At 43.6% G+C, this 57,671-nt stretch carries 53 protein-coding genes (1 of these 53 running past the window's edge); 20 read left to right on the forward strand and 33 right to left on the reverse strand.

Annotated features, from left to right (window positions below):
- Positions 1 to 168 precede the first annotated feature (168 nt).
- The 3 genes from ACUNWA_RS14450 to ACUNWA_RS14460 all read left to right on the forward strand — a co-directional run bounded on the left by ACUNWA_RS14450 (position 169) and on the right by ACUNWA_RS14460 (position 4,540).
- Positions 169 to 1,680: an NAD(P)H-hydrate dehydratase gene (locus ACUNWA_RS14450; RefSeq protein ID WP_445592636.1), complete on the forward strand. Its 1,512-nt coding sequence runs from the start codon at positions 169 to 171 to the stop codon at positions 1,678 to 1,680.
- Positions 1,681 to 1,801: 121 nt separating this feature from the next.
- The gene (locus tag ACUNWA_RS14455; RefSeq protein WP_445592637.1) at positions 1,802 to 2,905 is read left to right on the forward strand and encodes a DUF4831 family protein; all 1,104 of its coding nucleotides are present in this window, start codon (positions 1,802 to 1,804) and stop codon (positions 2,903 to 2,905) included.
- Positions 2,906 to 3,073: 168 nt separating this feature from the next.
- The gene (locus tag ACUNWA_RS14460; protein ID WP_445592638.1) at positions 3,074 to 4,540 is read left to right on the forward strand and encodes an aminoacyl-histidine dipeptidase; all 1,467 of its coding nucleotides are present in this window, start codon (positions 3,074 to 3,076) and stop codon (positions 4,538 to 4,540) included.
- 57 nt (positions 4,541 to 4,597) lie between these two features.
- On the opposite strand, the gene ACUNWA_RS14465 is transcribed toward ACUNWA_RS14460, so the two are convergent.
- The 7 genes from ACUNWA_RS14465 to ACUNWA_RS14495 form a co-directional block, all read right to left on the reverse strand.
- Positions 4,598 to 5,254, reverse strand: a complete 657-nt coding sequence (locus ACUNWA_RS14465; RefSeq protein ID WP_445592639.1) for a carboxypeptidase-like regulatory domain-containing protein — start codon at positions 5,252 to 5,254, stop codon at positions 4,598 to 4,600.
- 9 nt (positions 5,255 to 5,263) lie between these two features.
- On the reverse strand, positions 5,264 to 6,655 hold the full coding sequence (locus ACUNWA_RS14470; RefSeq protein WP_445592640.1) for a CsgG/HfaB family protein: 1,392 nt from the start codon (positions 6,653 to 6,655) through the stop codon (positions 5,264 to 5,266).
- 24 nt (positions 6,656 to 6,679) lie between these two features.
- Positions 6,680 to 7,102: a curli production assembly/transport component CsgF gene (locus ACUNWA_RS14475; protein ID WP_445592641.1), complete on the reverse strand. Its 423-nt coding sequence runs from the start codon at positions 7,100 to 7,102 to the stop codon at positions 6,680 to 6,682.
- A 17-nt stretch (positions 7,103 to 7,119) separates the two neighbouring features.
- The gene (locus ACUNWA_RS14480) at positions 7,120 to 7,608 is read right to left on the reverse strand and encodes a CsgE family curli-type amyloid fiber assembly protein (RefSeq protein WP_445592642.1); all 489 of its coding nucleotides are present in this window, start codon (positions 7,606 to 7,608) and stop codon (positions 7,120 to 7,122) included.
- A gap of 3 nt (positions 7,609 to 7,611) precedes the next feature.
- Positions 7,612 to 8,433 carry a hypothetical protein gene (locus ACUNWA_RS14485; RefSeq protein ID WP_445592643.1) on the reverse strand — a complete coding sequence of 274 codons (822 nt, stop codon included), beginning with the start codon at positions 8,431 to 8,433 and terminating at the stop codon, positions 7,612 to 7,614.
- A gap of 116 nt (positions 8,434 to 8,549) precedes the next feature.
- Positions 8,550 to 9,389: a hypothetical protein gene (locus tag ACUNWA_RS14490; protein WP_445592644.1), complete on the reverse strand. Its 840-nt coding sequence runs from the start codon at positions 9,387 to 9,389 to the stop codon at positions 8,550 to 8,552.
- A gap of 60 nt (positions 9,390 to 9,449) precedes the next feature.
- Positions 9,450 to 9,857, reverse strand: coding sequence for a hypothetical protein (locus ACUNWA_RS14495; RefSeq protein WP_445592645.1), 408 nt, complete (start codon positions 9,855 to 9,857; stop codon positions 9,450 to 9,452).
- 406 nt (positions 9,858 to 10,263) lie between these two features.
- Between ACUNWA_RS14495 and ACUNWA_RS14500 the strand changes: the two genes are divergently transcribed.
- Positions 10,264 to 11,421, forward strand: coding sequence for a response regulator (locus ACUNWA_RS14500; RefSeq protein ID WP_445592646.1), 1,158 nt, complete (start codon positions 10,264 to 10,266; stop codon positions 11,419 to 11,421).
- Between the two features lie 61 nt (positions 11,422 to 11,482).
- Here ACUNWA_RS14500 and ACUNWA_RS14505 read toward each other — a convergent pair whose 3' ends face one another.
- The 4 genes from ACUNWA_RS14505 to ACUNWA_RS14520 all read right to left on the reverse strand — a co-directional run bounded on the left by ACUNWA_RS14505 (position 11,483) and on the right by ACUNWA_RS14520 (position 15,940).
- Entirely contained in the window at positions 11,483 to 12,559 is a 1,077-nt protein-coding gene (locus tag ACUNWA_RS14505; protein WP_445592647.1) for an alanine racemase, read from the reverse strand.
- A 478-nt stretch (positions 12,560 to 13,037) separates the two neighbouring features.
- The gene (locus ACUNWA_RS14510; protein ID WP_445592648.1) at positions 13,038 to 14,477 is read right to left on the reverse strand and encodes an NAD(P)(+) transhydrogenase (Re/Si-specific) subunit beta; all 1,440 of its coding nucleotides are present in this window, start codon (positions 14,475 to 14,477) and stop codon (positions 13,038 to 13,040) included.
- A 9-nt stretch (positions 14,478 to 14,486) separates the two neighbouring features.
- Complete coding sequence (locus ACUNWA_RS14515) at positions 14,487 to 14,801, reverse strand: NAD(P) transhydrogenase subunit alpha (RefSeq protein ID WP_299579801.1); 315 nt, start codon at positions 14,799 to 14,801, stop codon at positions 14,487 to 14,489.
- Between the two features lie 11 nt (positions 14,802 to 14,812).
- Positions 14,813 to 15,940, reverse strand: coding sequence for a Re/Si-specific NAD(P)(+) transhydrogenase subunit alpha (locus tag ACUNWA_RS14520; protein ID WP_445592649.1), 1,128 nt, complete (start codon positions 15,938 to 15,940; stop codon positions 14,813 to 14,815).
- Between the two features lie 255 nt (positions 15,941 to 16,195).
- On the opposite strand from ACUNWA_RS14520, the gene ACUNWA_RS14525 reads away from it, so the two are divergent.
- A complete protein-coding gene (locus tag ACUNWA_RS14525) occupies positions 16,196 to 16,747 on the forward strand; it encodes a DUF4494 domain-containing protein (protein WP_445592650.1) in 552 nt (183 codons plus the stop codon).
- A 152-nt stretch (positions 16,748 to 16,899) separates the two neighbouring features.
- Here ACUNWA_RS14525 and ACUNWA_RS14530 read toward each other — a convergent pair whose 3' ends face one another.
- The 14 genes from ACUNWA_RS14530 to hisG form a co-directional block, all read right to left on the reverse strand.
- Positions 16,900 to 17,604, reverse strand: coding sequence for a hypothetical protein (locus tag ACUNWA_RS14530; protein WP_445592651.1), 705 nt, complete (start codon positions 17,602 to 17,604; stop codon positions 16,900 to 16,902).
- A gap of 402 nt (positions 17,605 to 18,006) precedes the next feature.
- Positions 18,007 to 19,812 (reverse strand): translational GTPase TypA, encoded by a 1,806-nt coding sequence (gene typA / locus ACUNWA_RS14535; protein ID WP_445592652.1) that lies wholly within the window; start codon positions 19,810 to 19,812, stop codon positions 18,007 to 18,009.
- A 166-nt stretch (positions 19,813 to 19,978) separates the two neighbouring features.
- A complete protein-coding gene (locus ACUNWA_RS14540) occupies positions 19,979 to 20,887 on the reverse strand; it encodes a diacylglycerol/lipid kinase family protein (RefSeq protein WP_445592653.1) in 909 nt (302 codons plus the stop codon).
- 69 nt (positions 20,888 to 20,956) lie between these two features.
- On the reverse strand, positions 20,957 to 21,772 hold the full coding sequence (locus ACUNWA_RS14545; protein WP_445592654.1) for a carboxylesterase family protein: 816 nt from the start codon (positions 21,770 to 21,772) through the stop codon (positions 20,957 to 20,959).
- A gap of 132 nt (positions 21,773 to 21,904) precedes the next feature.
- Entirely contained in the window at positions 21,905 to 22,546 is a 642-nt protein-coding gene (gene hisIE / locus ACUNWA_RS14550) for a bifunctional phosphoribosyl-AMP cyclohydrolase/phosphoribosyl-ATP diphosphatase HisIE (protein WP_445592748.1), read from the reverse strand.
- Positions 22,540 to 23,295, reverse strand: a complete 756-nt coding sequence (gene hisF / locus ACUNWA_RS14555; protein ID WP_445592655.1) for an imidazole glycerol phosphate synthase subunit HisF — start codon at positions 23,293 to 23,295, stop codon at positions 22,540 to 22,542. The genes hisIE and hisF overlap by 7 nt, the downstream gene beginning before the upstream one ends.
- Positions 23,296 to 23,334: 39 nt before the next feature.
- Positions 23,335 to 24,069 (reverse strand): 1-(5-phosphoribosyl)-5-[(5-phosphoribosylamino)methylideneamino]imidazole-4-carboxamide isomerase, encoded by a 735-nt coding sequence (gene hisA, locus ACUNWA_RS14560; protein WP_445592656.1) that lies wholly within the window; start codon positions 24,067 to 24,069, stop codon positions 23,335 to 23,337.
- 78 nt (positions 24,070 to 24,147) lie between these two features.
- Positions 24,148 to 24,747: an imidazole glycerol phosphate synthase subunit HisH gene (hisH, locus tag ACUNWA_RS14565; RefSeq protein WP_445592657.1), complete on the reverse strand. Its 600-nt coding sequence runs from the start codon at positions 24,745 to 24,747 to the stop codon at positions 24,148 to 24,150.
- A gap of 42 nt (positions 24,748 to 24,789) precedes the next feature.
- Positions 24,790 to 25,323: a TlpA family protein disulfide reductase gene (locus ACUNWA_RS14570; RefSeq protein WP_445592658.1), complete on the reverse strand. Its 534-nt coding sequence runs from the start codon at positions 25,321 to 25,323 to the stop codon at positions 24,790 to 24,792.
- Between the two features lie 13 nt (positions 25,324 to 25,336).
- A complete protein-coding gene (gene purU, locus ACUNWA_RS14575) occupies positions 25,337 to 26,221 on the reverse strand; it encodes a formyltetrahydrofolate deformylase (RefSeq protein ID WP_445592659.1) in 885 nt (294 codons plus the stop codon).
- Between the two features lie 90 nt (positions 26,222 to 26,311).
- Positions 26,312 to 27,433, reverse strand: a complete 1,122-nt coding sequence (hisB, locus tag ACUNWA_RS14580; RefSeq protein ID WP_445592660.1) for a bifunctional histidinol-phosphatase/imidazoleglycerol-phosphate dehydratase HisB — start codon at positions 27,431 to 27,433, stop codon at positions 26,312 to 26,314.
- Positions 27,434 to 27,477: 44 nt separating this feature from the next.
- Positions 27,478 to 28,509: a histidinol-phosphate transaminase gene (gene hisC, locus ACUNWA_RS14585; RefSeq protein ID WP_445592661.1), complete on the reverse strand. Its 1,032-nt coding sequence runs from the start codon at positions 28,507 to 28,509 to the stop codon at positions 27,478 to 27,480.
- Positions 28,510 to 28,586: 77 nt separating this feature from the next.
- Entirely contained in the window at positions 28,587 to 29,870 is a 1,284-nt protein-coding gene (gene hisD / locus ACUNWA_RS14590) for a histidinol dehydrogenase (protein WP_445592662.1), read from the reverse strand.
- 53 nt (positions 29,871 to 29,923) lie between these two features.
- Positions 29,924 to 30,781 (reverse strand): ATP phosphoribosyltransferase, encoded by an 858-nt coding sequence (hisG, locus tag ACUNWA_RS14595; protein ID WP_445592663.1) that lies wholly within the window; start codon positions 30,779 to 30,781, stop codon positions 29,924 to 29,926.
- Positions 30,782 to 31,102: 321 nt separating this feature from the next.
- Here hisG and ACUNWA_RS14600 point away from each other — a divergent pair, with 321 nt between their 5' ends.
- Positions 31,103 to 32,194, forward strand: coding sequence for a glycoside hydrolase family 88/105 protein (locus ACUNWA_RS14600; protein ID WP_445592664.1), 1,092 nt, complete (start codon positions 31,103 to 31,105; stop codon positions 32,192 to 32,194).
- An 86-nt stretch (positions 32,195 to 32,280) separates the two neighbouring features.
- Here the strand turns inward: ACUNWA_RS14600 and dnaJ are convergent, their stop codons facing one another.
- The 6 genes from dnaJ to ACUNWA_RS14630 all read right to left on the reverse strand — a co-directional run bounded on the left by dnaJ (position 32,281) and on the right by ACUNWA_RS14630 (position 39,326).
- Positions 32,281 to 33,450 (reverse strand): molecular chaperone DnaJ, encoded by a 1,170-nt coding sequence (dnaJ, locus tag ACUNWA_RS14605; protein WP_445592665.1) that lies wholly within the window; start codon positions 33,448 to 33,450, stop codon positions 32,281 to 32,283.
- An 18-nt stretch (positions 33,451 to 33,468) separates the two neighbouring features.
- The gene (locus ACUNWA_RS14610) at positions 33,469 to 34,080 is read right to left on the reverse strand and encodes a nucleotide exchange factor GrpE (protein WP_445592666.1); all 612 of its coding nucleotides are present in this window, start codon (positions 34,078 to 34,080) and stop codon (positions 33,469 to 33,471) included.
- Positions 34,081 to 34,240: 160 nt separating this feature from the next.
- The gene (locus ACUNWA_RS14615; protein ID WP_445592667.1) at positions 34,241 to 34,765 is read right to left on the reverse strand and encodes a TlpA family protein disulfide reductase; all 525 of its coding nucleotides are present in this window, start codon (positions 34,763 to 34,765) and stop codon (positions 34,241 to 34,243) included.
- 124 nt (positions 34,766 to 34,889) lie between these two features.
- Positions 34,890 to 36,197 (reverse strand): UDP-N-acetylglucosamine 1-carboxyvinyltransferase, encoded by a 1,308-nt coding sequence (gene murA / locus ACUNWA_RS14620; RefSeq protein ID WP_445592668.1) that lies wholly within the window; start codon positions 36,195 to 36,197, stop codon positions 34,890 to 34,892.
- A 15-nt stretch (positions 36,198 to 36,212) separates the two neighbouring features.
- Positions 36,213 to 36,833 (reverse strand): DUF4290 domain-containing protein, encoded by a 621-nt coding sequence (locus ACUNWA_RS14625; protein WP_445592669.1) that lies wholly within the window; start codon positions 36,831 to 36,833, stop codon positions 36,213 to 36,215.
- Positions 36,834 to 37,013: 180 nt separating this feature from the next.
- Positions 37,014 to 39,326 (reverse strand): ATP-dependent helicase, encoded by a 2,313-nt coding sequence (locus tag ACUNWA_RS14630; RefSeq protein ID WP_445592670.1) that lies wholly within the window; start codon positions 39,324 to 39,326, stop codon positions 37,014 to 37,016.
- Between the two features lie 174 nt (positions 39,327 to 39,500).
- Between ACUNWA_RS14630 and ACUNWA_RS14635 the strand changes: the two genes are divergently transcribed.
- From ACUNWA_RS14635 to ACUNWA_RS14650, 4 genes are all read left to right on the forward strand, one after another.
- Complete coding sequence (locus ACUNWA_RS14635) at positions 39,501 to 40,787, forward strand: T9SS type B sorting domain-containing protein (protein WP_445592671.1); 1,287 nt, start codon at positions 39,501 to 39,503, stop codon at positions 40,785 to 40,787.
- A 130-nt stretch (positions 40,788 to 40,917) separates the two neighbouring features.
- Positions 40,918 to 41,802, forward strand: a complete 885-nt coding sequence (locus ACUNWA_RS14640) for a glycosyltransferase (protein ID WP_445592672.1) — start codon at positions 40,918 to 40,920, stop codon at positions 41,800 to 41,802.
- Position 41,803: 1 nt separating this feature from the next.
- Positions 41,804 to 42,919 (forward strand): glycosyltransferase family 4 protein, encoded by a 1,116-nt coding sequence (locus ACUNWA_RS14645; protein WP_445592673.1) that lies wholly within the window; start codon positions 41,804 to 41,806, stop codon positions 42,917 to 42,919.
- Positions 42,920 to 43,016: 97 nt separating this feature from the next.
- Positions 43,017 to 43,955 (forward strand): hypothetical protein, encoded by a 939-nt coding sequence (locus ACUNWA_RS14650; protein WP_445592674.1) that lies wholly within the window; start codon positions 43,017 to 43,019, stop codon positions 43,953 to 43,955.
- Positions 43,956 to 44,069: 114 nt separating this feature from the next.
- Here ACUNWA_RS14650 and ACUNWA_RS14655 read toward each other — a convergent pair whose 3' ends face one another.
- Both ACUNWA_RS14655 and ACUNWA_RS14660 read right to left on the reverse strand, forming a co-directional pair.
- A complete protein-coding gene (locus ACUNWA_RS14655; RefSeq protein ID WP_445592675.1) occupies positions 44,070 to 45,389 on the reverse strand; it encodes a DUF4842 domain-containing protein in 1,320 nt (439 codons plus the stop codon).
- Between the two features lie 317 nt (positions 45,390 to 45,706).
- On the reverse strand, positions 45,707 to 47,863 hold the full coding sequence (locus ACUNWA_RS14660; RefSeq protein WP_445592676.1) for an elongation factor G: 2,157 nt from the start codon (positions 47,861 to 47,863) through the stop codon (positions 45,707 to 45,709).
- Between the two features lie 645 nt (positions 47,864 to 48,508).
- Between ACUNWA_RS14660 and ACUNWA_RS14665 the strand changes: the two genes are divergently transcribed.
- The 10 genes from ACUNWA_RS14665 to rplW form a co-directional block, all read left to right on the forward strand.
- The gene (locus ACUNWA_RS14665; RefSeq protein ID WP_445592677.1) at positions 48,509 to 50,698 is read left to right on the forward strand and encodes a peptidase domain-containing ABC transporter; all 2,190 of its coding nucleotides are present in this window, start codon (positions 48,509 to 48,511) and stop codon (positions 50,696 to 50,698) included.
- A gap of 74 nt (positions 50,699 to 50,772) precedes the next feature.
- Positions 50,773 to 51,189 carry a PH domain-containing protein gene (locus ACUNWA_RS14670; RefSeq protein ID WP_445592678.1) on the forward strand — a complete coding sequence of 139 codons (417 nt, stop codon included), beginning with the start codon at positions 50,773 to 50,775 and terminating at the stop codon, positions 51,187 to 51,189.
- 49 nt (positions 51,190 to 51,238) lie between these two features.
- A complete protein-coding gene (locus tag ACUNWA_RS14675) occupies positions 51,239 to 52,549 on the forward strand; it encodes an HlyD family efflux transporter periplasmic adaptor subunit (protein ID WP_445592679.1) in 1,311 nt (436 codons plus the stop codon).
- A gap of 195 nt (positions 52,550 to 52,744) precedes the next feature.
- Positions 52,745 to 53,119: a 30S ribosomal protein S12 gene (gene rpsL, locus ACUNWA_RS14680; RefSeq protein ID WP_445592680.1), complete on the forward strand. Its 375-nt coding sequence runs from the start codon at positions 52,745 to 52,747 to the stop codon at positions 53,117 to 53,119.
- 121 nt (positions 53,120 to 53,240) lie between these two features.
- Positions 53,241 to 53,717, forward strand: coding sequence for a 30S ribosomal protein S7 (gene rpsG, locus ACUNWA_RS14685; protein ID WP_445592681.1), 477 nt, complete (start codon positions 53,241 to 53,243; stop codon positions 53,715 to 53,717).
- 47 nt (positions 53,718 to 53,764) lie between these two features.
- The gene (gene fusA / locus ACUNWA_RS14690) at positions 53,765 to 55,876 is read left to right on the forward strand and encodes an elongation factor G (protein ID WP_445592682.1); all 2,112 of its coding nucleotides are present in this window, start codon (positions 53,765 to 53,767) and stop codon (positions 55,874 to 55,876) included.
- 20 nt (positions 55,877 to 55,896) lie between these two features.
- Entirely contained in the window at positions 55,897 to 56,202 is a 306-nt protein-coding gene (rpsJ, locus tag ACUNWA_RS14695; protein ID WP_299579695.1) for a 30S ribosomal protein S10, read from the forward strand.
- A 21-nt stretch (positions 56,203 to 56,223) separates the two neighbouring features.
- Positions 56,224 to 56,841 (forward strand): 50S ribosomal protein L3, encoded by a 618-nt coding sequence (rplC, locus tag ACUNWA_RS14700; RefSeq protein WP_445592683.1) that lies wholly within the window; start codon positions 56,224 to 56,226, stop codon positions 56,839 to 56,841.
- Entirely contained in the window at positions 56,841 to 57,470 is a 630-nt protein-coding gene (gene rplD / locus ACUNWA_RS14705; RefSeq protein WP_445592684.1) for a 50S ribosomal protein L4, read from the forward strand. Before rplC ends, rplD begins: the two co-directional genes overlap by 1 nt.
- Positions 57,471 to 57,482: 12 nt before the next feature.
- Positions 57,483 to 57,671, forward strand: the 5' portion of a protein-coding gene (gene rplW / locus ACUNWA_RS14710; RefSeq protein WP_445592685.1) for a 50S ribosomal protein L23. 102 nt of this gene lie beyond the right edge of the window; 189 of the gene's 291 nt are visible here — the first part of the coding sequence; its start codon is at positions 57,483 to 57,485; the stop codon falls past the right edge of the window.

A 57,671-nucleotide genomic window follows, 5' to 3' on the forward strand; every position in this document is an offset into this window, starting at 1 on the left:
GAACAGCATTAAAAACAGTTTGTGTCCTTGTGTTTTAAACTTTCCGGCGGCTGGCTTCCGGGCCGGCCCCGGTAAGGACACTGAAAAACAATCGATCCAATACTTTTAAGGGATTTTGTTGCTAGGCAAATTGCCGATGTTTTTGTATTTTCGGAAAAAGTCGAAAACATGAAAATACCTACCACGAGACAAATAGCAGCGATCGATCAATTTACCATTCAAAATGAGCCTATTGCCGATATTGACCTGATGGAGCGGGCCTCGCTCCAAATTGTCAGCTGGCTTATTCATCATATTTCAAACGAAAAACTACTTTACTTTTTTGCCGGCCCCGGAAACAATGGTGGCGATGCGCTGGCCATTGCCAGGATGATGGCTGACCACGACTACCAATGTTCCGTTTTCGTAATCAATTTAGGGAAGGCGCTGACAGGATCGTCGGCTGAGAATTGGCGTCGGCTGGAAGAACAGGGAAAAGTATCGCTTGTGATTGTGGATTCAGAAACGGCTATTCCTGTTATTCCATCTGATGTTATCGTTATGGATGGCTTGTTTGGTTCGGGCTTAAGTCGGAAGTTGGATGGTTTGCCGCTTTTGTTGGTTGAAAGAATCAATTGTTCGGGGGCGCAGGTTATTGCCATTGACATTCCGAGTGGTCTGTTTGGAGAGGATAATTCCCAAAATGATTTAGCGACCGTTGTGCGGGCATCGTATACGCTTACTTTTCAGTTTCCAAAACTCAGTTTCTTTTTCCCTGAGCATGGCGAAATATTGGGGCAGTGGGAGGTGCTGCCCATTGGTTTACATCCGGATGGCATTGAAACCACAGATACGCCTTTTCATTTAATGACAATGGAAGTGCTGGAAAACAAAATGCCCCGGCGTAAGAAATTTTCTCATAAAGGGACATACGGACATGCCCTGTTGGTCGCTGGCTCCTATGGTAAAATGGGAGCGGCTGTGCTTTCCTCCAAAGCTTGTTTGCGGTCGGGGGTGGGCTTATTAACGGCGCATATTCCTCATTCGGCCTATCAAATTATACAAACGGCTATTCCGGAAGCCATGTGCTCGATTGATGCTTCGGATTTAATGTTTACCGAATTTCCGGACTTGACTCAGTTTTCAGCGGTTGGCATTGGCCCAGGCTTGGGGGTGAAACCGAATTCACGGCGAGCTTTGAAGCAATTGCTGGAAGCTAGTCCTGCAAAATTGGTGTTGGATGCTGATGCCCTGAATATTTTAGCGATGCATCGGGAGTGGCTGGATTTGCTCCCTGCACATTCAATTTTAACGCCGCACCCCAAAGAGTTTGAACGGTTGGTGGGGCAAACAACAGACTCTTATAGCAGACTGCAAAAGCAAATTGAGTTCTCCCAAAAGTATCAGGTTATTGTTGTGTTGAAAGGAGCACATACGTGCATTTCGTGTCCCGATGGACAAGTTTTTATTAATGCTACGGGTAATCCGGGAATGGCAACAGCCGGAAGCGGAGATGCATTAACGGGCATTATTCTGGGTTTGTTAGCTCAGCAGTTTTTGCCGCTTGACGCTGCACAGCTCGGGGTGTTTGTGCATGGGATAGCTGGCGATTTGGCTGTAGAACAGAAGGGAGAGCTCTCTCTGATTGCTGGAGATTTGATTGACGCTTTGGGCGAAGCTTTTTCTGTTTTGGTAGAATAAAAGCCCAAACTTTTGGTTCTTATTTCTGCATGGCGGCGATAAAATGCTAATTTTGTTTCCGTCCTTCACTATTGAAGGGAGTTTACTTATTTTTGATTTCAAATTAAATCTGATCCATACAATGAAAACATATGTGCTAGTGGCCCTGATTTTGGTTTCGACTACAGTCTTTGGCTTTCAGAAAGATGACAAAAAGAGTGATGAAAATCTCGCCGTTCCAGTGGAAGGGGTAATTTACAGTTTGCCGCGAACAGGCGTGCGGATTCATGTAAAAGCCAAGCAGGAGAAATTTTTTCACGGACCGTACTTTCAATATGCCGAAGCCTTGCTGGGCATCAAAAACGCGGCTTCATCCGATTTCGAGCGCTGGATTATCACCGATATTAAGATTGAAACTTTTAGTGAGCCGGATCCCAAGCAAGTGTACAAAGCAATGGGCGGTTCGGGGGCAATGCTTAGCTTGACGGAATCCGGAGTCCTGGCTGGAATTAATTCAGACGCTGTTCCTGCCGCAGAAAGTTATGCGGTATCTACCTTTTTGGGCGATACCCAAACGCCCGATCTTCCTTTTCTGGATTTGTCGCTGAATCCTTTTTATGAATTGGGCGATTCTGCCACCAGTCGGGCTATTGTGACCAAATCAATTGAAGAAAAAGCACAGGAAGCCGCACATACTGTTACAAAGCTGCGTAAGCGCCGGTTTAAGTCGCTGGCCAATGCGTACGAAGAGCAATTGCCAGACGGGTGTGCCTACGAGCTGATGGTTGAGGAGTTGGACAAGCTTGAAGAAGAGTATGTAGGTCTTTTCGTTGGAAAGTCATTTACTAAATCGTTTGAATACAGTTTTGATTTCATCCCGGGAGAAAGCGATGTTTCGGGGGAAGTGGCCTTTCGCTTTTCAGAAAACAAAGGCGTGCTTCCTAAAACGGATTTGAGCGGTAAACCAATCCTAGTGGATATGAATAAACTGGATGATTTATCATCAGCTCAGGATAAACTAAAAAACTCAGCGAATGTGGCTGCCGGTCAAAGCGGTATTTATTACCGGATTCCGGGTAAAGCTGAAATTAAAGTTCTGAATGGACTAAACACGATGGCTGTTGCCAGAACAACCGTTGCACAGTTCGGATCGGTTGCTCCTTTCCCGGAAAGTTTGTTGAATGGTAGTTACAAAATATCATTTCACCCGAAAACAGGAGCCTTAAAGAATGTCCTTGCGAAGTAAGCCGGTTTGACCGCTACTGATATGACGAATTGAGCTTTTATAACGATTGATTAAGTTAGCCCTATACGACTTGTAGTATGGGGCTTTCGTTTGCAATTGATATAAGTCAAAAACAAGTTAAGCCATTAAATTGTACTTTTAAGCAATAGAAAATTAACACGATAAATTATGAGTCAAGGAATTTTTGATTTACAACCAAACAAACTTTGGAAGAATTTTTACCAACTGACACAAATACCACGTCCATCGAACCATGAAGATCAGGTTCAGGAATTTATTTACAATTTTGGGAAGGAATTGGGACTGGAAACGATTAAAGATGAAGCCGGAAATATCATTGTCCGGAAACCCGCAACTCCGGGATTGGAAAACCGTAAAGGAGTAATTCTGCAGGGCCATCTGGACATGGTTCCACAGAAAAACAGTGAAAAGGAACATGACTTTGTCAATGATCCCATTGAGGCTTTTGTGGATGGTGATTGGGTAACTGCCAATGGAACCACGCTGGGAGCTGACAATGGAATTGGGGTTGCCGCGGCCATGGCTGTTTTGGCTTCCGATAATCTGAAACACGGTCCGTTGGAAGTGTTGTTTACCGCCACCGAAGAAACAGGGATGGATGGAGCAGAAGGATTAAAGGCTGGTGTGTTGCAAGGCGAAATCTTATTGAACACCGATTCGGAAGATGAAGGTGAACTTTATGTTGGCTGTGCCGGTGGAGAGGATGTTGGCATCCGTTTTACTTATACAGAAGAGCAAGTGCCTGCAAATATGGTTGCTTTTGGATTGAATATTACCGGTTTAAAGGGCGGGCATTCAGGAATGGATATTGTTTTGCAGCGGGGAAATGCCAACCAGGTATTTTTTCGATTGTTGAACGAAGCTTATCCGGCTATTGGTGCACGTTTAGCAAGCATTGATGGAGGGAGTTTGCGCAACGCTATTCCACGCGAAGCTTTTGGTGTTGTGACGGTTGATCAACAAAAGAGCGATGAGTTTAAACAACTTGTCGAGGATGAATTTGCCGTGATTAAAAAGGAGCTTTTAGCCACGGAGCCTGATATGAAACTAAGCATCGTTACAACAGATATGCCCGCTGAGTTGATCGATGAACCTACGCAGGTTAATTTGACCAAAGGCGTATTGGCATGTCCAAATGGCGTGATTCGGATGAGCGACAGCATGCCTGGCTTGGTGGAAACCTCAACGAACCTTGCAAGTGTGAAGTCTGATGCAGCTGGAAAAACCATTGACATTGCTTGTTTGATGCGTAGCTCCGTGGATTCGGCAAAGGCCAATCTGGGAAAACGGATTGCTGCTGTGTTTAGCATGGCTGGAGCAAAAGTGAAATTTTCAGGGGCATACCCAGGCTGGCAGCCTAACATGGCGTCGCCTATCTTGAAAACGATGCAAGAGGTGTACCATGAGAAATATGGAAAAGTGCCGGAGATCAAAGCGATTCATGCCGGGCTGGAGTGTGGTATTCTGGGAGGAACTTATCCGAATTGGGATATGATTTCTTTTGGTCCAACCATCCGCTTTCCACATTCGCCTGATGAGAAAGTGAATATTGCTACCGTTCAGAAATTCTGGGATTTTATGGTTGAAACGCTGGAGAATATTCCAGCGAAATAAGAAAGAAGCTTAATTAAGAGAGAGCCTGAAATAAAAATCAGGCTCTCTTTTTAGGTGTTAATTTGTGTCTGAATTATCTCCTGTTTTAAAACTCCAGGTAGGACCATTTGCAACAATATTTCCATCATATTTTGCTACGACATACCAATAGTATGTGGTGTTATCTGCGAGGTTGTCAACCACAACTTCCTTGACTGTCAGGCTCTCTCCAGCAATCGATTGTGTGCTCGAATTGGATTTGAAAAGATAGACGTCATAAGAGAGGCTTATGTCCGATTTCGTTTGATCAACTTTCCACTGCATGGTAAATGATCTAAGTTGGTCAACAGCCCCATTCCCAGGCACCGGATCATAAATGTTTACGGAGCCATAGTCTTTATCATCTTTTTGCAAGATCATATTCATTTGAGTTTGCTCTTCATCATAAACAGAAACGATGACTGTACTGCTCAGATATTCTTTTTTTCGTGCGGTAACGCTTACTTCTCCACTCAGGATTTTACTGAATGAGAATTCACCCGAACTATTGGTAATCAAGGATGAACTTGCAGGATTTGTGGCGACAAGAACTCCTGCCAGCGGTTCATAAGTTTCTCCATCAACAATAATTCCGGATAGGCTGCCGTAATAATCGATGCCTACTTTTTCATCTTCGCATCCGGCCAGAAGCAGGAAGAACAGTAGAAAGATACTGATGTGATTTATCTTTTTCATGTGTATTTTTTATTTGATGTAGTATTTAAAGCCAAGCTTGAATCCATAGAATGAATCGTTGTATACCCCATTGATCACCTTGTCGTATTGGTCGTTAAGCATGTAATTGAGGTAGCCCTCGGCTGTTACGGCCATGTTGTTTGTAAGCAGGTATTCGGCTCCCCCTCCAAAACTGGCGAAGGGAATAAATCGTTTACCCGAGAGACCAACATCATGTGTCCATGACCGGTGGACAGCTCCGGCCCCTAAATAAGCATAGGGCGATAATTTCTCATAAGGCAGGAAATAGTAGCTTAAGTTTAGTTGAGAAAGAAGTTCGCGGAGATCGAAATAGTCTTGGGCGTGAATCATTGCACCTGAGTTCTCTAGCTCCAGGTGGAGGTTTGGTGTAATGGATTTGCCAATACTAAAAGTGCCTATAGGGCGAATGTCTCCTGCCGTATAGTCGCCATCATAGTATAAGCCCCCGACTTTAAGTCCAAGACTGAATTTGCCGTGAAATCGTTCTTTTCTGAATTGGCGACCAACATGGTCCTTGGTGAGATTTTCCGCTTTTTCTTTTTCGTATCGGGTAAACGAATTATTTGTTGTGTCAGCCGGATTCTCTAGTCCCCACAGGTTGTCAAAAACTCCTTCAATGATTAAGCTTTCAACGGCTTTCTCGATCGCTTCGGTTACACAAATTTCGGTGGGTTCGTTATAGGTAAAACCTGTCTCCGCTTCCAAAATACGTTTCAGCTTCACATAGCGGAAAAAGCCTGCCGATACTTCCTGCGAGAGGATCGATTTAGTGGTGTACACTGTTTTCAGAATTTTTCCGTTGGCTGTTGAAACGGCACGCAGATAAATACTGATTCGATCCTCGCGATATTGTCCGGAGAGGTCTGCCCCAAAATAGCGCATGCCAGCTCCACCGGTGAATACATTGGATTCGTAAGAAACAATTCCTCCTTCGAGGATGATTCCGGCAAATAGCAGTGGGGGTAATAAGGCCCCGTTGCCATTATCGCCCTCGTATTGGGCTCGGCTCGAACGGATTATTTTTCGTTCATTTAGTAGGTTCGATATGTTTTCCCGCTCAATGGGTATAAACCATCCGGATTGTTCCAGTGCGCGAATTAAGATTGTCGTGGCTCCCTGGGTTACGGCTGTTGACCAGTTGGCCCCCATTTCGGAAGCTTTGTATTGGCCCGTTTGGTCGCGGAACTTGTAGACGGCAGCTACAATTTGCTCTTGAGGTTTGGGGAGCTCAAGAAGATCTTTCTTTACGGGCGTTTCGGGGCCCAAAGAGGCACGTCGCGGCGCTAGTGGTTGATGGATGTATGAACCGCAAGCGGTTACAAGCATCAGCAACAACAATGCACACGAAGCCCTTAACAGTGTTATTCTCTGTTTCATCATAGGCGGATTAATTGATGAATCAGTTTAAAAGTAGGGGACTTCAACTGTTGTCTGACTGCCCGTCGATGCATCGATAATGGTTATGTTTAAGCCATTGCTTTGATCTCCGATTTCAATTTGGTAGTTTCCTAAAGTGTATGTACCTGACTGTAGCGCATCTTCTCCGAATTGTTTGGTCACAATTTGTCGTGATAACTGACTTAGAATTTGCCGATTTAGACTTTCGCTGAAATCAGCGATCGGATCTGAATTGTAACCGCTATAGGGGTCATCTCTGTCTTCAGTAATGTCATTCTGTGCTTGCGCTGAGCTCATTAACCAGCTAAAGTTGTAAGGGTTTCCCCCGAATGCCGGATTCTTTGGAGTGTAAATAAAGTCCTGCGCGTAAGTTTTTCCTGCCACAAAAAAAAATACAATGATTAGTGTTTTAAAAAGTATCCTCATCATTTTGGGTTTAAATTTTTTTAAAATATTCCAGTGCCTTCCTGGTCTTCGCCATTCAATTGCCGCATAATCTCTTCATAGTTTTGCAAGTAATTAAAGGTGACGGCAATTGCTTGTTTCGAAAGCTGTTCAACAACTTCTTGCCGGGGTTGAAGAATGGATTGATAGACCACATGTTCGTTAATAGAGACGACAATAAGTGTTGACGTGAGGCGAAATGGTTTTTCCAGAATTGTTATCGTGTAATTTTTAGCGTTTGCGGGCGGCTCCCAATTGGCATAAAACAAATCGTAAAAGTCGCGTCCGATTTTCGTTTTGGTATTATCGACAAGTAATCCGTCGATCTCGATTTCAATCTCAGCCTCTGCTTTATCTGTCGATTCTTGGGTTATTTTTTCCAGCAGCTCTTGAAGAACTTTGGGAGCAGGCTGGGTTGCCGTCGAGTCGTTCTGACTGATGTTGAAAGTTAGTAGGAATAGTGATAATATGGTGCTTAGGGATAGTGTCACTGCTTATTTCATTGGAAATGAAAAATACGACTGATCAATAACTACTTTCATGTCATGACCGGTTTGGCTGACCTCCATCCCTCCTGTAGCAGACAAAAAACTGCTGTTGACTTGTAGGGAGAGATTTTCGCCCATCTGGGAATAGTTATTCCCGTAGAGTTGACTGCTGCTGGCATTGGTAACCTCAAGGACATTATTACTTCCCAATTGAGAAATTGTTTCAACCAAAAATCCAGCAGACTGATTTTTCTGCTTGAAGTCCTGAACCAGATGATCTTGCCCTATCTGGCGCACCACGAGATAGTTGTGCTCTCCGTTTTGGGTGGTGTAAATTTGGTTGTCCTGCCCAACCTGCAGGGTGATTAGTCCGTTCGAGTTACCTTCTTGTTTGCTGACTACGGAATTGTTTTCGGATTTCGAAATTTCCGATGAAAAGGAAGTCGTTAGCGGTAAAATTTCCGACAGCAAGTTTGAATAGCCTGCTGCGCCGGACGAACTCCATAAGCTGGTTAGGTAAGTCAACTGAAAACTTAGCATAGCATTGTTGCTTCCTTTTTGTTCTGCATTCATGTTATTTTGACTGCCTTCCTGAAGCACGTAAGCCTGATTACCGGAAAGTAAATGGTTTTCCCGGGTTTGGCTAATTGAAGCCTGATTTTGGTTGCCGAGCTGGATCAGTTCTGCAACATTTGACTTAACCTGATTTGTTGCTATTAATCCTTGGAAGCTATCGAATTCTGAAGAGGCAATTTGCTGAATATTGACCTGGGCATTTCCAGATACTGCAAAAATCAGGGAAATAAATAGGAGTATAATCTGTTTCATTTGGCTGAAGCTTTAGTGTTTAATACCCCGGCCCGAAGGCCGGGGATTTAAACCATCAAATTAGGATACAGGGACTAACCTTTTTCCAGTCAAGAGATGGTGGCAGGTATTCGATTTTAGTTTTGATTGGTAACTTCTACATTGAAATTTCCAATTTGGGAGTGTGTTGAAGAGTTACTCATACCTGTTTGATTTTGCTCTGACCAGTTGGTGTTACCCATTTGGTAGGCATTTGCGTAATTGCCTGCAGCAGGTGTTGCTCCATCTTCGTACATTTTTTGTATGGCAGTGTTGTCGTTGCCGTCTTGATAGATGCTACCCATATTGCCGAGAGCAGTAACTCCGCCCGAAAAGCCTTGCCCTTCCATCATTTGGATGGCTGTGTTTCTGTCGCCAAATTGGCGGGCATCAAAATGAGAGTCTTTTACTTTTTCTCCATAGCCTGATCCCATGTCCTGATCTATGTGGTTATTATTACCAACTTGCTCTGCGTAAGCCGTTGCATTGGTAGCCCAAACGTCAATCGTTATGACATTAGAGTTTCCAACCTGCTTGGCGAAAGCATCATAGGTTGGGTTCAGAGGAGTGCCAGTTCCAAAATTGCCAGACTGAAAAATGTTTGCCCAGTTAGTGTTGCCATCTTGCCAGATGATGGCATCGCCTTTGTCATTTTCTTGATAGATTTTTCCAGTGTTATCATTTCCATCGGAATGGATCTTTGCCCAATGTGCACTACCGGCATATCCGTTGTTCCATTGGTCTACATCTGCCGAGTTTCTATCTCCAATCTGATCGACATAGGCTTCATTTCCATCCAGTGCTGTTCCTGAACCGTCAAACCATTGATCTACGTGAGAGACATTATTATTTCCTGTTTGGTTTACAACATCGGTGTGTTGCCCCATTGCCATACTTACGGCAAATACGAGTGCGAAAAGGAATACTAACTTTTTCATAATTGTAAAATTTAAGTGAATTATTATTGATTGATTTGAAATTAGAAAGAATTTGAAATGTTATTTTGGAGGTGATCTTTTCATGTCCTTTGTGTTCAGTTTGTATTTTTGTTGCTGTTTCTTCGTGTGAGCCTCTGTTTTATTTTGAGTGATGGAGACTTGATTTCCATGGCCTGTTTGCTTGACGCTAACTGTCCCTTCTGCTTCTCTAATTTTCACCACATTGTAGGTGCCATTAATATCGATGTGATGAGTTGCCGAGAGGCTGTCAGTTTTCGTGTTTCCTTTCTCAATTTTCACCACGTTTGACTCGCCTTGAACTGAAATAGTGTGGTTTGACTTTGATTGATCTTCTACTTTCGTTGAATTGGCTTTTGGCTTACTAATTGGTGAGGCCTTCGGAGTTTCTTGTCCGGAAAGACTTATGCTGATTATGAAAAAAAGAATAAAAATGACTGTTGTATTCATTGTCCTTTTTTGTTTAAGTTCTAAGCTTGTGAGGACTGTTTGTCAGGGGATAAAGCTATTGAGCTGTGGAGTGAATTAAATGCATAAGTCCCGGGTTTAATTGTCTCACAAGATTGAATATCAAATTTCTAACAATCTTCTGTCGTATTCAATAAGGACTTTTACTGAAAGTGCATATTTGTGAATTCAGGGAAAATACGGATTGCATGTGTCAGTAATTTATATTAGCATGTGTTTGTATTATATAAAGAGATGAAATTATCTCATTTTATTCTTTAATGGCAAAAAGCGTCGTTCATGTATTGAGAGGTCTTGTTTAAGGCACAAAATGATCGGTTCATGAAATATCGCTTAAAAATCAAGGCGAATTGACCAAGATGTCATAACTTGACGCTCCTGAAAAAGAATGAATGAGGAAATAAGACCACCCCTTCAGGAAAGGAATAAATACGTTGATTACCTGGATATGGCAGCTAGAAAAATTTTAATTATTGATGACAATAGATCTTTTTCGAAAACCTTGCGAAATGTGCTAAAAAGCAATGGTTATGAGTCGGTAACTGCGGGTTCAGGAGGGGAAGGAATTCAAAAGGCCTACGAATATGGTCCTGATTTGATCTTATGCGATATCAAAATGGCACCGATTGATGGTTATCAAGTATGCAATATATTAAAAGAGAGCAGTATAACGAAAAAGATTCCTTTTATTTTTATTACTGGCAAATCGGGTTTGGATGAAATCAGATTAGGCTTGGAATTGGGTGCTGACGATTATCTGGTTAAGCCTTTCCGAAATGAAGCTTTGCTTACGTCTATTAAGACCCGCTTAGAGAAATATGAATATTTAGTTAATCTTGGAAGAAGTAAATACCAGGCTTTTGTTGATTATTCACCCAATGGAATTTTTCTTTTCGATGGTACTTCTATTTATGAGTCTAATCCTGCTTTTAATCAAATGGTAGGGATCCTGGAGTCAGCCATAACAGGAACACAATTTAGCGATTTGATTGGGAAAACGAACTTTGCAAAGCTTGAAGATCGGATTAATCAATGTATGAATGGTTTGTTGAGTAATTTTCAGGAAGAGATTTCCATTCTAACGTCTATAGGTGTCCAAGAAAAGTTTGTCCTTTATGTTGCTCCCAGCGTCAAATACAATGGATTTTCTTTATTAACCGGATTACTTATGCCAGTGGGTAAAACCGATCAATCAAAACAGGAAGAGTTTGAGCAATTGGTTAGTATTCTTGAAGAGGAAGAAATTGATCTAACAGATCCTGTTATCCAGCGACTACAAAAGGAGTTTGACTCGAGATATGCAAGAGTTATGGACAGAGAATACAGTCCGGTTTCTGTCGCATCAGAAGTCGAATTTTCGAGAAGGGAACTGGAGGTTCTGAAGCTCTCCTGCAAAGGTTTGCCAATCAAGACTATTGCAGAAGAATTGTGCATCTCAGGCAGGACAGTTGAAAGTCATCGGGCAAGTCTGATGGAGAAAACAGCCTCCAAGAATATTATAGAAGTGATTATCTATGCCTTCAAGAATCAGCTTGTTGAGATTTAAGAAATAGTCAAACTTTCCTAGAACCTTTTCCAGAATTCATTTTAACACCAGCCGCTTTTCCTTATTCTGCTTTAATTCGTTTTTCAATGTATTTTGAGTTCATAATTCTCAAAACCCCCATATAATCCATTTCAAATTCGAGAAGTGCCCCGACTTGGTAGTTTTCTTCATTCTTCCCCAGGTCAACTACCAGCATGTCGGATGAGGCACCAACAATCTTATGATTTTTATTCTTTAGCTTGATATGATTTTCATCAATATCCAGCAAGCCTAAATCGATCAGTGCCCGGTGAGAGGTAGCCGACTGGTCAGAGTCTTCAAAAATGACCGTTTCGCCCAGCAGATTTTTGCCTAGCTCGCCTATGGGACGCATGCGTTTTTTGGTGAGTTCAATAATTTCGGCATACAACTGGAACGTATCGTTTTCCATTTGGTCGAAGGTGACATTGTTGTACACGTCTGTTCCCAGGAAAAAAGTTTCGCCAATTCGAAAATGGTTAATGCCCTTGGGAAGTAATCCCTGGAAAATCAAGGGCACTGTAACCGATGCGCCGCCTGAAACATATTCAATTTCTTTGTTGAATTTGGCTTCAATCAGTTGCTCGTATAAGCAAAGTTGAACCAGCTTGTCGTGGCTTGGTAGAATACCGTACATGCAGGTTAAGTTAGTGCCAATGCCAATAACTTCAATGTTGGGCAGCTTGAAAACCGCATCGTAAAAGTCGAGAAAGTCTTCCTGTAAAACACCTTCCCGTAGCTCACCAGTTTCAATCATGATAATGATTTTGTGGGTTTTCCCTTGTCTTTTTGCTTCTTTTGACAAGCGGGTAATGGTGTCTATTTCAGTGTTAAAACTAATGTCGGCATACTTGACAATTTTTTCGATGGAGTGTTTGGGGGGTGGTTTGATGTACACCGTTTCAATTTGGTCGGATATGGACTTGATCATCTTAAGATTTGAGACCCGGGAATCGCAAAGTTGCTTAACTCCGAGTTTTATTATTTCTTCCAAATACCGTTTGTTTCCGCATAATAGCTTCGAGACCACAGCCCATGTTATTCCATTTTCGGACAGAAGCTGTTCCAGGTAGTCGTAGTTTTTCTTTAGCTTTTGTGTGTCTAAAGTTATAAATGCCATAATGTGTTTTTGTCTTTAAGTTGTGGCTGGAGATTGATTTGATGCTCTCAGCTTGTTAAACGTAAATTTGAATGTTCTTGATCTTCTTATTGGGTGTGAATTGTGTTAAATCCATTTTGGATTACGCCAATAGATCTGTTTGTTTTTACCGGTACAACATGCCGCAAGGAATGTATTTTAGCTGTCAATTCAGAGTTCATTGCGGGGGGTGTGTGATGACGTTGAGCTGGATGTAAAAACGGAATTCGATAAAATGAATTATTCATTGCTTACCCTTTAATATATGATGGTTTGGCCTTCGAGCTTGATTGTTTTTATAAACTACAGATTGAACAACAAGCTGAAAAGAACATTGTTTTGTTTTTTTATAAATCGCCTTGTAATGACTTGATGGGTTCTGTAGGAAGGAAGTAGTGGAGAGAATGAAGAAAGGCTGTTCTTTTCTTTCTGAACAGCCTTTCTTGATGTATGTGAAGTCTTATAAATCTTTGATTTCATTGACCAACTTCTGAAGCGTGCTTTTCGCATCTCCAAATAGTAAGCGTGTTTTATCATCAAAAAACAAGCTGTTTTCAATGCCAGCATAGCCTTTACCTCGTCCCCGTTTCATGACGATGATGTTTTTCGACTCGTGTGCTTTGATGATCGGCATGCCGGCTATTGGGCTGGAAGGATCGTTGATGGCAGCGGGGTTGACCACATCATTGGCGCCAATGACAATACACACATCGGTGCTGGGCATGTCCGGGTTGATATCTGCCATTTCAACCAGCTGGTCATAGGGGACATCTGCTTCGGCTAACAAAACGTTCATGTGCCCGGGCATTCGTCCGGCAACCGGGTGAATGGCATAACGCACGTTCACCCCTTTTGATGCCAGCAATTCATCCAGTTCATGGCAGGCATGCTGGGCCTGAGCAACTGCCAGTCCGTAGCCGGGAATGATGACAACATTGCGCGAATAGGCCAATAAGACAGACGCGTCGCTCAGTGTCATTTCTTTCATTGTTCCTTCGGCACCAGCGGCAGCAGCGCCACCTCCTCCAAAAGAACCAATAATAACGTTTAGTAAGGAGCGGTTCATTGCTTTGCACATCAGCAAGGTTAAGATACTGCCGGCAGCGCCTACTAAAATACCTCCCAGAATCATTGCCTGATTGTTGTAAATGAAGCCAGCCATTGCAGCGGCAATTCCCGTAAAGCTGTTCAGAAGTGAAATTACTACAGGCATATCGGCCCCACCAATCGGCATAACGAACAAGATGCCATAAAGTAAAGACACAAAAAGAAGCACGTAAATTGCCCAGTTGAGCTCGGCGGGTGTTTGCCCCGAAAGTAAGATGAAAATTGCCAGCGCAAAGGTTCCCGCCAGTAGAATTAAGTTGACGTAGCTCAAATAGCCGGTCCTAATATCGTTTACTTTTCCGTCGAGTTTGCCATAGGCAATCATACTGCCACTAAAGGCGACGCTGCCGATGATGAGTCCCAGCAGCGTGACCAAGACTGAGCCCCAGTTGCTCATGTCGGCATTCGGAAATTCGAGCAGGGCAACCAAGGCCGAAGCCGCTCCACCTGTGGCATTGTAGAAGGAAACCAGCTGTGGCATGGCCGTCATCTTTATTTTACGTGCAATAATCCATCCAACGGCGGAGCCCACGCCAATGGCTGCGAGGATAATCCAAACATTGGCGGGTTGGATGCCAACGCCGTTTGCATTTTTGTGCAGCAGTAAAGTGGTTAGCATGGCCAGCACCATGCCTGCTCCGGCATAAAAGTTTCCACGGCGGGCTGTCTCCGGATGGCTTAGTAACTTCAGCCCCACAACAAACAGCAGGGCGGCTATCAGGTAGCTTAATTCAAGGATTGTTCCTCCTATGGTAAATTCAGTTCCGTTAAATGTTCCCAATACTTTATCCATGAGCGCCTCCTATTTTTTCTTCTTTTTAAACATTTCCAGCATGCGGTCGGTAACAACAAAGCCGCCAACCACGTTGAGGGTTCCAAAAATGACGGCGAGGATTCCCAGTATTAATTCGGTATTGATGGTGCTGGCGTCGGCATGGCCAACCAGAATAATTCCACCAATGATGATGACACCACTGATGGCGTTGGCTCCCGACATTAAGGGGGTATGGAGTACTGCAGGGACATTGGAGATGACCTCGATGCCCAGAAAAATGGAAAGTGCGATGATAAAGATCGCCTCTTTGTATGTATAGAAAAAGATTAATAGTTGATCCATCTTATTTAAGTTTAGGATTGAATAACAGCTTGAACTCGTTCGTTGATGATACCGCCTTGGTGTGTAATGCAGGTTGCCTTAATGATGTCATCATTCAAATTCAGCATGAACTCGCCTTCTTCATTGAAAAGCAATTCCAGAAAGTTTAAGATGTTTTTGCCAAACATTTTACTGGCATCGGCAGGCAAAAGAGAGGGGTAGTTGGATTGTCCGATAATGGTTACGCCATGTTCAACTACCGTTTCATTGTCTCGCGTTAACTCGCAATTGCCTCCGGTTGATGCAGCCAGGTCGATAATGACCGAGCCTGGCTTCATGGCGGCTACGGCATTTTTAGGAAGTAGCAGGGGGGCTTTGCGTCCCGGAATCTGGGCCGTGCAAATCACCACATTGGCTTTTGCTGCATGGTCGTTAATGGCCTGCTGCTGTTTTTGTTTGAATTCCTCGGTTTGTTCCACGGCGTATCCTCCGGCCGCGGCATCCTCCTTGGCACCTTCTACTTCTACAAACTTAGCACCCAGACTCATCACTTCTTCCTTGACGGCCGAGCGCACATCAAAAGCCTGCACCTGAGCCCCCAGTCGTTTAGCCGTAGCAATGGCCTGCAAGCCCGCTACGCCTGCTCCGAGTATCAGGACAGTGGCTGGGCGGATGGTGCCGGCAGCTGTCATAAACATGGGGAAAAACGAGGGCAGATGGTTGGCGGCGTCAAGCACGGCTTTGTAGCCCGCTACGGTAGCTTGCGACGACAACACATCCATGGCCTGACCACGCGTACTTCGGGGGATCATGTCCATGCTGAAGGTAGTCATCCCTTTCGAAACAAATTGTTTCACCAGATCGGTATTCCAAAGCGGGTTGTATTGACTGAGCCAGACCTTTTCCTTACTGAGTGATTCAATGAGCGGCTTGTCTGGAGGGTGGAGTCCGATCAGGAAATCAGCTTTTTTCAATACTTCTTCACGGGAGGCAAGGGTTGCCCCGGCATCTTTGTAAGCTGCATCGCTGGCCAATGCAAACTCACCGGCCCCTGTTTCTACATAAACCGTTACTTTGCGTTGGTTCAGGCTCGAAACAATTTCGGGTAAGAGGGCCACCCGGTTTTCCGAATCTCCCTCTTTTAAGAGTCCAATAAGCATAAATTATAGTATTTAGTTACTAATTTTAATGTGCTTTTATCTGATGGTGATGCTTGGTTTTTTTTGACTCTTTACGAATATAGTTAATTAAAATTCTTTCTGAAATTTAATTGATCAGGACTTTCGCGGCTTTCCAACGAACTTTCGTTCTGTAAGCGCTGATCCTTTACATTTGTGAAAAACTATTTTTGAAAAAACGCTTATAAATCCTTGAAGAGAATATCTTTGCATTTCAATTTTAAAGAATGAAAAGTTATGCAGACTTGGTTTGAATGCAAAGTAAAATATGTGAAAGTTGATCAGGATGGACGCGAACGAAAAGTGTCGGAAGCCTACCTGGTAGATGCTGTTTCGTTTACTGATGCTGAAGCGCGAATGATTGAGCAAATGCAACAATTGGTTCGTGGTGGCGAGTTTTACATCGACAACATCAAAAAATCGAATGTCATTGAGATCTTTCCTCACGAAGATGGTGAATACTGGTTTAAAGCAAAAATCGGTATTGTGACTATTGATGAGAAAGCAGGCAAGGAAAAGAAAATTAACAACTACTTTTTGGTTGCTGCCGATGACTTTAAGCAAGCACTGTTGCGTCTGGAGGAGGACCTTTCTTATATTTTGGTTCCTATTCAAATTTCAGCCATGAACTTAAGTCCCATTGTTGATGTATTTCCTTATTTCAAAGATGAGGTGAATGAACCGCTTCCTCCTCATTTGAAACGCATTGAGCCCGAAGAGCCTGCCGTGGAACAGCCGGTTGTAAATGAAGGGTTTGAAGATGAGCCTGAAGTTGAGGGACATGAGTAGCCAGAAGAAGCTGACGAAGACTAAATAGAGGAGACACTTCAGCGTTTTGCTGGTGTGGCTTTCCAATATGGGCAGATAGCATCAATCGAATCTGATCTGTAAAATTAATCCCGAAAGCAGGCTGCTTCCGGGATTAATTTTTTATGCCTTTTCTAGTGGGTTTGAGGAACTGTTTCTTTGAGTCCGAACATCACCCTGAAAAAACAAAACTGGTCGCGCTTAAGCGGCTCAAACAGATAGTAAGCCGTGGTTATACGACAGATGTCTTGCACCTCGGAGAAGATATTGTTGACGATGCGCTTTCCTTCATCACTGAGTTGCTCTGAGGCGACAAGTAAATCGAAGCAGGAATTAAACTCACGCAGTTGATCGTCAAACTCGAGAATTTTATCGACCAAGGACGTTGGAATGGATTTACTGGTGAGTGCTTGTTTTAACTCCGGAGTCAGGCTTTCATGTACCACTTTCAATAGATGATACAGACTTTGGTAATCGCCATTTTTAGCTTCGCTGAAATAGTCATTGTAGCCGAGTTCTTCAAAAATGCGTTTCTGGAATTTTTTATCGTCTTTAAAATCAACCTTGATCAAGGCGCGTAGCAGGGCAACTTTCCTTAGGGAAGAAATCATTAGTTCGTGCACATGCTGCTGTTTCTCGGCATGTTTATAGTAATTATCGGCAGGCAGGTATTTGTCTTTTGCCGATTTTATTCTTGACCGGAGCTCTTCGGAATACTCCTGAGTCCAGTCGCTTCGAATAAGGGACAGTTCGTAGATGTTCTCGCTGAATGATTGAGCGATTTTCGTGCAGGCCAGAAGCGTTGCATTCGCTGTAGAACATGTTATTTTTTCTTCCATGTTGCGTTGAGTTTTTGGTTATAATTACTACTGAACATCGAAAAAAAAGTTACGATAAAACGCGCTCAAAAAAAATGTCTAATGCCCTAAAAACTAGAATTGTGTTGTAGAATATGTCAATGGTGATGGTTGATGACTGAATTCATAGAAAAGAACTTATGTTTCTTATGGGCTTCCACATTTTTTGAAGGATTATCTTGAATGGAAGTTTTGGCTGATTTGAGATTAATCCTGCTAAGTTGGATCGTAGTTCCCTCTGTTTTTGTTGATCGGCACGGGGGAAAGAGAGAATGCGAAGTTGCTAAAATGTAAACTCCCCGGCAAAGTCACTTTGTCGGGGAGTTCTCTTATCTTAGTTCATCAGTTGACTTTTCAGTCATCGGATATGTTTTGTCAATCAGATTAATAATTGAGTTTCGAACCACGTTTACGCTCAGCTTCGCGAAGCAAAATCTTACGCATTCGCAATGTTTGTGGAGTTACTTCCAGGTATTCATCTTTCCCGATGTATTCCAGAGCCTCTTCCAAACTGAACTGAATAGGAGGTGCCAGTTTGGTTTTGTCATCCGATCCGGAGGCACGCATGTTCGTCAGTTTTTTCGACTGGGTTACGTTGATAGTCAGGTCATCGGCACGGGTGTTTTCGCCAATTACCATTCCCTCGTAAACTTCTTGGCCAGGAGGAATAAAGAAACGTCCACGATCTTGCAGTTTGTTCAGCGCATAAGCGAAGGTTGTTCCGGGTTCCTTGGCAATCAAGGAACCGTTCTTACGTCCTTCAATTTCGCCTTTCAAGGGCTGGTACTCAATAAAGCGGTGAGTCATTACTGCTTCGCCAGCCGTAGCCGTCAGCATGTTGGTTCTTAAACCAATAATTCCACGCGAAGGAATTAGGAATTCCAGGTGAATGCGGTCGCCTTTACGCTCCATGTTTTGCATTTCGCCTTTGCGTACCGAAACCATCTCAACTACTTTACCCGAATACTCGTCTGGCACATCGACGTGCATTTCTTCAATTGGCTCGCATTTGATCCCGCCAATTTCTTTGTACAACACCTGTGGCTGTCCAACTTGTAATTCGTAGCCTTCGCGACGCATGGTTTCAATCAGTACCGACAAGTGCAGTACGCCACGTCCAAAAACGGTAAATACATCCGATGACACACTTTTCTCAACGCGCAGCGCCAGGTTTTTCTCCAGCTCTTTATATAAGCGGTCGTGCAAGTGGCGAGAGGTGACAAATTTGCCTTCTTTTCCAAAGAATGGTGAATCGTTGTTGGTAAACACCATGCTCATGGTGGGCTCGTCCACGGCAATTGGATCCAGTGGTTCTGGATTTTCCAAATCGCAAATAGAATCGCCAATATCAAATCCTTCGATACCTACCAGGGCGCAAATATCGCCATTGACAACCTTGTCAACTTTCTGGCGTCCCAGCCCGGTAAATACGTGTAATTCTTTAATTTTTGTTCGTTTGATGGAGCCATCGCGTTTGCCTAGAGCTACTTGCATGCCTTCTTTCAATTCTCCACGATGAACGCGCCCAATTGCAATTCGCCCTACATAGGATGAGTAATCAAGCGAAGTGATTAACATTTGAGGGGTTCCTGGATTTGGTTTCGGTTCAGGGATGTATTCGATAATAGCATCGAGCAGGGGCCCAATGTTATCTGTTTTGTCGCTCAGCTTAGCGGTCATCCAGCCTTCTTTGGCCGAACCGTAGATAGTTGGGAAGTCGAGTTGCTCCTCGGTGGCATCCAAACTAAACATCAGGTCGAAAACCTGTTCGTGAACTTCTTCCGGGCGGCAGTTGGGTTTATCTACTTTGTTGATCACAACAATAGGTTTTAATCCAAGGGCCAGCGCTTTGGAAAGTACAAAACGCGTTTGTGGCATGGTGCCTTCAAAAGCATCAGCCAACAGTAAAACTCCGTCAGCCATATTGAGTACCCGCTCTACTTCTCCTCCGAAGTCGGAGTGACCAGGGGTATCAATGATATTAATTTTTGTACCTTGATAATCAACCGAAACGTTTTTGGCCAGGATGGTGATTCCGCGCTCACGTTCCAGGTCATTGTTGTCAAGAATCAGCTCTTCCTTCTTCTCGTGATCCTTTATGGTTGTACAATGGTAAATCAACTTGTCCACCAAGGTCGTTTTGCCGTGGTCAACGTGTGCGATAATCGCGATGTTTCTAATCTTCTGCATATAGTCTCCAAAATTGAGGCGCAAAGTTAATCGAATTTCGGCTTTTTGCTGCTGTTCGTTTAATTTGTTGACGGTAACTTAACAAGGAGTTTCCGAATTAGTTTAGATCCTGAAGCTGAATTTATTGCTTCGGCTGCCTCAGTGATAGTGAATCGGTAAAATTGAGTTACTTCTGCTCATATAGTCGGGAACAGAATTTGACCTTACCGGTATCTATTACCTTGATTTTATGCTTACTGATTTCAATATTAACCGGGCTTTCGATACGAACTGGTTCACCATCCCGATGAAATTTGCGTGCTGAAGTGCTTATCGTTATTGGCCCTGGCGTTGAAATGAAGCCTACTTGTGAGGAGTTCCTGAGTTTCCCCAGAAAAAGGCGAAGCGAGAAAAACGGAAATTGCCACAGGGGCATGGGGCGGACCAAAACCAGTTCAAGACGGCCATCGGCAGGGCTGGCTTGTGGCGCAATACGGGCACCATAACCAAATTGGGCGGTGTTGGCCAGGTTAATCATGAAAAAGTGACCGCTGATGGTTTTGTTTTCCAGCCGAATAGTCGCCTCGATTGGCTCATAGCGCCAAATGACGCGCAGCGTACTGATGAGGTAATTCCAGAAGCCGCGCCCGGGCAACTTGTCGAAATCATGTGCCACCTCGCCATCATAACCCACACCCGAGACATGCATGCTGATTTGTCCATTTACGAGCATGGCATCGGTTGAAATGGTTTTACCGTTTTGAATAGCTGCCAGCAATTGGTACAGGTTTTTGTTGAATCCAAATTCACGGGCAAAGCCATTGCCCGATCCGGCCGGATAAACGGCCAGCTTTTTATCGCTTCCCAAAAGCGCTGTTGCCATTTCATTTACTGTTCCATCGCCTCCGACAGCCACAAACACATCGTAATGGTCGAATTCTTCTCGAATAATTTGGACGCTGTGTTTGGGGTAAGTTGTTTGGCGAACCGTGATGTTTTCCTGGCGAGTTCCAAATTTTTGTAGCAACTTTCGTGTTTTTCGCTTGCCGGCATTCGGATTGACAATAAATAGTATGTTCGGTTTATTTGGCTCCATAGGTGTGCTCAACTTATCCGCGATTTAAAGGCTTAAGTTAGCATAAAAATCCGTTTGTCAGGGCAGCCGCTAAAAGTTGTTAGTTGGAAATGAACAGTGCAATTTTAATTTATCCGTTTGTTTTTCATCGAGTAGTTGTTCAGCCAATTGAATTGGCTGGATTTTAGTTAGCGCATTGCCGGTTTGGTTTAATGGGCGGAGTGTAAAATGAGAAAACCATTCGTAGAGACGGTCATCATCGTAAACCCGATGAATGTCGTGTCCTTTTCCTGCCAGGCGGCTGTAGGTAACGGGTGCATCTCGCTTTTCAAGGGCTTTAACCATGCGGTCGGACCGGGATACGGGAACCTGCTTGTCGTTGGCGCCATGAAACACCCAAATGGGCAGGTGAGTCAGGTTGTCAGCCCATTTATCTTTAGCTCCGCCGCAAAGTGGAGCAATGGCTGCAAACTTATGGGGGTAGCGGTTGGCTAGCTCCCAGGTGCCAAAGCCGCCCAAACTCATGCCGGTCAGGTAAACGCGCGATGAGTCGATCCGGTATTGCGTGCTGATTTCAGCATAAATGGTGTCGAGCCAATTTTCGCTGGCCCAGTTTTTCCCCCATGGGCATTGTGGTGCTACAACGATAAAGTCAAGCTTTTTGCCTTTGTCCAGAAAATAGGGCAGGCCATATTGTTTGATCCGGTTGATGTTGGTTCCGGAAACGGAACGTCCGTGCAGGTAAAAAATGACAGGAAGAAGTTGGTTCTTCAAGCTGTCGTAGTTTTCAGGAAGAAAAGTCAGGTAGTTGTACCTGACTTTTTTGTCTTTATTTTGTGCTTCGGCTTGTTTGTTGGACAGCCAAAGTAAACTTGCTAGCAGAAGGATAATCACTATTCGATGCATATTTTCAAAAATAGTAGGCGTACGAAGATAGAAAATACGCAGCTTCGTGATTTGAAGCTTGCCGCTTTTCCATCAGACTTTTGCAATCGTTAACAAATCCGGATGTTTTTACTTTCCGGAGAGCAATCACCCTTACTTGTGCCGTTTCTTCAGTTCGCGGGCTAAATCTTCAATGCGGTAACCTTTGTGGGTCAACAACACAATGAGGTGGTACAACAAATCGGCTCCTTCGTACAGGAAATTTTCATCGTCGTTGGCCATGGCTCCAATGATGGTTTCAACCGCTTCTTCTCCAACCTTCTGGGTGATGGTGCGGGTTCCTTTTGTAAACAAGGAGGTGGTGTACGATCCTTTGGGCATTTCGTCCTTCCGCTTGTCAATAAAGTCCTGCAGGTGTTTCAGGAAGGTCAGATCATCCAGCTCGTTGGTTTCATTCCAGCAGGTATCGCTGCCGGTGTGGCATACGGGGCCAACCGGATCTACTTTAATCAGCAGCGTGTCATTGTCGCAATCCGAAGCCATGGAAACCACATTCAGAAAGTTACCACTCTCTTCTCCTTTGGTCCACAACCGGTTTTTGGTGCGGCTGAAAAAAGTTACTTTACCTGTTTCTTCGGTTTTTGCCAGTGCTTCTTCATTCATAAATCCCAGCATCAGTACTTTGCTGGTTTTGTTATCCTGAATGATGGCTGGGATCAGGCCGTTTTGTTTTGAAAAATCTAATGCTTTATTCATGTTGTCGTTGTTATTTTTTCTGTATTCTGAATTTATGATCTCACAGCAATTCCTTTATCACGGAGATAAGCTTTTAAATCAGGAATGGCAATTTCCTTGTAGTGAAAGATGCTGGCAGCCAATCCTGCGTCGGCTTTTCCTTTGGTGAACACATCGACAAAGTGATCCATGTTGCCGGCGCCACCTGAGGCGATGATCGGGATTTTCAGCATGTCAGCCATGCTGGCCAGCTCGTCATTGGCAAAGCCGGCTTTGGTGCCATCGTGATCCATCGAGGTGAATAGGATTTCGCCGGCCCCCCGATCTTCGGCTTCTTTAGCCCAGCTGAACAGTTCTTTGTCAGTTGGAATTCGGCCACCATTAACGGTTACGGTCCAATGATTGTCGTAGTTTTTGGCATCGATAGCCACCACCACAAACTGGGTTCCAAAGTTTTTAGCCAAGTCGTTAATCAGTTGCGGGTTGCGTACTGCCGAGGAGTTGATGCTGACTTTGTCGGCTCCGGCACTTAGCAAGGCTTCGGCATCCTTAATCTCGCTGATTCCGCCCCCAACGGTGAATGGGATGTTTAGCTCGCGGGCAATGCGTTTGACCAGTTCAACAAAGGTTTTACGGCCTTCGTGGGTAGCCGTGATATCGAGGAAAACCAGTTCGTCGGCTCCTTGTTCGGCATACAACGCACCAAGTTCTACTGGGTCGCCTACCGACTGAATATTGACAAAGTTTACGCCTTTGACGGTCTGACCGTCTTTAATATCCAGGCATGGTATGATTCGTTTTGCTAGCATGTTTGAGTTTCGAGTTCAAAGTTTCAAGTTCAATAAGAATTATGCTGAGATGAACTTACTAATTTCTTTCAAGCTGATCTTATTCTCATAAATGGCTTTTCCGGTAATTACTCCGGGAACGCCCATCTCATTCAGTTCGTGAATATCTTTCATGGTGGCGATTCCGCCGCTGGCAATGAGTTCTAATCCTTCAAACTTGTCCATGATTTCTTTGTATAAATCAATGCTTGGGCCGGTGAGCATACCATCGCGGGCAATGTCTGTTGAAATCACTTTTTGAATACCTTGGGTGGTATAACTTGCAATAAATTCAAGAATGGATAATTCCGAAACTTCCTGCCAGCCACTCACGGCAATCATTTTATCTTTGGCGTCGGCCCCCAGAATGATCTTTTCGGAACTGTAGGTTTCAATCCAGCTTAAAAAAGTCTCCCGGTCTTTTACGGCGATACTACCTCCGGTGACCATTTGGGCACCACTCTCAAAAGCAATCTTCAAGTCTTCATCACTTTTAAGTCCGCCGCCAAAATCAACAACCAGATTGGTTTTTCCGGCAATGGCTTCCAATACCTTGTAGTTCACAATGTGCTGGGCCTTGGCGCCATCCAGATCGACTAGGTGTAAGCGGGTGATGCCGGCATCTTCAAACATTTTGGCTACTTCCAGCGGATTTTCATTATAAACCGTTTTCTGGTTGTAATCGCCTTGCGAAAGACGCACGCACTTGGCGTCAATCAGGTCAATGGCGGGGATGATGGTTATTTTGTTGTTCATATGTACAAAGTTCAAGAGTATATAAGGAGTTTGATTTTGCTCATGTATTGATGTACACAAGCACTTATGCACTTCTTCTTATAGTTTTAAAAAGTTCTCTAATATTCTTGCCCCAATGGGGCCGCTCTTTTCGGGGTGAAACTGGGTGGCATAAAAATTATCCTTGTGCAAAGCTGCACTGAATGGATTGATGTAATTGCCCTCAGCTGCAGTGTGTTCTCCAACCGTAGCATAATACGAATGCACAAAATACACAAACTGCTGGTCGAGTGATTCATCGAATAAACCACTTTTCAAGTTGGTAATGGTATTCCAGCCCATGTGTGGCACTTTGGTGATGAAGTCCATGCCGGGCTCGGGAACAAATTTTTTCACTTTTTCTTCAAAAATACCCAGGCAGGGCGTGTTGCCTTCTTCGGAATGACTGCACATGAGCTGCAGTCCGAGGCAGATGCCCAGCACAGGTTGCTTTAGTGATGGGATGAGTTGATCCAGTCCTTCTTTTTTTAGAAAGGCCATGGTGGTGCTGGCCTCACCCACACCAGGAAAGATCACCTTGTCGGCTGCCTTGATTTTTTCATGATCACCGGTTATTCCGGCTTGAATACCCAAGCGGAGTAGGGCATTGCTGACCGACTCGATGTTTCCGGCGTTGTATTTGATAATGACGATGTTCATATGTTGTAAGTAGGTGAGTGCATAATTGGGTAGGTACTCAGGTTAATTCTCAAGAAGCTTATCAATTACAGCTTTCATTTCGTTAAACTCCTCTTCTTTGTAAAGTCGGGTCATATATACAATTTTTCCCTCCTTGTCGATGATGACATTGCGGGTTACGCCAGCTCCTTTTTCGGCATAGCTGTAAAAGATTTTGCCTTCAGGATCCAGCAGGAGAGAATAGCTTACCGGAATCTGTTCGGCAAACTTTTTCACTTTTTCCAGAGGTTCATCCAGGTCGATACCGAATAAGGCAAAATCCGGATTGCCTTTGTGTTTTTGCCAAATGTCTTTTTCAATATGGGGCATTTCTTTTCGACAAACGCCACACCAGCTGGCTGTAAATTGCAGCATGACTACTTTTCCTTTAAAATCAGATAGCTGGATGGCTTTTCCATCGGCCGAGACCGTTGAAAAGTCGGGTGCTTGCTGACCAATCTTTACGATATAGCCGTAATCGGCCGGAATCTCTTTTTTGACAACCTGTGCCTGAATAGAGAACACACTCATCAAGAATATAAAAGTTAATCGCTTCATTTTCGGAGTCTAATTAATGAAATACAACAGTTCGATTGTTATACACCAGCACTTTGCGTTGCAGGTGTTTGAAGACAGCGTTTGAAAGAACAATCTTTTCTAAGTCACGACCTTTGCGAATCAGGCTTTTGATCGTATCGACATGGCTGCAACGAGTTACACCCTGATCGATGATTGGGCCGGCATCCAGATCGCTGGTTACGTAGTGGCTGGTGGCGCCAATCAGTTTTACGCCACGGGCGTGTGCGGCGTGGTAAGGCTTGGCTCCGGCAAAAGCAGGCAAAAAAGAGTGGTGGATGTTGATGATCCGGTTGGGATATTGAGTCACCATATCTTTGGACAAAATTTGCATGTAGCGTGCCAATACAATAAAGTCGATTTTGTAATCCTGCAATAATTGCAGTTCCTGTGCTTCTTGTTCAGCTTTGTTTTCTGCAGTGATTGGGATGTAATGGTATTCAATTCCGAAACGTTCGGCCACCGGACGCATGGTTTCGTGGTTGCTGATGATGACGGGTATTTCAACATCCCATTCGCCAGCGGTGTAGCGCGACAGAATATCGAATAAACAGTGCGACATTTTCGAAACGAAAATAGCCATGCGTGGCACATCTTCCGAAAAGTAGATCTTCCAGTTCATTTCCAGTTTCGAGCCAATCAGTGTATCAAAATATTCGCCGATTTTTTCTGCCGGGATGGCGAAATCATTCAATTCCCATTCTACCCGCATGTAAAAGATCTTTTCAATCCGATCCACATGCTGGTCGAGATTAATGATGTTGCCGTTGTTTTTATTCAGAAACTCGGTAACTGTTGCCAGTATTCCCTGCTTGTCAGGACAGTGAATCAACAAGATGGCCGTGTTTTTCTTTTCACGGAGCGGTTTTATACTTTTCATTGTTTATTTCGTTTAACACAAGTGCACTATCGTCTTACTCTGAGTGCTTGGTCGTATTGATAATTAAATTCATTTTCGACAAAAAAAGAGCTAAAGGGTTCCTTTGGTTGAAGGAAGTTCAAAGTTAAACACATCTTTTCGAATGGCCATTTTGATGGCTCGTGCCAGAGCTTTAAAAATGCCTTCAATTTTATGGTGCTCATTGTCGCCTTCGGCCTTGATATTTAGGTTTGACAAGGATGTATCGGAGAATGATTTGAAAAAGTGGAAGAACATTTCAGTTGGCATGTCGCCCACTTTTTCCCGCTTGAATTCCGCATCCCAAACAATCCAGGGACGGCCACCAAAATCGAGGGCTGCTTGTGCCAGACAGTCATCCATCGGCAGGCAATAGCCATAGCGTTCCACGCCTCGTTTATCGCCTAAGGCCAGTTTGAAGGCTTCACCTAAAGCCAAGCCGGTATCTTCAATGGTGTGATGCTCATCTACCTGCAAGTCTCCATCAACCTGAACGGTTAAGTCAACGCCGGAGTGGCGGGCAATCTGGTCGAGCATGTGATCGAAGAATCCCAGCCCGGTGCTGATATTCCCTTTGCCGGTTCCGTCCAGTTGTAGTTCGATATTGATTTTTGTTTCCTTAGTATTGCGTTGAACGCGGGCTGTGCGTTCGGGAGTAGCGACAGTGGCATAAATATCATCCCAGCTGGTGGTTGTGAGCACACAGAATGATTCTAATTGTTGGTTCTGCAGTTCGTCGGCCAGCGAGCCATCATTGAGCAGAATGCCTTTTGCACCGAGGTTTTTAGCCAGCTCAATATCTGTCAATCGATCGCCAATCACGAAGCTGTTGGCTAAATCGTAGCTTCCATCCATATAATTGCCCATCAGGCCCGTGCGTGGTTTCCGCGTAGGAGCATTGTCTTTCGGAAAACTGCGGTCGATTAAAATGGCATCGAAAGTGATTCCTTCGTTTTTAAAAGCTTTTAGCATCTTATTGTGAGCGGGCCAAAAGGCGTCTTCCGGAAACGAGTCTGTTCCCAGTCCATCCTGGTTGGTTACCATAACCAGCTCGTAGTCGAGGTTTTTAGCTACAAAGTAAAGGTTACGGAAAACACCGGGGACAAATTCCAGTTTTTCCAGCGAGTCAATTTGCTCGTCCTCCGGCTCACGGATTAATGTTCCGTCCCGGTCGATGAATAAAGCCTTTTTCATAGTGTATAATCAATTTGAAAATCGAATAATGAATTATTCGCGATTTATATCAATTCGTTTAATTTATCCATTAAGATCTGGTTCTCTTCGGGTGAACCAACCGTGATTCGCAGACTTTCATTGCACAAAGCCACTTTGGATCGGTCGCGCACAATGATGCCATTTTCAACCAAGAAATCGTATATGCCGCGGGCATCATGCATCTTTACTAATAGGAAATTCGCATCCGAAGGGAATACATTTACAACAAACGGAAAGCTGTTGAGTTGTTCGGCCAGTTTTGTTCGTTCCTGAATCAATAATTCGACCCACTGGTTTTTATCGCTTTCCTGGTTGATTAATTCCAGCGCCTTTTGCTGCGTCAGGATGTTGATGTTGTAGGGATATTTGATTTTGTTGAAAATGCGGATGATTTCAGTATTGGCAAAAGCCATTCCTAATCGGATGCCGGCCATTCCCCAAGCTTTGGAGAAGGTTTGTAAAATGACCAAGTTGTCAAATTGATTCAGCTCAGACAGTAAACTTGCTCCGGGTGCAAAATCAATGTAGGCTTCGTCAACAATCACCAAACCCGCAAAACTTTGAATGAGTTTAATCATTTCGCTTTTGTCAAGCAAATTGCCGGTTGGGTTGTTGGGAGAGCAGATAAAAATCAGCTTGGTATTGGCGTCTGTTTCTTTCAGCAAAGCATCGGCCGAAAAGCTGTAATCGTCGTTCAGTTTCACCTTGCGAACTTCGATATTGTTGATGTCAGCCGCTACCTGGTACATGCCGTAAGTAGGATCGATGGTCACAATATTGTCCTGTCCCGGTTCGCAAAATGCGCGGAAAAGCAGGTCAATGGGTTCGTCGCTGCCATTGCCTAAAAAGATTTGATCGGCCGCACAGTTCTTCAGGTCGGCAATTTTTTCTTTCACTTCGCGCTGGAGCGGATCGGGGTAGCGGTTATAAGGAGCGTTGAAAGGATTTTCGTTGGCATCGAGAAAAACCATAGCCTCGCCGGTGTACTCATCGCGAGCCGACGAGTAGGGTTTTAGCGCTTGAATGTTTTTTCGTATGAGTTTATCTAAGTTCATTTTCTTTTTGATTAGAATTAACCCCTCAGTCCCGATTTCTTGGGACACCCTTTAAAAGGGTAGGAAAGGGGCAGTGCTTATTTCAAACTTTTTAACCGCAATGTTACGGCGTTTTTGTGCGCGTCTAGTTGTTCGGCGGCAGCCATTTTTTCAATGACTGGACCCAGGTTCAAAATACCTTCCCGGCTTACCTCCTGAAAGGTTATTTTTCGGATGAAGCTGTCGAGGTTGACCCCGCTAAATGAGCGTGCCCAGCCGTTGGTTGGCAGGGTATGGTTCGTGCCTGACGCATAGTCCCCAGCGCTTTCAGGTGTATAGTTCCCGAGGAAAACGGAGCCGGCATTTATAATTTTTTCGGCTACGTCCAGGTAGTCGTTCATAGAAATGATGAGGTGTTCGGGCGCATATTCATTGATCAGTTCAATCATTTCACTTTCGTCATTCAATGCGATGGCAACACTGTTGTCGAGCGCTTTGGTGGCAATGGCCATCCGGCTTAATTCTGCCAGTTGTTGTTGCAATGCGGTTTCCACTTCGCTTATCAGCGCCTCCGAATTGGTAACCAAAATCACCTGCGAATCCGGACCGTGTTCAGCTTGGGAAAGCAAGTCGGAAGCGATAAAGGCCGGGTTGGCTGTTTCGTCAGCCATTACGGCTACTTCCGATGGTCCGGCAGGCATGTCGATGGCCACATCGCTGATGCTAACCAGCTGTTTGGCGGCCATTACATATTGGTTTCCGGGGCCAAAAATTTTGGAAACTTTAGGAATGGGACCGGCACCGTAAGCCATGGCTCCGATGGCTTGAACACCTCCCAGTTTGAAGATTTTCGTGACTCCCACCAACTGAGCGGCAAATAGTATGGCGGGGTTGATTTTTCCTTCTTTGTCGGGAGGTGTACACAATACAATTTCACTACACCCAGCAATTTTAGCCGGGATGCCCAGCATAAGCACTGTGGAAAAAAGAGGAGCTGAGCCTCCGGGAATGTACAGGCCTACTTTTTCAATGGCGACTGCTTTTTGCCAGCAAACCACGCCGGCGGTCGTTTCAATCTTGGTGGTTTCCGTTTTTTGACTGGCATGAAAATGTTGGATGTTTTGCGCAGCCGTTTCGATGGCTGTTTTCAAATCAGTATCCAACACTTGGCAGGCTTCCTTGATTTCCGCTTCGGTTACAGCAAACTCCCGAAGGACCACTCCGTCAAACTGCTCGGTATATTTCTGAACAGCGGAAAGTCCATCTGTTTTTATTTCATCCAGAATAGCCCCCACTTTTTCGCTGAGGTTGGCTGCGTTAAACAACGGGCGCTCCAGCAGTTGGGGCCATGTGCTCTTTTCAGGATTTAAATAACGTTTCATGCGTCAATTTTATAAAGATTGAATGTTTTCTTTTATTAAATGTGGCTTTCTGTTTAGAAAATCATTTTTTCGATGGGAACAACCAAAATGCCTTGTGCTCCGGTTGCTTTCAGTTTACCAATGATTTCCCAAAAATCGTTTTCAGCAATGACAGAATGTAGCGAGCTCCATCCTTCTTCAGCCAATGGTGTTACCGTGGGGCTTCTCATTCCGGGTAAGATGGCGGTAATTTCTTTAATCTTTTCGTTGGGAGCATTCAGTAGAATGTACTTCTTGTCTTTGGCTCGTTCAACCGATTCCATGCGGAAAATCATTTCGTCCAAAATGGCTTGTTTTTCGGTTGACAGTTCTTGTGGGGCAACCAATACGGCTTCGGAATACAGGGCTACTTCAACTTCTTTCAAACGATTTGAAACCAATGTTGAACCAGAGCTTACAATATCAAAAATTGCATCGGCCAATCCAATCCCCGGAGCAATTTCAACGGAACCAGAAATGACGTGAATGTCGGCTTTTACGTTGTTTTTATCCAAAAAGTCTTTCAGAATAACCGGATAGGAAGTGGCAATCTTTTTGCCATTGAACCATTCAATGCCAGGATAGTCTTCTGTTTTTGGAATCGCTAAACTTAAGCGACATTTGCTGAATCCTAGTCGTTTGATGACTTTTACATTTTCCTTTTTTTCAAGCATCTCATTTTCGCCAACGATACCGATGTCGGCCACCTGATCGGCTACGGCTTGCGGAATATCGTCATCGCGAAGAAATAGGACCTCTAGTGGGAAATTTTTCGCTGCAGCCAGCAATTTTCGTTTTCCAAGGTTGATTTTAATTCCTGCTTCACCAATAAGCTGCATGGAGTCTTCATTGAGTCTCCCTTTTGTTTGAATAGCGATTCTTAGTTGTGTCATGATAATTTTGATCAATAAAAAAGGCTTACCTTTTGGTAAGCCTTCTTTGGGTTAATATTGTTTACAACAAAGCAAAAGAATTACGGCCTACCGATAAATAGGATGTGATGATGATGGCCGTAATGTCCCAGTTTGTTATTCATGTCGTTTTTACTTTGAGGTGCAAGTATAATGATAAAATAAAAGTGTACCAAACGAAAAACTGATAAATTAAAACTCCCGGGTGATTAATTGTTCATTTTTTAATTTTGGGGTCAGGTAGCAATCGATTGCATAAAATTGCTATTTTTGAAAAGTAGATTAACCTAATCCAATAATGTAATGAAAAAAGTACTATCTGTTTTATTGCTGTTTTTATTTGTAGGTACGCTGCATGCCGCGGATAAGCACAAATTATTTAAGCCGAATCACATTAAAAAGGTGATGAAGAAAGCGACCTTCTGGCAGTTGAAAAATCCGAAGCATCAATTATATGATTGGACTAATGGCGCTTTTTATGCAGGCGTTTTTGCGGCTTATGAGACAACTGGTTCTAAAAAGATTTGGAATGCCTTAATAGAAATGGGAGAGGCTAATGAATGGAATCCTGGGCCGCGGTTGCAGCATGCTGACGATCATGCAATTTGCCAAACCTATATTGATATTTATCGCATCGAGAAGGAGGAAAAGATGATTACCCCTTTCCGCGAGACCGCTGATAAAATTATGACTACACCTTATAAAACCGGCGAAATTCGCCCGATTACCTGGTGGTGGTGCGATGCGCTGTTTATGGCGCCTCCGGCTTTGGTGAAATTAGGAGTTACTTTGGGTGAAGAGAAGTACCTCGAATTCAGCGATCGTCTTTTCAAAGAAACCTATGATTTGTTGTTTGATCAGGAGGAGAATTTGTATGCCCGAGATATGAAATACAAAACGGACTGGAAAGAACCCAAGCGGGAGGCCAATGGAGAGAAAGTTTTTTGGTCGCGCGGAAATGGCTGGGTTATGGGAGGTCTGGCTCTTGTGTTGGAGGAACTTCCGGCCGATTATAAAAACCGTCTGTTCTATGAAGATCAGTTTTTACGTATGGCAAAAAAAATTAAAGCGCTTCAGCAAGCCGATGGGTTATGGCGTGCCAGTTTGTTGGATCCGGAATCGTATCCCGGAGGCGAAGCGAGTGGTTCGGGATTTTACACTTTTGCTTTGGCATGGGGAATCAATAATGGTTTGTTGGATAAAGAGGAGTACACTCCTGTGGTGGAAAAAGCCTGGATTGGGTTGAACGGCTTGCTGCAAGCTGATGGGCATGTAGGGTGGACTCAACCGATTGGTGCAGACCCTCGCGCGAATTTCTCGAATGACAGTTGGGAAGTTTATGGTACAGGCGCCTTTTTGCTTGCCGGAAGTGAAGTGATTAAGATGGATTGGTAGTTCGTTTTAATCTTCTTTTTCAGAAATGAAGAAAGCGGCTTCTCAAGGAGAAAAGCCGCTTTCTTTTTGTTGTGACCATTGCGTATTTAGTCAAATATGTTTTTCATTTTTTCAAAGAAGTTTTTGTCTCCTGTTCCCGGCGTGTGTTGGAAGTTGGGAGATTGCTGCAATTTTTCAAGTAGCTTACGTTCTTCGTCCGAAATCTTTTTCGGAGCCCAGGCGTGAATACGTACAAGCAAATCGCCTTTGCCATAGCCATTCACATCGGGTAGGCCTTTCCCACGCAGGCGCAAAATTTTCTCAGGCTGTGTTCCTGCTTCAATCTTAACTTTCACCTTGTTCTCAACGGTCGGTATTTCAGCTGTTGTTCCTAATGCAAAGTCAGGAAGACTCAGGAATAAGTTGTAAATTAAATTATTGCCATCGCGAATCAGCTCTGGGTGGTTTTCTTCTGTAATAATAACTAATAAATCACCATTAAGTCCACCACGTCGGCCGGCGTTTCCTTTGCCCGAAACATTCAGCTGCATGCCTTCTGCAACTCCTGCAGGGATTTTGATGCTTACAACTTCTTCGTCTCGAACAACTCCTTCGCCACCGCATGAAGTACATTTGTTTTTGATCATCTGCCCTTCGCCATTACAGCTAGGACAGGCTGCTGTTGTTTGCATTTGACCCAGCAGCGTGTTGGTTACGCGAGTTACGTGGCCGCTACCCCGGCATGTGGAGCAAGTGGTATAGTCGTTTCCTCCTTGTGCGCCGGTTCCGTTACAGGGATCACACGCTTTGTATTTTTTAAGCTTTAGTTTCTTTTCAACACCGTTGGCAATGTCTTTAAGCGAAAGAGTGACTTTTACGCGTAAATCTGATCCACGGTGCACTCTTCGGCCACCGCCACGGGACGAACCTCCAAAGCCACTGAACCCGCCACCTCCAAAGCCATGGCCTCCAAAAATATCGCCAAACATGGAGAAAATATCATCCATCGACATGTCATGCTGACTGAATCCACCGCCACCACCGCTGGCTCCGCCAACTCCGGCATGTCCATACTGGTCATAGCGTTGTTTTTTCTGCGGATTGCTCAACACTTCATAGGCCTCGGCAGCTTCTTTGAATTTGTCTTCAGCTTCCTTGTTGTCCGGGTTTTTGTCCGGGTGATATTGAATGGCTTTTTTCCGATAGGCTTTTTTAATTTCCTCGGGTGAAGCGTTTTTACTAACCTCTAAAATTTCGTAAAAATCTCTTTTTGTCATACTAGCTTTTTCTTTGTCTTACTCGCCGATTACCACTTTCGAAAAGCGAATGACTTTTTCATTCATTAGGTAGCCCTTTTGAATAACATCCACCACTTTCCCTTTTAAATCCTCTTTCGGGGCAGGTATTTTTGTTACCGCTTCGTGTAAGTCGGTATCAAAGTCTTTTTCTTTGGCATCAATTTCAGCGATCCCGTTTTGTTTGAGGAAGTCCTGAAATTTACTGTAAATCAAGGTTATTCCTTGTTTTAAGGGGTCGTTGTTATCAATCTCATTGAACGCCATTAGCGCGCGTTCAAAGTCATCAATCACGGGAAGGATATTGACAATGACGCTTTCACCACCGGTTTTTACCAAGTCCATTTTTTCGCGCATGGTGCGCTTACGGTAGTTGTCAAATTCGGCTTGAAGACGGATGTGTTTGTCTTTTAATTCGAGCAACTCATTTCCCAAGGCTTCTATTTTATCTTCGGGTTTTTCTTTTTTCGACTTTTTATCTTCTTTCGAGGCTTTTGCCTTTTTAGATTTTTTGTCTTGTTCGGCAGTTTCTTGCTGTTCCTGAGCAGTCGTTTCAGTAACTTCTGCTTCTTCCATCTGCTCTTGTTCGTTGTTTATTTTTTCTTCGGCCATGTTTATCGTATTTATATTACCGGATTGTCGATTTACAAAAACGTTGCCATTTCGTGCGTGGGGACATTTTGGCATATCGATCTTGTCAATAGCTGACAAAAGTATAAAAAAGAAAGGCAGCACGGGTGTACTGCCTTCCAATGCTTATGATGATATAATCTTATTTTAATAATTGCTCTAAAGTCGTTTGGAGAGCAGCTCCTCGCAGATTTTTGGCGATAATGACACCATCACCGTCAATGAGGAAGCTTGCCGGAATGCCGCGGACGCCATAAACAGAGGCGTATTTAGCCTGCCATCCGTTTAAGTCTGACACATGATAATCCCAGCTCAATTTGTCATCTTCAATGGCTTTAGTCCAAGCTTGTTTGCTTTTATCCAGTGAAACGCTGAAAACGGTAAAGCCGTTTCCGTTTTTAAATTTCTTGTCTTTAAAGGCTTCATAGGCTGCCACAACCGTTGGATTTTCACGGCGACAAGGTCCGCACCACGAGGCCCAAAAGTCGATCAATACTACTTGGCCTTCCAGCGAAGACAGTTTTATTTCCTTGCCATCAATTGATTGTTCGGCTATTTCAGGCGCCTTGTTTCCTACAGCTAAGCCTATTTTAACATCATCGCCTGCTTTTGACTGGGCGATTAAGCCAACAATCAGGATCAGTGTAACTAATAATTTTTGCTTCATATTCTTCTCTCTTAATTCAAATTTCAACTCAAATTGAGGCCAATAATAGTAAAAATGCAACTATGTCACTATGTTGGGACGTCTTTTTTTGAATTTATTAACAAAATGGCTTAGCAGGATGGCGTTAGCTGGTTCGAACAATATTGGCTCCAATGGCTTGTAAACGTTGATCAATGGCTTCATAGCCCCGGTCAATTTGTTCGATATTAAAGATTTCACTTTTGCCTTGAGCCGATAAGGCTGCGATGAGCAAGGCTACTCCAGCACGAATGTCAGGTGATGACATGGTTGTTCCTCGGAGTGTATGTTTTTTATTCAGTCCGATGACCGTGGCGCGGTGTGGATCACAAAGAATGATTTGTGCACCCATATCGATTAATTTATCTACAAAGAACAGACGGCTTTCAAACATTTTCTGATGGATAAGTACACTGCCCTTGGCTTGAGTAGCGATCACCAAAAAGATACTCAGCAAATCGGGGGTTAATCCGGGCCAGGGAGCATCTGAAATGGTCATGATTGAACCATCGATAAAGGTCTCAATTTCATACTCCTCTTGGGCGGGAATAAAAATATCGTCGCCCTTTATTTGTAATTTGATGCCGAGTCTTTTAAAGGATTCGGGAATAATTCCAAGGTGTTCAATTCCGGTTCCCTGAATGGTTATTTCGGAGCCTGTCATGGCTGCTAAGCCAATAAAACTACCAACTTCAATCATGTCAGGCAGAATGGTGTGGGAGCATCCGCTGAGCTGTTTAACTCCTGTAATACGAAGCAGGTTCGAACCGATTCCTTCAATTTGAGCTCCCATGGAAACCAGCATTTTGCAGAGCTGCTGTAAGTATGGCTCGCAAGCTGCATTGTAAATGGTGGTAGTGCCTTCGGCCATAACGGCAGCCATCAAAATGTTGGCCGTGCCGGTAACCGATGCTTCATCGAGCAACATATAGGCTCCCCGCAGTTTTTGGGTGGTAACCTGATAAAAATGGTTGACTGGATCGTAATTGAATTCAGCTCCAAGCTTTTGAAGGCCGACAAAATGGGTATCTAAACGACGTCGCCCGATTTTATCGCCCCCCGGTTGCGGAATTAAGGCTTTGTTGAATCGGGCTAACAGCGGGCCAACAATCATGATGGATCCACGCAGGCTGCTAGCCTGGCTTGCAAACTGCTCTGATTTCAGGTAGTCCATATCTATCTGATCAGCTTGAAACCGGTATTGGCCTTTTTGTAAGCGTTTGGTTTTTACACCTAATTCGCTTAAAATTTCAATGAGTTTCAGAACATCCCGTATTTCGGGGATATTGCTAATGATGACTGGTTCGCTGGCTAAAAGGGTCGCACAAATAACTTGCAACGCTTCGTTTTTAGCGCCCTGAGGCTTGAGCGTACCCGCTAATTTTTTTCCGCCTTCAATTTGAAATGTTGCCATCTCGATGAAAAGTATTTAGTCGTTTTTGCGATGTTTCTTTGGGCCACGGCTTGGGCCAGTGCTTTGTTTTTTTCGTGGGGCTGAACGGAAAAGGATATCACGTGTTTCGGTCAGATCCAAGTCGTTTCTTTTGATTGCGCCTTTGGAAACAATCTCCAGATCCTTATAAATTTTATCATCCTCTACTGCATCTTTATTCCACGTCAGGTATGATTTCTTCATGTGGTTCGCCAGCAGGGTGATCAGAATTTCTTTTTCTTCGCCATCTTCGTATTTGATGGCTTCTTCAACCATCAACTCCAGTGTTTTTCCGTAGTAACGAAATTTGATGTGGTTGCTGGAGTAAGGAACTTTTTTAGGTGGTTCCTGAAATGTTTCCGGCTTCGGTGGATCATAGGGGTAATCAATATCCAACTGGAAGTCAGCCATAATGGCCAGGTGATCCCAGAGTTTATGTTTGAAATCATTGATGTCGCGAAGGTATGGGTATAAGTTTCCCATAATGTCGATAATGGTTTGAGCCGCTACATTGCGTTCAGCACGGTCCTCAATGGTCATCACATGATCAACCATATTCTGAATATTACGCCCATACTCTGGCAGGGGTAACTTTTTACGATTCGAGTTGTAATCCATTTAAAAAAAATATCTAATAAACTTTTGTGTCAAACAAGGTTGTACAAGTTCGGTAATTCTGTTGATAATCTGAAGTGAAGGCGATTTATCTGTTTGCAAAGCTAAGTGAAAATATTTTGTTGACAAATTAATTTGTGAAAATCTTGATTGGTTGGGTGTTATTCCATTCGCTTTGTTGAATTATTGAACAATTTTTAGCTTGGCAAATTTCAGTAGCAATTGTTTTTGTCCGGCGTTGGGGAAGAAGACGGTGGCTTTCAAATTGGGGAATACGCCTTCTACTTGTTGTACCTTCCCTTTTCCAAATCGTTGGTGTTCAACCAGCATCCCTGACTGGATATCCCGTGGGTCATCTCCGTCAAAGTTTTGAGCTTGCTTTTTGGCTTGTCGCAGTTGTACCAGTTTTTGGTTCATTCCAGGTTGGTCAGCTGTTGATGGTCGTCTGCTGGCAGCCGTTGGTTTACCAAATGTTTGTTTCTGAATGGCCTTTCCTTCCGTTGGCAGTTCGTCAAAGCTGAAGTCGGCTTCATCTGGCAGCTCCAGAAATTGCACGTCAACCTCGCCAATAAAACGACTGGGATTACAAAAGTCGAGTTTTCCCCATCGGTAGCGTTGCTTGGCAAAGCTGAGGTAAACGTTTTCCTCGGCGCGGGTAAGGGCAACGTAAAACAGCCGACGTTCTTCTTCAAAGGCTTCGGGGGTAACATTTCCAAATTGGCTGGAGGGAAATAAGTTCTCTTCAACCCCAACGATAAATACATTTTTGAACTCAAGCCCTTTGGCCGAGTGAATTGTCATGAGCGTCACCTTGTCGCGGTCTTCATCTTTGTCTTCATCCTGATCGGTCAGCAGCGCCACATCCTCCATGTAGTTGGACAGGTTATTTGGAAGACCTTCTTCCCGGGCATTGATTGAAAATTCCTGAATGCCATTCAGTAATTCCTGTATGTTTTGGAAACGACTCAGTCCCTCGGTCGTTTGATCTTTGTATAAATCTTTAATGATGCTGGTTTGTTGGGCTATCTCGCTGGCCATTTCGAAAGCATCGTTCAATTCATTTTTCTCCTGAAATTGTTTGATGATGGCTGCAAATTGCTGCACTTTACTCAGTGTCCCTCTATTTAACGTGGCGTGATTCATTGAGCCACTTTGTTCGATCACTTCAAAAATACTGATCCCTTGAGCCATGGCGGCTTGTTCCAGTTTGGTGAGCGTGGTGGCTCCAATTCCCCGAGCGGGATAATTGATGATCCGCTTGAGCGCTTCATTGTCTTTGGGGTTGATAACGATCCGGAAGTAAGATAGTAAATCTTTGATTTCCTTGCGCTGATAGAACGATAATCCGCCATAGATTTTATACGGAATGTTCCGTTTACGAAGGGATTCCTCAAAAATTCGCGACTGCGCATTGGTGCGGTATAAAATAGCATAGTCCTGATAGTGATAATGATGCCGCATGCGCGTTTCGCTTATTTCATTGGCAATCAAATACCCTTCTTCGTTATCGGTTAGAGCCGAAAATACTTTGATTCGGTTTCCTTCCGCATTTTCTGAAAAAACCCGCTTGGGAAGCTGGCGTTTATTTTTTTGGATGATGCTGTTGGCAGCATTTACAATGGTTTGGGTGGAGCGGTAATTTTGCTCCAGTTTATACACCTCGTGTTCAGGGTAATCTTTTTGAAAATTCAGGATATTTTCAATTCGTGCTCCTCGAAATGAATAGATACTTTGTGCATCATCGCCAACAACACATAGGTTTTTGTGGCTTGCAGCCAGGTTTTTAACAATCAGGTATTGCGAGAAATTCGTATCCTGGTACTCATCTACCAAAACATAATCGAAGCGCTCCTGGTACTTGGCAAGGATGTCTTTGTGGTCGCGAAAGAGGATGTTTGTTTTTAGCAACAAGTCGTCAAAATCCATGGCACCGGCTAAAAAGCACCGGCGGGCATATTCTTTATAAATTTCAGCAATGCGTGGCATTCTTATGCTCATGTCGTATTCGCGCACCTGGGCATTTGTTGCGTAAGCAGCTGGAGTAATCAGGCTGTTTTTGGCAGCCGAAATCCGGCTGGAAACCACATTGGGTTTGTATGTTTTATCGTCGAGCTTAAATTCTTTAATGATGGTTTTAAGCAGGCTTTTAGAATCGGCTGAGTCGTATATCGTGAAATTTGAAGGATAACCAAGAGCTTCAGATTCAACTCGTAAGATACGGGCGAAAATGGAGTGAAAAGTCCCCATCCACAGGTATTTGGCCGTTTTTGCTCCGACAACGTTGGCAATCCGTTCTTTCATTTCTTTGGCTGCCTTGTTGGTAAAGGTTAGCGACAAAATGCTGGCTGGACGCGTGCCTTGTTTCAGCAGGTGGGCAATACGGTAGGTCAACACACGCGTTTTCCCAGAACCGGCCCCGGCAATGATAAGGGATGGTCCTTCGGTGTTTTCAACAGCTTTTCTTTGAGCTTCGTTTAATTCTTCAAGATAATTCACAATCACAGTATTTCTAAGTCAGCCTCAAAAGTATAACCTATTTTCTTATTTCGAAGCATTGGCTTATGCTAGTTTTCAACAAATGAGTTTCGGACGAAAAAAGGAGAGGTCGGTAAAAGATAAGTCAATTTTTAGCGTTATTATTGTAATATCATATAATTCAAGCTGTTTTTGATGATGAAATTAAATAGGATAACACCACTTTTTGTTTTGTTGATTACCTTGTTTTTTCCTTGTAATGTTGAAGCTCAGCTTACGGCTGTGTCGGATGATGCTGTGCAAACAGCGTATAGCTCAGGTGTTCAGGATCAAATCTATATTTTTTGCGCAGCTCCGAATGAAAATTTAGGTCAATTGACTGCTACTTCAAGCTTTGGTGGGGCTGCCATTTTTGAGTGGTTTAAGTATAGTCCGGGAACAGGAAGTTTTGATGCTTACCTATCAGATAACTCGGGAGCTACTTCGTCAACCATTCGTAATTTGGAGAATGGTGGTTATCGGGTTGAAGTGACTTCAGGGGAAACGACCGAAATATACACGGCCTGGGTGATGAATAGCTGGTATACGGCAACGGCTGAAATCACGGAATCGACCTGTGATTATTTTCAGATACAAGCGGTTTTCGAAGAGGCTTCTCCGGTTTATTATGATTTGGCTACAGGATTGGAGCTGCAGGTTTTTAAAGATGTGAAGGTTCGCTGGGAAGCTGATGGCGATCCGGTTGCTTCGGTGTTGAGTCCTCAGGTGTTTTCACCTCCGGCAAGAAATACGGAATATACCCTGACTGTTTATGATCGCTTTGAATGTCAGGTTGAAGTTTCGGTTTCTTATCAAAGTATTGTGACTGAGGCCTCCTTCGATGCGACCCCGATGGAAGGCGAAGCTCCACTGGATGTTTCATTCACCAGCACATCGCTAAATGCCGATGAGTACGAGTGGTTTTTCTTTCGTGACCGGGATGAGTTGCTTCAGGAAGGTTTGAATGGCGGGCTGGTAGAAGATAGTATTTTAGCAACAGCGATTGATCAGAGTCCTATTTATACCTATGAAAGCTCGGGAACGTATCAGGTAAAGCTGGTGACAACGAAGAACTCTGAGAGCTTTGCCTGTACCGATACTTTTTATCTTGAAGATTATATTGTTGTTCAAAACTCATTGCTCGAAGTTGCTAATGTGTTTACTCCCAATGGAGATGGGGTGAATGATGTATTTATTGTCAAGTATCAGTCGATCAAATCCATCCACATTCAGGTGTTTAACCGATGGGGCCGTAAAGTGCATTCATGGGAAAACAATAATGTGCAAGGCTTTGATGAGAGTGTGAGTGAATCGGTATGGGATGGAAAGATTGGTGGGCGTGATGCTAGTCCGGGAGTCTATTATTACGTAGTAAAAGCAGTGGGGCGTGATGATGAAACTCAGAATGCACACGGCTTTGTACATTTGTTTCGCGAGAAGTAGGTCTTTGTGGTGCTGATGGTACGTTTTGTTTAAAGAGCCACTGACTGAGGTAGTTTTGTTTTATTTTATTTACCTTAAGGGTGAGAATATTATTGCTGCATAATTTATAAAAGCCCCAAATTGAAATCCTATGCTGGCTCCCATATGTTTATTTACATACAACCGACCCGAGGAACTCAAACGAACAATAGAAGCATTAAAGAGCAATTATTTGGCTTCGGAAAGTGAGCTTTGTATTTTTTCGGATGGAGCAAAAGATAAGAAGTCCGATGAGAAAGTTTTCGAAGTCAGACAGTATTTAGGAACGATCACTGGCTTTAAATCGGTATCTGTTTTTCAAGCACCGGTCAATCAGGGATTGGCGAGCTCGGTAATTTCTGGTGTTTCAAAGCTTGTTGCTCAATTTGGGAAGGTGATTGTGTTGGAGGATGATTTGATTACGACACCTAACTTCCTTCATTTTCTAAACCAGGGGTTGGCGTATTATCAGGACAATAAAAAGATCATGAGTGTTTCGGGGTATACGATGGATCTGCCTTCCTTGAAAGATACTAACAGAGATTTTTACCTGGGGTATCGTTCAGGCTCCTGGGGGTGGGGCATTTGGCAGGATCGCTGGGAGTTGGTCGATTGGGAGGCGCAGAGTTATCGTTCTTTTAAGTGGAACTTGTTTCGTCAGTTGCGGTTCATGCGTGGTGGAATGGACATGCCCTACATGCTTTGGAAGCAAATGACCGGACGCTTGGATTCCTGGGCTATTCGATTGGGGTATTGCCAGTTTGAGCAAGACTTGCTGACCGTTTTTCCTGTTAAGTCAAAAGTAATGAGCATTGGGTTTGGAGAGGATGCAACAAACACAAAAAGTAGCCAGCGTTTCAGGACAAGTTTAGATGAAGGGTCGAAGACTGATTTTGAATTTAATCCAACCCCGGTTGTTGATCCTTTACTGGTTAAAGAGTTTAGAGCGAAATTTTCTCTAAAATCACGTTTAGTTGAAAGATTTAAGTTAGCGTGATATGAAAACGAATGTTTTATTTCTTCTCCATCTTCCGCCTGCTATTCATGGTTCAGCTATTGTTGGGTTGTCTATTAAAGAGAGTCGGTTGATTAATCAGACATTTGATGCCAGATACATTAATTTGTTGCTGTCGAGTGAGGTGAATGAGTCCGGAGATTTGACGATTCGTAAGTTGCATAAAGGGTTGCGAATTGCTGTTAAATTGATTAGAGAGTTGTTTCGGAAGCGGCCTTCGGTGTGCTACTTTGCGCTGACAACGACCGGTGCGGCTTTCTTGAAAGATTTTATACTGATCCTTCTGTTGAAGATGTTTGGTGTTCGACGGGTTTATCATTTGCATAATAAGGGATTTGAAGAAAAGAAAGACAGTTTCTTTTTCCGGCGCTTATTTCATTTTGCTTTTGCGAATTCAATCGTTATTCTTCTATCCAGCCACTTGTATTCAGATGTTGCTCCATACGTTGCGCAGCAGCAGATCCGGCTTTGTCCGAATGGAGTTGCTATGGCGGGCTCCTCAATGCAGGAGATGAAGAATGAGGTTCCGGAGATTTTATTTCTTTCGAATTTGATTAAGTCAAAGGGAGTGGAGGTGCTTTTGGATGCCTGTGTGTTGCTGAAAACGCGCAATTGTTCTTTTCATTGTACAATTGCTGGTGGTGACGGCGATATCTCAGGCAAGCAGCTTGTTGAGATGATTAGGCAAAAAGAATTGGTTGATCAGGTGGCTTATGTGGGAGGTAAATTTGGCTTGGAGAAAGAATTAGTGTTTAGAAGTTCCGATATTTTCGCTTTTCCAACGTATTATAAGTCTGAAACATTTGGTTTAGTGAATGTTGAAGCTATGCAATATCAGTTGCCGGTTGTGTCTACTTTTGAGGGGGGGATCCCCGATGTTGTCGATAATGGTGTTACCGGATTCCTGGTGCCTCAGCAAGATGTGTCGGCGCTGACCGATAAGCTTGAGCTGTTGATTAAGGATGAACGATTGCGCAAGCAAATGGGCGAGGCGGGACATAGGCGTTACCTGAAGGAGTTTACACTTGAGAAATTTGAGCATCGGCTGGTGGATATATTGCAGCGGGAGGTCGATGGTTCTTCGATGGCTTTGAGCTGATTCTTTGTTGGAAAAGCCGGACGTGGCGTTGTTGAATTAAGCGGGCTGAGAGAAACAGATAAATGATCACTAAATTAGAAGTACAAACGTTCATTGTATGAGAGATTACTCTTTTTATACTTTACTGTATGTCGATGTTGCGGGTGAGTCCGCTGCAACCAATGGTGTTCATGGTGATTTTGATCGGCAAATTCAAACTTATATTCGATGTTGTCAAACTTTGTCGAAGTCCCTGGAATTTTTTACTTCAAAAGAGCTGGTAGTGCTCACTAACCAGAGAGAATATCTTGAGCATTATTCGCAAGACCTGCATGTTGTTGAAATCCCTTTTCAGTTGAACGTCCCCCGAAAGGTTGCTTTTTATTCCGCTCACTTTAAGTTGGATGTTTTTCAGTATTTTAAGTCTTTGGGTGATGGATCGGGTTATTGCATTTTGATTGATAGTGATGTGTTGTGCTTGAGTGCGATGCCTACAAATCTGAAAAATTGTATCGACAGCAACATTCCAACTTTTTATAATGTGACGAGTCAGCGTTATCCCGCTTATGGTAGAGATCGGTTGATTCAGGATAAGGATATTTTGATGTCAGGGAAGTCATCGCTTGGGATTTGGGTAGGTGGCGAATTTCTTGGAGGTGATTCGGAGTTTTATGCTCAACTAGATGAGGAAATCCAGCTTTTGCAGGATGATTATTTTCAGAATTGCCAGTTGTTTCATCACCAGGGCGATGAGGTGTTGGTTTCTGTCGCGTTGGAAAAACTCATGCGCAAAGGGATGTATTGTTGTGATGTTGGTTCGTTTGGAGTGATTAGCCGATTTTGGAGTGTCCCAACCTTGCATGTTCAAAATCGATGGAAAGCTTTTGAGTCGAATTTTCTTATTCATCTTCCAATGGACAAGAGTTATATATCAAATCTTAGGAGAGTTGATAGCAGCATTAAAACCAGGCTTGGGCGATACTTGTATTGGAAAATTATTGTAAATTACCTGAAAGATTGTATTAAGAAGATGCTTCCGTTTTTAAGTAAAAGATGAAGATTATTTAAGTTCGAAGAGGTGTTTTTTAATGCAAACAGGCAGCCAAATTGGCTGCCTGTTTGTTTTTGTCGAATTATTAAAATTGGGAGTTCAAAATGTGTTTTTGTTGAGTTATTCACATATCAGGTCGAAAACTTTGGTTGCGTCAGTAAGATCGTCTGCCCAAGTCGCAGTCCATCCATCAGTAATGCTGGTGAAATTTCCGTAAGCTTCACCGATGTATGTCTTTTCATACGGCCATTGCCAGTTGTAGGGGATGATGATGCCATTTGGATGTTCTTTGCCATCGGCATCTGTCCAGGTTGCCCCATCGGCAGGGGTGGCTTGCAGTTCCCATATATTGAGGTCGTAGGCATTAGCTGTTCCTGGGTGTACGGTAATGAACGGTTCGTATGGGAAATCAGGGTCGAAGCTAAAGTTCTCGTCTGTCAGAATGGTGATGATAGCGTTGGCATGGGGCTCGCAATCCGTATCTGTTTCCAGTGTATTGGCTGCGAATAGGTATGGCGCTTCATTTTCTGCAGGAAGTACAGCTTTAGTGCTTGCAAATACGGTAATTATGTAGTCGTCGCCAGCTTCTTCGATGTTTGCAGCACCACCGATACCTCCGGTTAAGCCATCAATGATTCCAGTTTTTGGCAATTTGATTTTGAAGGCGTGGTCGTAATCAGCTCCTCTGGCAGATGCGTAAATCGAAATCACTAACATGTCCTGTGAGCGAATGACATCTGACTTGATGACCAGGTCGTTGTAGTCGCCATCGTTGCCGTCTGCTCCGTCTTTCATTAGGTCTTCCCAGGCGTAGGTGAAATCGACAGTGGTTAGGCATTCGTCAAGGCAGAATTCAAAAAAGACACTCCAGTTTTTACCTGGGAATTTCATGGCGTCGCTTAGCGAAACACCTTGGTCTGTTTCGGTGCAGAAGCCACCCCAAGCAGTTTCTCCATTTGAAAGCGCTGCATGCGAGGCGATGTAGAAACAATCGGCGTTGGGCGCTATTTCATCAATGTATTCTTTGGGGATTACAACCGTGTGGCTGGTTATCTTATCCGATGCTTTCCAGCTTTTCTTAAATTCAAATTTTCCGGGAATGGCACCTCCGTTACTTAGTTTTTTAGCTGCATCAAATTGGTCGAGGTCAGCAAAAATGTCGAGGTGAGTTTCAGTCAGGTAGACTCCCGATTCGGTTACGTTGTAAGTCACATGAATGTTGTCTCCATCTTGAGATACGATGACGGAGCCTACTTGCATGTGCTGTCCAGCTACCAGGCAAACTTCTTTGCATGGATATTCAATGGTTAGATCTTTTAGTGCTTGTCTGTCGGCTACTTCGACGTCGATGTCTTGGCAGCTTTGGTGTGTTAGTCCGAGGGCTATCAGCGATAATGTGAAGATGATGCCCTTTTTGAAGCTTTGAATCGTTCTTTTCATGGAAATTCTTTTTAGTTTTTTTGTTGGAGATGATAAAATGATTTTGCGTTTCCTCTGTATTGCGATCGGTTTAAGATTGCAGTACGATGAAACAAACTTATGACACTGAGTCGTTTTGCACAATGGGTAATTTTACCTACCTGTTGTTGATTTTCTTGTTGTGATGGAGGTGAGGAGCTGGGGGTGGTGTGGCTTGTGGTTTGTCGTCGTTATTTTATGTTCGGGTAAGAAAACTAAAAACCCCGGATTGGCTGATCCGGGGTTTTGTCATAATTAGTTTGATTGCTAGTTATGATAGGATTAGAATTGGTCTTTTGTTAATCTTCTTCCTGTTCGGCGGCATAGGCTGTCAGAAGTTCATCTTGTACTTCCTGTGGTACTTTTTCGTAGCCATCAAAGCCAATGGAGAAGCTTCCGCGTCCTTGGGTTAGTGAGCTCAGGGCTGTAATGTATTTGTGCATTTCCTTTAGTGGTACTTTGGCGTTGATCTTTTCAAAACCTTTTTCGCTGCCCATGCCCATGATTAAAGCCCGGCGTCCTTGCAGGTCGCTCATGACATCGCCCATGCGGTCGCTTTGTACGAATACTTCCAGGTTGTAGATCGGTTCCAGAATTTTTGGTCCGGCATTTTTGAAAGCTTGAGAGAAGGCATTTCGTCCGGCCAGCTTGAACGAGATTTCGTTAGAGTCTACCGGGTGCATTTTTCCGTCGTAAACGTAAACACGGATGTCGCGTGCATAGGAGCCTGTGAGTGGTCCTTCTTCCATTTTCTCCATGATTCCTTTTAGGATAGCAGGGAGGAAGCGGGCGTCAATGGAGCCACCAACAATGCAGTTGTGGAAGATCAGTTTCCCACCCCATGGAAGTGGGTATTCCTGGGTGTCGCGGAGTGATAGTTTTTGCTCCTTGCCATTCATTGAAACGAGTGTTTTAGGTTCTACTCCTTCAATGTAGGGTTCGATAAACAGGTGTACTTCGCCGAATTGTCCGGCGCCACCCGATTGCTTTTTGTGCCGATAATCGGCTTGGGCTAATTTGGTGATGGTTTCGCGATATGGAATCTTCGGTTTCGAAAATTCAATGTCAATCTTGAATTCATTGGTGTAGAACCATTTCAAGGTGTTGAGGTGGTATTCCCCCTGGCAGTGGACCAGCATTTGCTTCAATTCTTTTGAATACTCCACGATGTAGGTTGGGTCCTGATCGTGTAGTTTCTGGAAGCTCTCACTTACTTTTTCATCGTCGGCTTCGTTAACGGCTTTCAGCGCAACAGTGTGTCTGGAGGTCGGGAATTGGATTTCTGCAAATTTGTATCCGGCCGATTTTTCACTGAGTGAATTGTTGACATCAACATCTTTCATTTTTACGGTGGCGCCAATGTCTCCGGCGACCATCGCATCCACTTTGGAGCGGTTTTTTCCGGCCGAAACAAAGAGTTGGGAAATTCGTTCTTTGTTGCCGTTCTTGGCGATGATCAGATCCTGTCCCTCTTTGACGGTTCCGCTCATAACCTTAAAGTAGGTGATTTCCCCAACGTGCTGTTCGATAGTTGTTTTAAAAACGATGAGCGAGGTGGGGGCGTCTTCACCTTTTTTTACTTCTTTTCCATTGATTTCCGGAACTTCAACTGCTTCTGCTGGTGAAGGCGTAATGTTGGCGATGAATTCGAGCAACCGGCCGACTCCCATGTTGTGCTTAGCTCCGGTGCAGAAGACGGGGAATAAACTTCGGTCGATCATTCCTAGCTTGATTCCCTGGCGCATTTCGTCTTCGCTGAGGCTTCCTTTTTCGAAGTAAAGTTCCATCAGTGCTTCGTCGTTTTCTGCAGCCATTTCAACCAGTTCGTTGTGTAGTTCGTCGGCACGTTCTTTTTCGTCATCCGGAATATCCAGGATTTCGGGTGTGCCTCCGTCGGCTGGATATTTATATAGTTTCATTTTCAGCACATCAATAATGCTGTTAAAGCCAGGACCGGCGTTCATCGGGTATTGTACTACGGTGACTTTGTTGCTAAAGATATTTTTGGCTTGATCAACTGTTTGTTCGAAGTTGACATTTTCGTGATCCAGTTGATTGAAGGCAAAGATCATGGGTTTGCCGGCTTTTTCAGTGTGGCGGCAAACAGCTTCTGTTCCGGCTTCAATGCCGTGTGGTGTGTTGACAGTGACTACCGCGCTTCCTACTACGTGAAGGGCAGAAACCACGCTCCCGCGGAAGTCGTCCATTCCCGGGGTGTCGATGATGTTTATTTTTTTTTCGTTACAGAAGGTGTGAAGAATAGTAGAGAAGACGGAGTTGCCATAATCGTGCTCGATGGGCAGATAGTCTGATACAGTGTTTTTGGCGGTTACCTCGCCCCGACGGTTGATTACTCCACCCTCGAACAGCATGGCTTCTGCGAGGGTGGTTTTCCCACTGCCAGCATTCCCAATTAAAGCGATGTTGCGGATTTGATCTGTTTTATAGATTTTCATCTTGTCAGTTTTTTATTGGTTTAAAACACGTTTTGTAGGTTGAATTTCCAATGGAAGTCACCAAAATTAGTAATAATTTAGTAACAAACAACGATGTTGTAATAGCAGAAATGTGTTATAGAAATGTTTTTTGGAATAAGCGGTATTTGATCGTAATAAAAAACTTATAAAGGGGCGTCTTTTTGCGCTTTGTGGGCAGTGTTGCTGTGTGTTTGTGAGTGTGTTTAGGGTAGGGGTGATATTGTTCAAAAGATAGGACCATTGCTTGAGTGAATTGAATTCTCTTTGGGTGCGCTGGAGGTTTGAGCTGGTGTTATCGGTCTGCGAATTGTCCTTTGTTTGAGCGGGGGTGGTCGGGGGGGGAGTGGGTTTAACATATGAAAGTAACCAAACGATAAGTTTAGGGAATGATTGTGGTTCAATCGGCTGGTTATGAGTTGATATAGTTGGTTAGGGGAATGTTGAAGTAGGCCGGAGTGTTAGGGGTGTTGGAGGAGTTTAATTTGAGGATGTGCATTTTTTAGAATCTCAAGGAGTGGCGCCTTAATGGCTGCTCCGCTATTAACGGGCAATTGTGAATAACTAATTCGGCTTACTGCTAAATGAGTGCTGATTTGCCGTATTTTTAAGGTGAAAAATAGTGCTATGCCTCGTTTTCCTCATTATAAGCAACCCGACGCCATGGATTGTGGGCCCACCTGCCTGCGAATGATCGCCAAGTTTTACGGGCGCAACTTCAATTTGAATTATTTACGGGATCAATCTCATATTTCGCGCGAAGGTGTTTCGTTGCTTGGAATAAGTGATGCCGCTGAAGCCATTGGTATGCGCAGCTTGGGAACCAAGGTTACTTATGCCCAGCTGGTGAAGGATGTTCCCAAGCCCTGTGTTGTGCATTGGGATCAGAATCACTTTGTGGTGGTTTATGATGTAAAGAAAGGGAAGGTGTTTGTGGCTGACCCGGCTTTTGGCCTGGTTAAGTACAATGAACAAGAATTCAAAAAACACTGGCTGGCTACAATGTCTGCTGGAGAGGAGAAGGGGATTTGTTTGATGTTGCAGCCAACTCCAGCTTTTTACGATCAGGATGATGAAACGGATGATCGTACAGGGTTTGCGTTTCTGTGGCGCTATGTTCGGCCGCACCGTCGGTTGGTGGGGCAGTTGATGATCGGCTTCCTGGCGGCGAGTATTATTCAACTCATCTTTCCATTTCTGACACAAAGCATTGTTGATGTGGGGATCAATAATCAGGATATTAGCTTTATCTACCTGGTGTTGGGTGCGCAGATGATGCTGTTTATTGGAAAGATGTCGGTCGACTTTGTGCGATCGTGGATTTTGCTGCACATTAGTACCCGGATTAATATTTCTATTATTTCTGATTTCTTGATCAAGTTGATGAAGTTGCCGATTGGCTTTTTCGACACTAAAATGATTGGCGATTTAATGCAGCGTATTCAGGATCATCGACGGATTGAACGTTTCCTGACTACGCAAACCTTGAGCGTTCTGTTCTCGATGTTTAATCTCGTGATCTTTGGTATTGTGTTGGCTATTTACAGTTGGAAAATTTTGGCGGTGTTTGTCATTGGTTCTGCCTTGTATGTGGTTTGGGTGTATTTGTTTATGCAGCGTCGCCGGCAACTCGACTATAAGAAATTTTCGCAGCTGAGTGAAAATCAAAGCATGCTGATTCAGTTGATTAACGGCATGCCCGAAATCAAACTCAATAATTACGAAAAGCAAAAGCGCTGGGAATGGGAGCGCATTCAGGCGCGATTGTTTCGGGTGAATGTGCAAAGTCTTTCGGTGGATCAGTACCAGCAGGCCGGGTCGGTTTTTATCAACGAAACCAAGAATATTGTGATAACTGTACTGGCGGCTATGGCGGTATTGAATGGGCAGATGACGCTAGGAATGATGCTGGCTGTGCAATACATTATCGGGCAATTGAATGCGCCGCTGACAGATCTTATTAGCTTTATGCATTTGGCGCAGGATGCCAAGATAAGTTTGGAGCGCTTGGGTGAAATCCATAATAAGGACGATGAAGAGAAGAAGGATGATCCGCGCATCAATACGATGCCAGTGGAGCGTACTATTGCGATCTCCGATCTGGTATTTCAGTATGAAGGGCCGCATTCTCCTAAAGTGTTGAATCGGATTGAGCTGACCATTCCGGAGAAAAAACTGACAGCTATTGTCGGGACCAGTGGAAGTGGGAAGACGACCTTAGTGAAATTGTTGCTGGGATTTTATCCTCCGGTTTCTGGTACTATCCGGGTGGGCGATACTGATTTGAAAAATTTTTCGCAACAATGGTGGCGCACCAAGGTGGGCGCAGTGATGCAGGATGGCTTTATTTTTTCGGATACAATTATGAATAATATTGTGGTAGGCGATGAGCAGGTAGATAAGGGGAAATTATTGTTTGCAGTAAAGACGGCCAATATTCAAAATTTTGTGGAAGGTTTGCCATTGGGGTACAATACCCGAATTGGGCAGGATGGTCATGGATTGAGTGAAGGGCAGAAGCAGCGGATATTGATTGCCCGGGTGGTTTATAAAAATCCGGAATATCTGTTTTTTGATGAGGCAACCAATGCTTTAGATGCAAACAATGAAAAGGTCATTATGGAAAACCTGGATAAGGTATATGAAGGTAAAACCGTGGTGGTTGTCGCGCACCGATTGAGTACCGTGAAAAATGCGGATCAGATTGTGGTGTTGGATCAGGGGGAGATTGTGGAAGTTGGGAATCATGCCGAGCTAACAGCGAAAAAGGGGGCTTATTACAATCTGGTGAAAAATCAGTTGGAGTTGGGTAATTGATGGATGAAGTTCGTTGTGGTTTAATTATATTATAAGGGTCAAGTGTTGTTTTGTTGATACGATAGTAGAATGAGATGAAAAAGTATAACTCGAAAATTGGGGGCGGCATTCTTTTCTTTCTTATAGTGATTATAGGATGCACTTCTATTTTGATGGTTTATCATCGTGCTTGGCTGGGACTGGTAATTAATTTATTTGTGGGTGGTTTTGTTGGGTATTTGTTTATGACTACTTACTATCTTGTTGACGAACGTGTTTTGAGAATAAGAAGTGGTTTTTTGGTAGATAAAGCGATTGGAATTGATACAATCGTTGAAATATCGGAAACGAACAATCCGCTGGCTTCGCCGGCTAATTCTCTCGATCGACTTGAGATTAGGTACACGGGTGGTTCGATTTTGATTTCGCCTGCGGATAAAGCTGGATTTGTTGGTCACTTGAAAGATCTAAATTCAGCTATTAAATTAAATTTAAAGACTGAAGGTCTATAAAAAATAAATACAATTATAGCAGACAATTGGGCTCTGCGCTTGAGTAGTTATGCCACAGAACGATAACATAGAAATTCGAAGTGATGAGGTTCAGGAGATCATCGGGAAATCGCCCTCGTGGTTGATGCGAAGTGGCTTGACCATGATTCTGATTTTTCTGCTGCTAATACTGTTGGGGGCTTGGGTGTTTCATTATCCTGATATTATCAGGGCGCGTATTGTTGTGCTTTCTGAAAACCCTCCTGCGCATATTGTTGCTCGTAGTACCGGTAAAATCGACCAGTTGTTTGTGCAGGATGAAGATTCGGTGGAGAAGGGCCAGCTCATTGCTATTTTAGAAAATGCTGCGAACTACAAAGATGTGAACGCATTGGAGGAGGAGTTGGAGCTTTTAGAGGGCTATTTTATTACCTTCGATACTTTGTTTTATAAGGAGCTGAAACCGAACTACAGGCTAGGGGAGATTCAGTCTGATTTTTCCTCTTTTTTACGTCTGTATAATAATTACATCAGTTTTGTCCGCTTGAACTTTTTCCCGCAGAAAATAGCTTCCTTGCGCGAGCAGGAGCATATGCAGCGCATTTATTACGATCGCTTGTGGACTCAGCGGCAGATTTTGGAGAACGAATTCCAGATTGCTTATGAGCAGTTTAAGCGAGACTCGGGATTGTATGTGCGCGATGTGCTTTCGCTGGTGGATTACAAAAAATCGGAATCTTCGCTTCTGCAAAAAAAATATAGTTTCAACGGTGCTCGCACTGATTTGGCTACAACACAAAAGGAAATTATTCAGCTTCAGCAGAAGATTATTGGAGCTGAAAAGGAATTTGAAGATCAGAAACGGCAATCGCAATCGAAACTGATCGAGGCGCTGAATGTTCTGCAGAGTCGGCTCGATTATTGGAACCAGGCATTTGTGCTGCAAACTCCGATTGAGGGGCGGGTTAGCTTTACCAATTTTTGGAGCAAAAACCAGCAGGTAAAAAGTGGTGATATCGTATTTACCGTGGTGCCGGAAAGCGAAAGCAAAATCATTGGTCGGGTTGCTTTGCCATTGCGCGGTGCCGGGAAAGTGAAGATTGGACAGGTGGTCAATATTCGGTTCGATAATTTCCCTTATATGGAATATGGTATGGTGCGGGGTGTTGTTAAGTCAATCTCGCTGGTTCCTTCCAATGATAATTATATTGCAGAGATCAATCTTCCTCAAAGCTTGATGACCAATTATGGCATTCCGCTAAGCTTTAGCCAAGAGATGAAGGGTGAGGCTGAGATTATTACCGAAGATCTTCGGTTGATTCAGCGTTTTTTCAATCCTATTAAATCGATCCTGAAGGAAAAGGTTACCGACACAAACTAGTTCTCATTTTAAATTTAGGGTCAAATCCAAAAAACAGTTAGAAAAGCTATTGTTATTTGCTGGAAATTAGTACTTTTGCCTGCCGTTTTTGGAGAGTTCTGCCAAAAACACAGATGGAATGCATTGATTTTGTTGATTTTTCAATACCTTTGCAGTCCATTTTGGAAAAATATTAATGATTAATTAAATAGTTGTATGCCAACGATTCAACAGTTAGTAAGGAAAGGACGTACCGTTCAGGTAGAGAAGAGTAAGTCTCGTGCTTTAGATTCTTGTCCTCAAAAACGAGGTGTTTGTGTACGTGTTTACACAACTACACCCAAGAAACCTAACTCTGCGATGCGTAAAGTTGCAAGGGTAAGGTTGACGAACCAAAAAGAAGTGAATGCCTACATTCCGGGCGAAGGTCATAACCTGCAAGAGCACTCCATTGTATTGGTGCGTGGCGGTAGGGTAAAAGATTTACCAGGGGTACGTTATCACTTAGTTCGCGGTGCATTAGACACTGCCGGTGTAGAAGGACGCACACAGAGACGTTCTAAGTACGGTACGAAAAGACCGAAGAAATAATTTTGAGAATTGACCGCTTGCAGTGGTTTGGTTGAGTAAATGAGTCCGGCAGAGGCTGGGTAAACTGAAGCTCCAAATCGATTAAACAACCAATTCGAATAACACTAAAGAGAAGATTACGATGAGAAAATCGAAACCAAAAAAGAGGATCATTCTTCCTGATCCAAAATTTAACGACGTTCTAGTTACACGATTTGTAAACGACATGATGCAACACGGTAAGAAAACCGTTGCATATCAAATTTTCTATGATGCGCTCGATATCGTTGATTCACGCATGAAAAACGATGAGCTCTCTTCCCTCGATGTCTGGAAAAAAGCCTTGGAGAACATTACTCCGGCAGTCGAAGTTAAAAGCCGCCGTGTTGGTGGAGCTACATTCCAGGTTCCTATGGAAATTCGCCCCGAAAGAAAAGTGGCAGTTTCTATCAAAAACTTAATCCTTTTTGCCCGTAAACGTTCTGGAAAATCAATGGCAGACAAGTTGGCTGCTGAGATTCAGGCTGCGTTCAATAATGAAGGTGGTGCCTACAAGCGGAAAGAAGACACGCACAGAATGGCTGAAGCAAACCGTGCTTTTGCGCATTTCAGATTTTAGGATTGGGGTAATTAGTTTAATAAGGATTAGAATATTGGTATATTAGCATGGCAACAAAAGATCTAAAATATACAAGAAATATCGGCATCATGGCTCACATTGATGCTGGTAAGACAACCACTTCGGAGCGTATCCTTTACTACACTGGATTGACGCACCGTATTGGTGAAGTTCACGATGGTGCTGCCACAATGGACTGGATGGAGCAAGAGCAGGAGCGGGGGATTACAATTACCTCTGCTGCTACAACTACTTTCTGGAAGCACAATGAGAAAGAATATAAAATCAATATCATTGATACTCCTGGGCACGTTGACTTTACTGTTGAAGTAGAGCGTTCGTTGCGGATCTTGGATGGCGCTGTCGCTTTGTTTTGTGCGGTAAGTGGCGTTGAGGCCCAGTCGGAAACGGTATGGCGCCAGGCAGAGAAATATGGTGTTCCACGGATCGGTTTCGTTAATAAAATGGATCGTTCAGGAGCTGATTTTTTCAACGTTGTTAGCGAGGTTCGTGAGAAGTTAGGAGCCAATCCAGTGCCTATTCAAATACCAATTGGTGCTGAAGAAAAATTCGAAGGGGTTATTGACCTGATCGAAATGAAAGCTATTCGTTGGTATGAAGATGCCACGCTTGGAACAGATTATAAGTTGGAAGAAATTCCAGCTGAATTGATGGAGCAAGCACTAGAGTACCGCGAAAAAATGGTTGAATCAGTTGCCGAATTGGATGATGCCCTTATGGAGCGTTATTTTGATGATCCGGAATCAATCACTTCTGATGAGTTGCTTTCAGTGATTCGTCAAGGAACATTGAAGCAAATCATCGTTCCGATGATGTGTGGTTCAGCATTCAAAAATAAAGGTGTGCAACGTTTGTTGGATGCTGTTATTGAATTCTTGCCAAGCCCAGCGGATAAAGGTGAATTAATTGGTGTTAATCCTGATACGGGTGAAGAAGCTGTTCGTCATGCTGATACTGAAGAGCCTTTATCTGCCTTAGCATTTAAAATTGCCACCGACCCTTATGTAGGCCGTTTGTGCTTTATTCGCGTCTATTCAGGGAAGATTGATGCTGGTTCTACGGTTTACAATACAAGAACGGGTAAGAAAGAACGTATTTCACGTCTTTACCAGATGCACTCAAACAAACAAAACCCGAAAGATGTCATTGAAGCCGGAGATATTTGTGCAGCAGTAGGGTTTAAAGATATTCGCACAGGCGATACGTTGTCAACAGAAAAGAATCCAATTACTCTGGAAAGCATGGACTTCCCGGAGCCAGTAATCGGTATCGCTGTTGAGCCAAAAACACAAAAAGACTTAGATAAGCTTGGAATGGGATTGGCTAAATTGGCCGAAGAAGATCCAACATTCAAAGTAAATACTGACGAAGAATCAGGACAAACGGTTATCCGTGGTATGGGTGAGCTTCACCTGGAAATTATTATCGACCGTTTGAAGCGTGAATTCAAAGTAGAATGTAACCAGGGGAAACCTCAGGTTGCCTATAAAGAAGCGATTAGCGAGGAAATTGAATTACGTGAAGTATTCAAAAAACAATCCGGTGGTCGTGGTAAATTCGCTGATATCATTGTTAAAGTATCTCCTGCTGACGAAGGCAAAGATGGTTTGACATTTATTGACAGCGTAAAAGGAGGTCGTATTCCAAGAGAATTCATTCCTTCTGTACAAAAAGGTTTTGAAACAGCGATGTTGAACGGTCCTTTGGCCGGTTTCCAATTGGATAGCCTGAAAGTTGAATTGCTTGATGGTTCATTCCACGCGGTTGACTCGGATCAGCTGTCTTTCGAAATCTGTGCCCGTCAGGCGTTTAAGAGCGCAGCTTCAAAAGCAGGCCCAAAATTGCTTGAGCCGATCATGAAGACTGAAATTGTTACTCCTGAAGAATACATGGGTGATATTATTGGTGACATGAACCGTCGACGCGGACAGGTAGCTGGAATGACTGAGAAAGCAGGAGCTAGGGTAATTAAAGCCACAGTGCCACTTTCAGAGATCTTCGGTTATGTGACTGTATTGAGAACACTTTCTTCCGGTCGTGCAACTTCATCAATGGAGTTCTCACACTACGAAGAAGTGCCAAAACAAATGGCAGTGAAAGTACTTGAGGAAATGCAAGGAAAAGTAGAATTATTATAAAATAATTATTTTATCTCATCATGAGTCAAAAGATCAGAATTAAGCTGAAGTCGTATGATCACAACTTGGTGGACAAGTCGGCTGAAAAGATCGTTAAGACTGTAAAAACAACAGGTGCAGTTGTAAGCGGGCCCATCCCGCTTCCAACTCACAAACGTATTTTCACAGTGTTGCGTTCAACTTTCGTGAACAAAAAATCGCGCGAGCAATTTCAGTTGTCGTCTTACAAGCGTTTGATCGACATCTACAGCTCAACAGCAAAAACTATCGACGCCTTAATGAAGCTTGAATTGCCAAGCGGTGTTGAAGTAGAAATTAAAGTATGATAACCTGTAAAAAGTAAAAAAATGGCAGGAATAATCGGTAAAAAAATCGGAATGACATCCGTATTCAGTGTTGAGGGAAAAAATATTCCATGCACTGTGATTGAAGCCGGACCTTGTGTTGTGACACAAGTGAAAACGGCTGAAACCGATGGCTATAGCGCTATTCAGCTTGCTTTTGGTGACAAGAAAGAAAAGAACACCACCAAAGCTGAATTCGGTCACTTCCAGAAAGCTGGAACTGATCCAAAGCGTAAAGTTGTCGAGTTTCAAGACTTCGAAAGAGATTACAAACTTGGTGAAACCATTACTGTTGATGTAATCGAAGAAGGTAGTTGGGTTGATGTAACTGGCATTACCAAAGGAAAAGGTTTCCAAGGTGTTGTTAAGCGGTATAACTTCCGTGGAGTAGGTGATGCTACCCATGGTCAGCACAACCGTCTGAGAGCTCCTGGTTCGCTTGGTGCGTCGTCTTACCCTTCCAGAGTATTTAAAGGAATGCGCATGGCTGGTCGTACCGGTGGTGCTCGCAAAACGATCGAAGACCTTCGGGTTTTGAAAGTAATTCCTGAAAGTAACCTATTAGTTGTTAAAGGATCAATTCCTGGAGCAAAAGGATCATATGTAATAATTAGTCAGTAATGGAAGTACAAGTATTAGACAAAACAGGAAAAGAGACCGGAAGAAAGGTCGGTTTGCAAGACCAGATCTTCGGTATTGAGCCGAACGACCATGCTATTTATCTTGATGTAAAACAGTACTTGGCAAACAAACGTCAAGGAACCCATTCTGCTACTGAACGTGGTGAAATCGTTGGAAGTACAAAAAAGATTAAGCGGCAAAAAGGTACAGGTACTGCACGTGCCGGTAGCATTAAGTCACCTTTATTCAGAGGTGGTGGTCGTGTTTTTGGACCTCGTCCAAGAAACTATGGCTTCAAATTAAACAAAAAAGTAAAAGCTTTAGCTCGTAAATCAGCTTTGACATACAAAGCTAAAGCAAGCGATATTCTAGTTCTTGAGGATTTCATTCTGGAAGTTCCAAAAACAAAAGAGATGGTAGCAGTTAGTAATAATCTGAAGATTACCAATAAAAAGTCTCTTTTCGTTTTACCAGACGAAAATAAAAATATATATTTGTCCTCCAGAAATTTAGATGGTGTTTCTGTTGTAACTCCTTCTGAGTTAAGCACTTATCAAATCATGAACGCTAATAAGGTGATCTTTTTTGAGAGTTCGGTAAGTAAGATCGAAGAACAGTTTAAGATTTAAGGGGGAAAAATAATGGATATTTTGATAAAACCCATAGTAACAGAAAAGATGACGGAATTGGGCGAAAAGTTCAACCGTTATGGTTTTGTTGTCCGCAGAGATGCTGACAAACAAGCAATTAAGAAAGCAGTCGAAGAACTGTACAATGTGAGTGTATCTTCCATTAATACCATGGTTTATGGTGGCAAAAACAAAAGCCGC

The organism is Sunxiuqinia sp. sy24 (genome assembly GCF_052677165.1).

Excerpts from the sequence above, each read along its gene's own strand:
- ACUNWA_RS14500 (WP_445592646.1), top strand. The coding sequence starts at position 10,264 with ATGAATGAGGAAATAAGACCACCCCTTCAGGAAAGGAATAAATACGTT.
- ACUNWA_RS14490 (WP_445592644.1), bottom strand. The coding sequence starts at position 9,389 with ATGAAAAAGTTAGTATTCCTTTTCGCACTCGTATTTGCCGTAAGTATG.
- rpsJ (WP_299579695.1), top strand. The coding sequence starts at position 55,897 with ATGAGTCAAAAGATCAGAATTAAGCTGAAGTCGTATGATCACAACTTG.
- ACUNWA_RS14460 (WP_445592638.1), top strand. The coding sequence starts at position 3,074 with ATGAGTCAAGGAATTTTTGATTTACAACCAAACAAACTTTGGAAGAAT.
- hisC (WP_445592661.1), bottom strand. The coding sequence starts at position 28,509 with ATGAACTTAGATAAACTCATACGAAAAAACATTCAAGCGCTAAAACCC.
- ACUNWA_RS14525 (WP_445592650.1), top strand. The coding sequence starts at position 16,196 with ATGCAGACTTGGTTTGAATGCAAAGTAAAATATGTGAAAGTTGATCAG.
- ACUNWA_RS14640 (WP_445592672.1), top strand. The coding sequence starts at position 40,918 with ATGCTGGCTCCCATATGTTTATTTACATACAACCGACCCGAGGAACTC.
- ACUNWA_RS14670 (WP_445592678.1), top strand. The coding sequence starts at position 50,773 with ATGAAAAAGTATAACTCGAAAATTGGGGGCGGCATTCTTTTCTTTCTT.
- ACUNWA_RS14570 (WP_445592658.1), bottom strand. The coding sequence starts at position 25,323 with ATGAAGCGATTAACTTTTATATTCTTGATGAGTGTGTTCTCTATTCAG.
- ACUNWA_RS14545 (WP_445592654.1), bottom strand. The coding sequence starts at position 21,772 with ATGCATCGAATAGTGATTATCCTTCTGCTAGCAAGTTTACTTTGGCTG.
- ACUNWA_RS14530 (WP_445592651.1), bottom strand. The coding sequence starts at position 17,604 with ATGGAAGAAAAAATAACATGTTCTACAGCGAATGCAACGCTTCTGGCC.
- ACUNWA_RS14475 (WP_445592641.1), bottom strand. The coding sequence starts at position 7,102 with ATGATGAGGATACTTTTTAAAACACTAATCATTGTATTTTTTTTTGTG.
- typA (WP_445592652.1), bottom strand. The coding sequence starts at position 19,812 with ATGCAGAAGATTAGAAACATCGCGATTATCGCACACGTTGACCACGGC.
- ACUNWA_RS14655 (WP_445592675.1), bottom strand. The coding sequence starts at position 45,389 with ATGAAAAGAACGATTCAAAGCTTCAAAAAGGGCATCATCTTCACATTA.
- ACUNWA_RS14660 (WP_445592676.1), bottom strand. The coding sequence starts at position 47,863 with ATGAAAATCTATAAAACAGATCAAATCCGCAACATCGCTTTAATTGGG.
- ACUNWA_RS14635 (WP_445592671.1), top strand. The coding sequence starts at position 39,501 with ATGATGAAATTAAATAGGATAACACCACTTTTTGTTTTGTTGATTACC.
- ACUNWA_RS14495 (WP_445592645.1), bottom strand. The coding sequence starts at position 9,857 with ATGAATACAACAGTCATTTTTATTCTTTTTTTCATAATCAGCATAAGT.
- hisH (WP_445592657.1), bottom strand. The coding sequence starts at position 24,747 with ATGAACATCGTCATTATCAAATACAACGCCGGAAACATCGAGTCGGTC.
- rplC (WP_445592683.1), top strand. The coding sequence starts at position 56,224 with ATGGCAGGAATAATCGGTAAAAAAATCGGAATGACATCCGTATTCAGT.
- ACUNWA_RS14465 (WP_445592639.1), bottom strand. The coding sequence starts at position 5,254 with ATGAAAAAGATAAATCACATCAGTATCTTTCTACTGTTCTTCCTGCTT.
- ACUNWA_RS14665 (WP_445592677.1), top strand. The coding sequence starts at position 48,509 with ATGCCTCGTTTTCCTCATTATAAGCAACCCGACGCCATGGATTGTGGG.
- ACUNWA_RS14625 (WP_445592669.1), bottom strand. The coding sequence starts at position 36,833 with ATGGATTACAACTCGAATCGTAAAAAGTTACCCCTGCCAGAGTATGGG.
- ACUNWA_RS14650 (WP_445592674.1), top strand. The coding sequence starts at position 43,017 with ATGAGAGATTACTCTTTTTATACTTTACTGTATGTCGATGTTGCGGGT.
- ACUNWA_RS14510 (WP_445592648.1), bottom strand. The coding sequence starts at position 14,477 with ATGGATAAAGTATTGGGAACATTTAACGGAACTGAATTTACCATAGGA.
- murA (WP_445592668.1), bottom strand. The coding sequence starts at position 36,197 with ATGGCAACATTTCAAATTGAAGGCGGAAAAAAATTAGCGGGTACGCTC.
- hisG (WP_445592663.1), bottom strand. The coding sequence starts at position 30,781 with ATGACACAACTAAGAATCGCTATTCAAACAAAAGGGAGACTCAATGAA.
- ACUNWA_RS14610 (WP_445592666.1), bottom strand. The coding sequence starts at position 34,080 with ATGGCCGAAGAAAAAATAAACAACGAACAAGAGCAGATGGAAGAAGCA.
- purU (WP_445592659.1), bottom strand. The coding sequence starts at position 26,221 with ATGAAAAGTATAAAACCGCTCCGTGAAAAGAAAAACACGGCCATCTTG.
- ACUNWA_RS14485 (WP_445592643.1), bottom strand. The coding sequence starts at position 8,433 with ATGAAACAGATTATACTCCTATTTATTTCCCTGATTTTTGCAGTATCT.
- rpsL (WP_445592680.1), top strand. The coding sequence starts at position 52,745 with ATGCCAACGATTCAACAGTTAGTAAGGAAAGGACGTACCGTTCAGGTA.
- ACUNWA_RS14540 (WP_445592653.1), bottom strand. The coding sequence starts at position 20,887 with ATGGAGCCAAATAAACCGAACATACTATTTATTGTCAATCCGAATGCC.
- ACUNWA_RS14615 (WP_445592667.1), bottom strand. The coding sequence starts at position 34,765 with ATGAAGCAAAAATTATTAGTTACACTGATCCTGATTGTTGGCTTAATC.
- hisD (WP_445592662.1), bottom strand. The coding sequence starts at position 29,870 with ATGAAACGTTATTTAAATCCTGAAAAGAGCACATGGCCCCAACTGCTG.
- ACUNWA_RS14470 (WP_445592640.1), bottom strand. The coding sequence starts at position 6,655 with ATGATGAAACAGAGAATAACACTGTTAAGGGCTTCGTGTGCATTGTTG.
- ACUNWA_RS14675 (WP_445592679.1), top strand. The coding sequence starts at position 51,239 with ATGCCACAGAACGATAACATAGAAATTCGAAGTGATGAGGTTCAGGAG.
- fusA (WP_445592682.1), top strand. The coding sequence starts at position 53,765 with ATGGCAACAAAAGATCTAAAATATACAAGAAATATCGGCATCATGGCT.
- rpsG (WP_445592681.1), top strand. The coding sequence starts at position 53,241 with ATGAGAAAATCGAAACCAAAAAAGAGGATCATTCTTCCTGATCCAAAA.
- ACUNWA_RS14645 (WP_445592673.1), top strand. The coding sequence starts at position 41,804 with ATGAAAACGAATGTTTTATTTCTTCTCCATCTTCCGCCTGCTATTCAT.
- dnaJ (WP_445592665.1), bottom strand. The coding sequence starts at position 33,450 with ATGACAAAAAGAGATTTTTACGAAATTTTAGAGGTTAGTAAAAACGCT.
- rplD (WP_445592684.1), top strand. The coding sequence starts at position 56,841 with ATGGAAGTACAAGTATTAGACAAAACAGGAAAAGAGACCGGAAGAAAG.
- ACUNWA_RS14515 (WP_299579801.1), bottom strand. The coding sequence starts at position 14,801 with ATGGATCAACTATTAATCTTTTTCTATACATACAAAGAGGCGATCTTT.
- hisF (WP_445592655.1), bottom strand. The coding sequence starts at position 23,295 with ATGCTAGCAAAACGAATCATACCATGCCTGGATATTAAAGACGGTCAG.
- hisB (WP_445592660.1), bottom strand. The coding sequence starts at position 27,433 with ATGAAAAAGGCTTTATTCATCGACCGGGACGGAACATTAATCCGTGAG.
- ACUNWA_RS14450 (WP_445592636.1), top strand. The coding sequence starts at position 169 with ATGAAAATACCTACCACGAGACAAATAGCAGCGATCGATCAATTTACC.
- ACUNWA_RS14505 (WP_445592647.1), bottom strand. The coding sequence starts at position 12,559 with ATGGCATTTATAACTTTAGACACACAAAAGCTAAAGAAAAACTACGAC.
- ACUNWA_RS14520 (WP_445592649.1), bottom strand. The coding sequence starts at position 15,940 with ATGCTTATTGGACTCTTAAAAGAGGGAGATTCGGAAAACCGGGTGGCC.
- hisA (WP_445592656.1), bottom strand. The coding sequence starts at position 24,069 with ATGAACAACAAAATAACCATCATCCCCGCCATTGACCTGATTGACGCC.
- ACUNWA_RS14455 (WP_445592637.1), top strand. The coding sequence starts at position 1,802 with ATGAAAACATATGTGCTAGTGGCCCTGATTTTGGTTTCGACTACAGTC.
- ACUNWA_RS14600 (WP_445592664.1), top strand. The coding sequence starts at position 31,103 with ATGAAAAAAGTACTATCTGTTTTATTGCTGTTTTTATTTGTAGGTACG.